At 42.2% G+C, this 56,414-nt stretch carries 57 protein-coding genes and 2 pseudogenes (2 of these 59 cut by a window edge); 17 read left to right on the top strand and 42 right to left on the bottom strand.

All coding sequences use genetic code 11. From position 1 onward, the window contains the following. A protein-coding gene (locus HMPREF8571_RS02610) for an ABC transporter ATP-binding protein (protein WP_000905727.1) crosses the window boundary here: on the bottom strand, positions 1-1,529 show its 5' portion. The gene continues 178 nt to the left of window position 1, outside the view; 1,529 of the gene's 1,707 nt are visible here — the first part of the coding sequence; the start codon lies at positions 1,527-1,529; the stop codon falls past the left edge of the window. A gap of 206 nt (positions 1,530-1,735) precedes the next feature. Here HMPREF8571_RS02610 and HMPREF8571_RS02605 point away from each other — a divergent pair, with 206 nt between their 5' ends. Both HMPREF8571_RS02605 and galU read left to right on the top strand, forming a co-directional pair. After that, positions 1,736-2,752, top strand: a complete 1,017-nt coding sequence (locus tag HMPREF8571_RS02605; RefSeq protein ID WP_000745032.1) for an NAD(P)H-dependent glycerol-3-phosphate dehydrogenase — start codon at positions 1,736-1,738, stop codon at positions 2,750-2,752. A gap of 22 nt (positions 2,753-2,774) precedes the next feature. Then, complete coding sequence (gene galU / locus HMPREF8571_RS02600) at positions 2,775-3,674, top strand: UTP--glucose-1-phosphate uridylyltransferase GalU (RefSeq protein WP_000811029.1); 900 nt, start codon at positions 2,775-2,777, stop codon at positions 3,672-3,674. A 140-nt stretch (positions 3,675-3,814) separates the two neighbouring features. Here galU and HMPREF8571_RS02595 read toward each other — a convergent pair whose 3' ends face one another. From HMPREF8571_RS02595 to pbp1b, 7 genes are all read right to left on the bottom strand, one after another. Then, positions 3,815-4,342 (bottom strand): AAA family ATPase, encoded by a 528-nt coding sequence (locus HMPREF8571_RS02595; RefSeq protein ID WP_000426561.1) that lies wholly within the window; start codon positions 4,340-4,342, stop codon positions 3,815-3,817. Positions 4,343-4,528: 186 nt separating this feature from the next. Continuing rightward, positions 4,529-5,209 carry a rhomboid family intramembrane serine protease gene (locus HMPREF8571_RS02590; protein WP_000658465.1) on the bottom strand — a complete coding sequence of 227 codons (681 nt, stop codon included), beginning with the start codon at positions 5,207-5,209 and terminating at the stop codon, positions 4,529-4,531. Further along, the gene (locus HMPREF8571_RS02585; protein ID WP_000837577.1) at positions 5,193-5,732 is read right to left on the bottom strand and encodes a 5-formyltetrahydrofolate cyclo-ligase; all 540 of its coding nucleotides are present in this window, start codon (positions 5,730-5,732) and stop codon (positions 5,193-5,195) included. The genes HMPREF8571_RS02590 and HMPREF8571_RS02585 overlap by 17 nt, the downstream gene beginning before the upstream one ends. An 11-nt stretch (positions 5,733-5,743) precedes the next feature. Next, the gene (locus tag HMPREF8571_RS02580) at positions 5,744-6,874 is read right to left on the bottom strand and encodes an N-acetyldiaminopimelate deacetylase (protein WP_000886122.1); all 1,131 of its coding nucleotides are present in this window, start codon (positions 6,872-6,874) and stop codon (positions 5,744-5,746) included. A 61-nt stretch (positions 6,875-6,935) separates the two neighbouring features. Then, the gene (gene dapD, locus HMPREF8571_RS02575) at positions 6,936-7,634 is read right to left on the bottom strand and encodes a 2,3,4,5-tetrahydropyridine-2,6-dicarboxylate N-acetyltransferase (RefSeq protein WP_000127454.1); all 699 of its coding nucleotides are present in this window, start codon (positions 7,632-7,634) and stop codon (positions 6,936-6,938) included. A gap of 85 nt (positions 7,635-7,719) precedes the next feature. After that, the gene (locus tag HMPREF8571_RS02570) at positions 7,720-8,631 is read right to left on the bottom strand and encodes a DMT family transporter (RefSeq protein WP_004239612.1); all 912 of its coding nucleotides are present in this window, start codon (positions 8,629-8,631) and stop codon (positions 7,720-7,722) included. 76 nt (positions 8,632-8,707) lie between these two features. Next, positions 8,708-11,203, bottom strand: a complete 2,496-nt coding sequence (gene pbp1b / locus HMPREF8571_RS02565; protein ID WP_000745803.1) for a penicillin-binding protein PBP1B — start codon at positions 11,201-11,203, stop codon at positions 8,708-8,710. Between the two features lie 140 nt (positions 11,204-11,343). On the opposite strand from pbp1b, the gene tyrS reads away from it, so the two are divergent. Both tyrS and HMPREF8571_RS02555 read left to right on the top strand, forming a co-directional pair. After that, complete coding sequence (tyrS, locus tag HMPREF8571_RS02560) at positions 11,344-12,600, top strand: tyrosine--tRNA ligase (RefSeq protein ID WP_000546897.1); 1,257 nt, start codon at positions 11,344-11,346, stop codon at positions 12,598-12,600. A gap of 54 nt (positions 12,601-12,654) precedes the next feature. Then, positions 12,655-13,503, top strand: a complete 849-nt coding sequence (locus HMPREF8571_RS02555; protein WP_001095538.1) for a putative RNA methyltransferase — start codon at positions 12,655-12,657, stop codon at positions 13,501-13,503. A gap of 63 nt (positions 13,504-13,566) precedes the next feature. On the opposite strand, the gene glgP is transcribed toward HMPREF8571_RS02555, so the two are convergent. Beyond that, a complete protein-coding gene (gene glgP / locus HMPREF8571_RS02550; protein WP_000937166.1) occupies positions 13,567-15,825 on the bottom strand; it encodes a glycogen/starch/alpha-glucan family phosphorylase in 2,259 nt (752 codons plus the stop codon). A 24-nt stretch (positions 15,826-15,849) separates the two neighbouring features. Continuing rightward, positions 15,850-17,367 carry a 4-alpha-glucanotransferase gene (malQ, locus tag HMPREF8571_RS02545; RefSeq protein WP_000747319.1) on the bottom strand — a complete coding sequence of 506 codons (1,518 nt, stop codon included), beginning with the start codon at positions 17,365-17,367 and terminating at the stop codon, positions 15,850-15,852. Between the two features lie 474 nt (positions 17,368-17,841). Between malQ and HMPREF8571_RS02540 the strand changes: the two genes are divergently transcribed. From HMPREF8571_RS02540 to HMPREF8571_RS02520, 5 genes are all read left to right on the top strand, one after another. After that, positions 17,842-19,113 (top strand): extracellular solute-binding protein, encoded by a 1,272-nt coding sequence (locus tag HMPREF8571_RS02540; RefSeq protein WP_000095460.1) that lies wholly within the window; start codon positions 17,842-17,844, stop codon positions 19,111-19,113. 128 nt (positions 19,114-19,241) lie between these two features. Next, positions 19,242-20,534 carry a carbohydrate ABC transporter permease gene (locus HMPREF8571_RS02535; RefSeq protein ID WP_000431414.1) on the top strand — a complete coding sequence of 431 codons (1,293 nt, stop codon included), beginning with the start codon at positions 19,242-19,244 and terminating at the stop codon, positions 20,532-20,534. A 1-nt stretch (position 20,535) separates the two neighbouring features. Further along, complete coding sequence (locus tag HMPREF8571_RS02530) at positions 20,536-21,378, top strand: sugar ABC transporter permease (RefSeq protein ID WP_001065655.1); 843 nt, start codon at positions 20,536-20,538, stop codon at positions 21,376-21,378. Positions 21,379-21,558: 180 nt separating this feature from the next. Next, the gene (locus HMPREF8571_RS02525) at positions 21,559-22,359 is read left to right on the top strand and encodes a DUF1189 domain-containing protein (protein ID WP_000938263.1); all 801 of its coding nucleotides are present in this window, start codon (positions 21,559-21,561) and stop codon (positions 22,357-22,359) included. 9 nt (positions 22,360-22,368) lie between these two features. Continuing rightward, positions 22,369-23,355: a LacI family DNA-binding transcriptional regulator gene (locus HMPREF8571_RS02520; RefSeq protein ID WP_001145425.1), complete on the top strand. Its 987-nt coding sequence runs from the start codon at positions 22,369-22,371 to the stop codon at positions 23,353-23,355. A 30-nt stretch (positions 23,356-23,385) separates the two neighbouring features. On the opposite strand, the gene HMPREF8571_RS02515 is transcribed toward HMPREF8571_RS02520, so the two are convergent. The 13 genes and pseudogenes from HMPREF8571_RS02515 to HMPREF8571_RS02460 all read right to left on the bottom strand — a co-directional run bounded on the left by HMPREF8571_RS02515 (position 23,386) and on the right by HMPREF8571_RS02460 (position 33,921). After that, positions 23,386-24,327: a YitT family protein gene (locus HMPREF8571_RS02515; protein ID WP_000806273.1), complete on the bottom strand. Its 942-nt coding sequence runs from the start codon at positions 24,325-24,327 to the stop codon at positions 23,386-23,388. After that, positions 24,305-26,068, bottom strand: coding sequence for an aspartate--tRNA ligase (gene aspS, locus HMPREF8571_RS02510; RefSeq protein ID WP_000830862.1), 1,764 nt, complete (start codon positions 26,066-26,068; stop codon positions 24,305-24,307). The genes HMPREF8571_RS02515 and aspS overlap by 23 nt, the downstream gene beginning before the upstream one ends. Before the next feature lie 151 nt (positions 26,069-26,219). Continuing rightward, positions 26,220-26,438, bottom strand: coding sequence for a hypothetical protein (locus HMPREF8571_RS02505; protein WP_000832176.1), 219 nt, complete (start codon positions 26,436-26,438; stop codon positions 26,220-26,222). A gap of 17 nt (positions 26,439-26,455) precedes the next feature. Continuing rightward, a complete protein-coding gene (locus HMPREF8571_RS02500) occupies positions 26,456-27,097 on the bottom strand; it encodes a CPBP family intramembrane glutamic endopeptidase (protein WP_000698075.1) in 642 nt (213 codons plus the stop codon). Positions 27,098-27,106: 9 nt separating this feature from the next. Beyond that, positions 27,107-27,805: an ABC transporter permease gene (locus tag HMPREF8571_RS02495; RefSeq protein WP_000488850.1), complete on the bottom strand. Its 699-nt coding sequence runs from the start codon at positions 27,803-27,805 to the stop codon at positions 27,107-27,109. Beyond that, positions 27,798-28,622: an ABC transporter ATP-binding protein gene (locus HMPREF8571_RS02490; RefSeq protein WP_000621668.1), complete on the bottom strand. Its 825-nt coding sequence runs from the start codon at positions 28,620-28,622 to the stop codon at positions 27,798-27,800. The genes HMPREF8571_RS02495 and HMPREF8571_RS02490 overlap by 8 nt, the downstream gene beginning before the upstream one ends. A gap of 10 nt (positions 28,623-28,632) precedes the next feature. Continuing rightward, a pseudogene (locus tag HMPREF8571_RS02485) lies at positions 28,633-29,366 on the bottom strand (DUF3169 family protein). Between the two features lie 13 nt (positions 29,367-29,379). Beyond that, positions 29,380-29,729: pseudogene (locus HMPREF8571_RS02480) on the bottom strand (PspC domain-containing protein). Positions 29,730-29,731: 2 nt separating this feature from the next. Beyond that, the gene (locus tag HMPREF8571_RS02475) at positions 29,732-29,929 is read right to left on the bottom strand and encodes a hypothetical protein (protein WP_001046140.1); all 198 of its coding nucleotides are present in this window, start codon (positions 29,927-29,929) and stop codon (positions 29,732-29,734) included. Next, a complete protein-coding gene (locus tag HMPREF8571_RS0101800) occupies positions 29,926-30,132 on the bottom strand; it encodes a helix-turn-helix transcriptional regulator (protein WP_000916948.1) in 207 nt (68 codons plus the stop codon). Before HMPREF8571_RS0101800 ends, HMPREF8571_RS02475 begins: the two co-directional genes overlap by 4 nt. A 143-nt stretch (positions 30,133-30,275) precedes the next feature. Further along, on the bottom strand, positions 30,276-31,556 hold the full coding sequence (gene hisS / locus HMPREF8571_RS02470; protein WP_000775915.1) for a histidine--tRNA ligase: 1,281 nt from the start codon (positions 31,554-31,556) through the stop codon (positions 30,276-30,278). A 76-nt stretch (positions 31,557-31,632) separates the two neighbouring features. Then, on the bottom strand, positions 31,633-32,880 hold the full coding sequence (locus HMPREF8571_RS02465) for a hypothetical protein (protein ID WP_000770642.1): 1,248 nt from the start codon (positions 32,878-32,880) through the stop codon (positions 31,633-31,635). A 189-nt stretch (positions 32,881-33,069) separates the two neighbouring features. Then, positions 33,070-33,921: a helix-turn-helix domain-containing protein gene (locus tag HMPREF8571_RS02460; RefSeq protein ID WP_000434949.1), complete on the bottom strand. Its 852-nt coding sequence runs from the start codon at positions 33,919-33,921 to the stop codon at positions 33,070-33,072. A gap of 122 nt (positions 33,922-34,043) precedes the next feature. On the opposite strand from HMPREF8571_RS02460, the gene HMPREF8571_RS02455 reads away from it, so the two are divergent. Next, positions 34,044-34,385, top strand: a complete 342-nt coding sequence (locus HMPREF8571_RS02455) for a metal-sulfur cluster assembly factor (protein ID WP_001204052.1) — start codon at positions 34,044-34,046, stop codon at positions 34,383-34,385. A 166-nt stretch (positions 34,386-34,551) separates the two neighbouring features. Here HMPREF8571_RS02455 and ilvD read toward each other — a convergent pair whose 3' ends face one another. After that, positions 34,552-36,255, bottom strand: a complete 1,704-nt coding sequence (gene ilvD, locus HMPREF8571_RS02450) for a dihydroxy-acid dehydratase (RefSeq protein WP_000137381.1) — start codon at positions 36,253-36,255, stop codon at positions 34,552-34,554. Between the two features lie 220 nt (positions 36,256-36,475). Here ilvD and rpmF point away from each other — a divergent pair, with 220 nt between their 5' ends. From rpmF to HMPREF8571_RS02435, 3 genes are all read left to right on the top strand, one after another. Then, positions 36,476-36,658: a 50S ribosomal protein L32 gene (gene rpmF / locus HMPREF8571_RS02445; RefSeq protein ID WP_000290417.1), complete on the top strand. Its 183-nt coding sequence runs from the start codon at positions 36,476-36,478 to the stop codon at positions 36,656-36,658. 15 nt (positions 36,659-36,673) lie between these two features. Further along, positions 36,674-36,823, top strand: coding sequence for a 50S ribosomal protein L33 (gene rpmG / locus HMPREF8571_RS02440; RefSeq protein ID WP_001265622.1), 150 nt, complete (start codon positions 36,674-36,676; stop codon positions 36,821-36,823). Positions 36,824-36,897: 74 nt separating this feature from the next. Then, on the top strand, positions 36,898-37,419 hold the full coding sequence (locus tag HMPREF8571_RS02435) for an HXXEE domain-containing protein (RefSeq protein WP_000896444.1): 522 nt from the start codon (positions 36,898-36,900) through the stop codon (positions 37,417-37,419). A gap of 36 nt (positions 37,420-37,455) precedes the next feature. Here HMPREF8571_RS02435 and HMPREF8571_RS02430 read toward each other — a convergent pair whose 3' ends face one another. From HMPREF8571_RS02430 to HMPREF8571_RS02410, 5 genes are all read right to left on the bottom strand, one after another. Further along, positions 37,456-38,703, bottom strand: coding sequence for a toxic anion resistance protein (locus HMPREF8571_RS02430; protein WP_000134327.1), 1,248 nt, complete (start codon positions 38,701-38,703; stop codon positions 37,456-37,458). A gap of 21 nt (positions 38,704-38,724) precedes the next feature. Continuing rightward, on the bottom strand, positions 38,725-39,531 hold the full coding sequence (locus tag HMPREF8571_RS02425) for a hypothetical protein (protein ID WP_000835004.1): 807 nt from the start codon (positions 39,529-39,531) through the stop codon (positions 38,725-38,727). A gap of 220 nt (positions 39,532-39,751) precedes the next feature. After that, the gene (rpsD, locus tag HMPREF8571_RS02420; protein WP_000092756.1) at positions 39,752-40,363 is read right to left on the bottom strand and encodes a 30S ribosomal protein S4; all 612 of its coding nucleotides are present in this window, start codon (positions 40,361-40,363) and stop codon (positions 39,752-39,754) included. 248 nt (positions 40,364-40,611) lie between these two features. Continuing rightward, positions 40,612-41,019, bottom strand: coding sequence for a hypothetical protein (locus tag HMPREF8571_RS02415; RefSeq protein WP_000395827.1), 408 nt, complete (start codon positions 41,017-41,019; stop codon positions 40,612-40,614). 99 nt (positions 41,020-41,118) lie between these two features. After that, positions 41,119-41,865 carry a LysR family transcriptional regulator gene (locus HMPREF8571_RS02410; protein ID WP_001010304.1) on the bottom strand — a complete coding sequence of 249 codons (747 nt, stop codon included), beginning with the start codon at positions 41,863-41,865 and terminating at the stop codon, positions 41,119-41,121. Between the two features lie 108 nt (positions 41,866-41,973). On the opposite strand from HMPREF8571_RS02410, the gene HMPREF8571_RS02405 reads away from it, so the two are divergent. Next, the gene (locus tag HMPREF8571_RS02405; RefSeq protein ID WP_001148705.1) at positions 41,974-42,492 is read left to right on the top strand and encodes a DUF4865 family protein; all 519 of its coding nucleotides are present in this window, start codon (positions 41,974-41,976) and stop codon (positions 42,490-42,492) included. 161 nt (positions 42,493-42,653) lie between these two features. Here the strand turns inward: HMPREF8571_RS02405 and HMPREF8571_RS02400 are convergent, their stop codons facing one another. From HMPREF8571_RS02400 to HMPREF8571_RS02355, 10 genes are all read right to left on the bottom strand, one after another. Beyond that, entirely contained in the window at positions 42,654-43,145 is a 492-nt protein-coding gene (locus tag HMPREF8571_RS02400; RefSeq protein ID WP_001248998.1) for a replication initiator protein A, read from the bottom strand. Positions 43,146-43,148: 3 nt separating this feature from the next. After that, positions 43,149-43,316, bottom strand: a complete 168-nt coding sequence (locus HMPREF8571_RS11385; RefSeq protein ID WP_001253216.1) for a hypothetical protein — start codon at positions 43,314-43,316, stop codon at positions 43,149-43,151. A 96-nt stretch (positions 43,317-43,412) separates the two neighbouring features. After that, positions 43,413-44,447 (bottom strand): sensor histidine kinase, encoded by a 1,035-nt coding sequence (locus tag HMPREF8571_RS02390; RefSeq protein WP_000769385.1) that lies wholly within the window; start codon positions 44,445-44,447, stop codon positions 43,413-43,415. Next, positions 44,444-45,142 (bottom strand): response regulator transcription factor, encoded by a 699-nt coding sequence (locus HMPREF8571_RS02385; protein WP_000751222.1) that lies wholly within the window; start codon positions 45,140-45,142, stop codon positions 44,444-44,446. Before HMPREF8571_RS02385 ends, HMPREF8571_RS02390 begins: the two co-directional genes overlap by 4 nt. An 80-nt stretch (positions 45,143-45,222) precedes the next feature. Then, positions 45,223-47,310 carry an SSURE domain-containing protein gene (locus tag HMPREF8571_RS02380; protein ID WP_000671350.1) on the bottom strand — a complete coding sequence of 696 codons (2,088 nt, stop codon included), beginning with the start codon at positions 47,308-47,310 and terminating at the stop codon, positions 45,223-45,225. 157 nt (positions 47,311-47,467) lie between these two features. Continuing rightward, positions 47,468-48,133 (bottom strand): potassium channel family protein, encoded by a 666-nt coding sequence (locus HMPREF8571_RS02375; protein ID WP_025168420.1) that lies wholly within the window; start codon positions 48,131-48,133, stop codon positions 47,468-47,470. Positions 48,134-48,146: 13 nt separating this feature from the next. Continuing rightward, a complete protein-coding gene (locus HMPREF8571_RS02370; RefSeq protein WP_000897924.1) occupies positions 48,147-49,526 on the bottom strand; it encodes a TrkH family potassium uptake protein in 1,380 nt (459 codons plus the stop codon). Between the two features lie 33 nt (positions 49,527-49,559). Continuing rightward, a complete protein-coding gene (locus HMPREF8571_RS02365; protein ID WP_000615028.1) occupies positions 49,560-50,324 on the bottom strand; it encodes a nucleoside phosphorylase in 765 nt (254 codons plus the stop codon). Between the two features lie 123 nt (positions 50,325-50,447). Next, on the bottom strand, positions 50,448-51,680 hold the full coding sequence (locus HMPREF8571_RS02360) for a carbohydrate-binding domain-containing protein (protein WP_000837421.1): 1,233 nt from the start codon (positions 51,678-51,680) through the stop codon (positions 50,448-50,450). A 276-nt stretch (positions 51,681-51,956) separates the two neighbouring features. After that, a complete protein-coding gene (locus tag HMPREF8571_RS02355) occupies positions 51,957-52,520 on the bottom strand; it encodes a sugar O-acetyltransferase (RefSeq protein ID WP_000200248.1) in 564 nt (187 codons plus the stop codon). A 176-nt stretch (positions 52,521-52,696) separates the two neighbouring features. Here HMPREF8571_RS02355 and HMPREF8571_RS02350 point away from each other — a divergent pair, with 176 nt between their 5' ends. Genes HMPREF8571_RS02350 through HMPREF8571_RS02340 form a run of 3 tightly spaced genes read left to right on the top strand, consistent with a single transcriptional unit; the run spans position 52,697 to position 54,967 of the window. Then, positions 52,697-53,005 (top strand): rhodanese-like domain-containing protein, encoded by a 309-nt coding sequence (locus HMPREF8571_RS02350; protein WP_000468875.1) that lies wholly within the window; start codon positions 52,697-52,699, stop codon positions 53,003-53,005. A 20-nt stretch (positions 53,006-53,025) separates the two neighbouring features. Further along, positions 53,026-54,681: an FAD-dependent oxidoreductase gene (locus HMPREF8571_RS02345; RefSeq protein WP_000691457.1), complete on the top strand. Its 1,656-nt coding sequence runs from the start codon at positions 53,026-53,028 to the stop codon at positions 54,679-54,681. Then, positions 54,671-54,967: a rhodanese-like domain-containing protein gene (locus HMPREF8571_RS02340; protein ID WP_000957131.1), complete on the top strand. Its 297-nt coding sequence runs from the start codon at positions 54,671-54,673 to the stop codon at positions 54,965-54,967. The genes HMPREF8571_RS02345 and HMPREF8571_RS02340 overlap by 11 nt, the downstream gene beginning before the upstream one ends. A 40-nt stretch (positions 54,968-55,007) precedes the next feature. On the opposite strand, the gene HMPREF8571_RS02335 is transcribed toward HMPREF8571_RS02340, so the two are convergent. The 3 genes from HMPREF8571_RS02335 to HMPREF8571_RS02325 form a co-directional block, all read right to left on the bottom strand. Continuing rightward, positions 55,008-55,496 (bottom strand): prolyl-tRNA synthetase associated domain-containing protein, encoded by a 489-nt coding sequence (locus HMPREF8571_RS02335; protein ID WP_000388664.1) that lies wholly within the window; start codon positions 55,494-55,496, stop codon positions 55,008-55,010. A gap of 42 nt (positions 55,497-55,538) precedes the next feature. Then, complete coding sequence (locus HMPREF8571_RS02330; RefSeq protein ID WP_000185157.1) at positions 55,539-55,796, bottom strand: metal-sensitive transcriptional regulator; 258 nt, start codon at positions 55,794-55,796, stop codon at positions 55,539-55,541. A gap of 196 nt (positions 55,797-55,992) precedes the next feature. Beyond that, a protein-coding gene (locus tag HMPREF8571_RS02325; RefSeq protein ID WP_001031655.1) for a DUF3592 domain-containing protein crosses the window boundary here: on the bottom strand, positions 55,993-56,414 show its 3' portion. The gene runs 121 nt beyond the window's last position; 422 of the gene's 543 nt are visible here — the last part of the coding sequence; its start codon lies beyond the right edge, outside the window; the stop codon is at positions 55,993-55,995.

Genomic DNA, 56,414 nt, shown 5'->3' with positions numbered 1-56,414 from the left:
TCTTTATTCAAAGCTTCCTGTACGAGTCTCTCTGACTTGGCATCTAGGGCCGAAGTCGAATCGTCAAAAATCAGGATACGGGGATTGCTGACAATCCCACGGGCAATGGACATCCGCTGCTTTTGTCCACCAGAAAAATTCGTGCCACGTTCTTCGACCTGACTCTCAAATTTGTTTTCCATACGCCCGATAAATTCGCTGGCCTGGGCAATCCGTGCTGCACGTTCCAATTCGGACACGCTGGCATTGCCTTTTCCTTGACGAAGATTATCTGCAATGGTTCCACTAAAGAGTATAGCACGTTGCAAGACGATGGAAACTGTTTTACGCAAGGTTCCCTCGCTGACGTCTCGAATATCCTTGCCACCAATCTTGATAGATCCCTCCTGTGGATCAAACAGTCGTGGAATTAACTGAGCTAGGGTGGACTTCCCTGCTCCAGTCGCCCCAACCACACCGACCATCTGACCAGGCGCAATATCAAAGGTTACATTCTTCAGCATAGGTTCATCATCATTGGGATAGGTAAAGGTCACATTTTCAAAAGAGAGACTTCCTTCTAACTCTTCATCTGGAAGATCTTTAAAGGTCATCGCTGGCTCGGTTTCTAGAATTTCGCGGATACGACGCAAAGAAATCATGGCACGGCTGACAGAATTTCCTAAAAAGCCAACCATGATGATGGTAAAGATAATCTGGCTGAGATAATTGATAAAGGAAGCAATCGAACCCACTACAGATGGATCTGACTGCGCCATTCCGGCCACTAACCAGATTGAAAGGAAAACCGCTCCATAGCCGACTAGCATCATAACAGGTTCTATAACTGAGAAGGCGTAGCCGATATAAAGATTTTGGCCGAGAAGTTCATCAGAAACCTCGGTAAATTTGTTAAATTGTGCTTTTTCTTGTACAAAGGATTTGACTACGCGGACACCACGTAGATTTTCTTTGGCAATAGCATTGATCCGCTCAAGAAGAGTTTGAAACTTAGCAAATCGTGGTCCCATCATCCCCATCATGATGCCTGTTAGTGCAAAGATGAGGAGCACCATGAGGACAATCACCCACCAAAGTGACGGGAGAGTGTGAACCGCCAAGATAAAGGAACCGATAAAGAGAAGAGGGAGACGGAAAAGGATTTGAAAAGCCATCATCACCACGTTCTGAATTTGGTTGATATCATTGGTCATACGAACGACAAGATTACCCGCATTAAACTGCTCGATATTGGCATAAGAAAAAGTCTGGATCTTGCGAAAAGCGTCTTCACGAAGGTCCGAAGATACTCCTTGAGCAATGTAGGCTGCAAGCGTTACATTGACCCCGCCTGCAACTAAACCGACTAGGGCTACCCCTATCAACCAAGCGCCAATACTATAGATAGCCTCATGTTGACCGGCCAACAAAGCCTCTAACACCTCTTGCAAATAGCGCGGTTGCAAGAGTGAACTCGCAACCATCAAACCTGTCATCATTAGGGATGCCAAGGCTTGCCATTTATAGGTTTTTATTTTTTTAATGAGCATATTTCCTCCTAATAAAATAGATAAAGGGAGCGACATCTTGCGTCAGCTCCTTCTCATTCCTTCATATTGATGCTATTCTAGCAAAAAAGAGGCATCTTGTCAAAGAAGTCTCCTTATTATAAATTAGTGCGCTTTCATCTACAGGTGATGCATGAAAAGGCTTTTTATGGTAAAATGAAAGGAAGAACTCTTACAAGGAGGAAAAGATGAAGAAACAAACCATCGCTGTCTTGGGTCCTGGTTCTTGGGGAACTGCCCTTTCGCAGGTCCTAAACGACAATGGACACGAAGTTCGAATTTGGGGAAATGTCCCTGAACAAATCGATGAAATTAATAACCAGCATACAAACAAACGCTATTTCAAAGATATCCTACTGGACGAAAAGATCAAAGCCTATCATGACTTGGAAGAAACACTAAAGGATGTGGATGCTGTTTTATTTGTAGTCCCAACAAAAGTAACGAGACTGGTTGCCCAACAAGTAGCAAAGGTACTCAATCACAAGGTTGTCATTATGCATGCCTCCAAAGGTTTGGAACCAGATAGCCACAAACGCCTCTCAACCATTCTTGAAGAGGAAATTCCAGCCGATCTCCGTAGTGAAGTCGTCGTTGTTTCAGGACCTAGCCACGCTGAAGAAACCATTGTACGCGATATTACCTTGATTACCGCAGCCTCCAAAGATCTTGAAACTGCCCAGTACGTCCAAAATCTCTTTAGCAATCACTACTTCCGCCTCTATACCAATACGGATGTTATCGGAGTTGAAACTGCTGGTGCTCTCAAAAACATCATCGCAGTTGGCGCTGGGGCATTACATGGTCTAGGATTTGGCGACAATGCCAAGGCGGCTATCATTGCCCGTGGCTTGGCTGAAATCACCCGTTTAGGTGTCGCTCTTGGAGCTAATCCTCTGACTTATAGCGGCCTTTCTGGAGTTGGAGATTTGATTGTAACGGGGACATCTGTCCACTCTCGTAACTGGAGAGCCGGTGATGCTCTCGGCCGTGGAGAATCCCTAGCAGACATCGAAGCCAACATGGGTATGGTCATTGAAGGAATTTCAACAACTCGAGCAGCTTACGAACTGGCTCAGGAATTGGGTGTCTACATGCCAATCACACAAGCTATTTACCGAGTTATCTACGAAGGTGTCAATATCAAAGAAGCAATCACTGACATCATGAGCAATGAATTTAAAGCAGAAAACGAATGGTCGTAGACCTTTATAGAAAGGAACATTTATGAAACAAAAAGTCAGAAAAGCAGTCATCCCTGCCGCCGGATTGGGAACTCGTTTCCTCCCAGCAACTAAGGCCTTGGCCAAGGAAATGTTGCCAATCGTAGACAAACCTACTATCCAGTTTATCGTTGAAGAAGCTCTCAAATCTGGTATCGAAGATATCTTGGTTGTTACAGGTAAGTCAAAACGTTCCATCGAGGACCACTTCGACTCAAACTTTGAATTGGAATACAACCTCAAAGAAAAAGGAAAAACAGATCTTCTGAAGCTAGTTGATGAAACAACTGGCATGCGCCTGCATTTTATCCGCCAAACGCATCCACGTGGTCTCGGCGATGCTGTTTTGCAAGCCAAGGCTTTCGTTGGAAATGAACCTTTTGTTGTTATGCTTGGTGATGACTTGATGGATATCACCAACGAAAAGGCTGTTCCGCTTACCAAACAACTCATGGATGACTATGAGCGCACCCACGCGTCTACTATCGCTGTCATGCCAGTCCCTCATGACGAAGTATCTGCCTATGGGGTCATTGCTCCGCAAGGCGAAGGAAAAGACGGCCTTTACAGCGTTGAAACCTTTGTTGAAAAACCAGCTCCAGAGGACGCTCCTAGCGATCTTGCTATCATTGGGCGCTACCTCCTCACACCTGAAATTTTCCAAATCCTCGAAAACCAAGCTCCAGGTGCAGGAAATGAAATTCAGCTGACAGATGCAATCGATACCCTCAATAAAACACAACGTGTATTTGCTCGTGAGTTCAAAGGGGCTCGTTACGATGTCGGAGACAAGTTTGGCTTTATGAAAACCTCCATCGACTACGCTCTCAAACATCCACAAGTCAAAGACGACTTGAAAGACTACCTCATCCAACTTGGAAAAGAGCTGGCTGGGGGGGAATAATCCATCTTGCATATGTAAAAAAAGTATCTCTAGAATTTGTTCTCTAGAGATGCTTTTACTTTACAAAAATTGCATGCGGTTTAAAATTGCTGAAGTGTCTCTGTCAATCTTCCATCTCAATCTTGGTACTTTGCCACTGACTACAGAATTTCAAACACAAATCTGCTTGACGTTTTGATGATTCGAGCCGTTTCTCTAGCATCTAACTGATCTGTAAACAGCAAGTGATTTTTTTTGATATTATTAGCTAGGAACTCATTTCTTGACTGGATTGATAAATCGCCTGTTCTCTCAATTTCTTTCCTTAAGGAATCTCGTTTTTTCAAGGTTTCTTCTTCAGCCAGCAGGATACAGTATTTTAAACTGATTTGTTTTTCTTTTAAGAAAGTTGCAATTTTCTTTAGTTGCTCTTCAAAAATGACATATTCTATCACAACGGTAATGCCTCGGTCAATGAAATTATTGATTAGACTGATGATATTATCCCAAAATAAATCCATATAATAACCATCATCTTCCCAAGGAGCCACGAGTCCTCCTTTAATCATTAAATAAATCATGTCGCCTTCAATTACTGCACTCTTCTTAAAAGAATAAGCCAACTCCTTACTGACTGTGCTTTTCCCAACACCAGGAGGACCTGAAATGATGTAAACACAATTTTCCATTTGACTACCTCGTCCATTCTTTTATCATTGACTATTATAGCATTTTTTAGTCTATTAAAGATAAGACAAATTCATCAAATCGTAAGATACAAAAAACTCGCTATCCTTCCAATTTTGCAACCAAAAAGCCATCTTTGTAGATGACTTATTAGCAACTGAATCCATGCTCATTTAACTATTCCATCCCTACACATAACTCATTCCTTTATAGAAAAGGAAAATGGCAAGTGCGACAAAAAGTAGGGTTGCTCCTATTCGCTGGCTGGTGCTATACATTCTTTTTTCCCATTTGACTGGAAAGATAACTGCTAGAAATGCTCCACCGACTGCGCCTCCAATATGCCCTGCTAGGCTGATTCCTGGAATTAGAACACTTCCAATGATATTTATCACGAAAAGCGTCAGGTAGGATTGCCCTAACTGCTGGATATAGGGGCTGCGAGTCGCGTAGCGCAAAACGATAATCGCAGCAAATAGTCCATAGAGGGAGGTGGATGCTCCTGCTGCTAGGACTTTCGGTGTGAAAGCAAACACAAAGAGATTGCCCATCATTCCTGATAAGAGATAGAGAAAAAAGAACTGCTTGGAGCCGAAAATCTCCTCCACCTGTCCTCCAAGAAAGTAGAGAGAAAGCATATTGACGATAAAATGTTCCCAACCAATATGCACAAATATAGCCGAAAAAAGGCGCCATAGCTGCTCAGGGAACAGGCGAATGATCGGTCCATACATAGCTCCAAACTGAAACAGAGTTTTGACCCGATCAAAGTTGATACCCGTAGTAATCAGCATCAGTAAAAATACAAAGCCTGTCACTAGGAGGAAAAAACTGGTCACAGCGTGACGTTTGTCAAAGATTTCCTTCATAGATCAATACCTCCTGAACGGGAATATCGTGGCTATCTGGATTAAATGTCTGGATTTGACAAGGATAGATTGTACTCATGGTCTGACCAGCAAAATGTTCCAGATAGCGGTCATAATAACCTCCACCATATCCGATCCGATACCCCTCTCTTGTAAAAGCCAAGCCAGGAACATGAATCAAATCAATCTGAGAGGCATCCACCACTTCCAAGTCCCCTTGGGGTTCCAGTAAACCAAAGGAAGTTTTTTTCAACTGCTGCGGATCGTAGACCACAAACTCCATGCGCCCCTTGGGATAGGTTTTGGGTATCAAAACTTTTTTGCCGTCCTTCAGCACCTGGTCAATAAGTCCCTGCGTTTGAAACTCATGCGGAAAAGAGAGGTAGGTTGCGACGACCTTAGCCTCGTGGTAAACAGGATGATTCAAAAATCGTTCGGTTAAAGCTTGATCCATAGCAATTTTTTGCTTCTGAGGAACAGCCTTCATTTCTTGCAAGACTTGCTTGCGTAATTTCGATTTCATAGATAAGCCCTCTACTCTGCTGCCTTCTTTTTAAGAAAGCTAGAGACCGCATCCACTCCAATAGCCAAGGCTTCTTCCTTGGGGCTCATCTGAGGATGGTGCAGGGCGTAAGGACTATCGATACCTAACCAAAACATAACGCCGTCTACCTTCGAAAGGAGATAACCAAAATCTTCACCTGTCATAGCAGGCTCGATATCAATCAACTCGATTCCTTCTTTTTCTCCAAAGAAGTCCATCAGTTCACGCGCCAAGGCTGGATTGTTCTCAACAGGTAGGTAGCCCCCTTGTTTGAGTTCGATTTCGACTTCCATATCAAAGGCTGCTGCAACACCTTCTGCTACTGTCCTAACTCTCTTTTGTACCAAGAGGCTCATGTCCTGGGTCAAAGCGCGAATGGTGCCATGTAAAAAGGCTGTATCTGTGATGACATTATTCGCAACACCAGCTTGGAAAACACCAAAGGTCACCACTGCTCCCTCGATTGGATTAACATTGCGGCTAACCACTGACTGCACCTGAGTGATAAAGTAGCTAGCAGCCACCAAGGCATCATTGGCCTCATGCGGAAAGGCTGCGTGCCCACCTTTTCCTTTGAAACGGATCTTCACTTCACAAGTCCCTGCAAAGAGAGTGTGTGTATTGGTCGCAATCTGACCAACTTTCAAATCCGGACGAACATGAAGGCCATAGAACTGGTCTGGTAGCCAGTCCCCAAAAGCACCATCCTCATACATGAGCATACCACCAGCTTCATTTTCTTCAGCAGGTTGAAACAGAAAAAGCAGATTATTCTTGGGTTGCTCCTCAAGGGCGCGCTCTAAACAGCCCAAGGCAATGGTCATATGAAAATCATGGCCACAAGCATGCATGCGACCTTGGTGTTGAGAGGCGAAAGGCAGTCCTGTTTGTTCGACAATAGGCAGACCATCAATGTCTGTTCGCCAACCAATGGTTCGCTCCGGCTGACTTCCCTGCAGGTAGACCAAAATCCCTGTCCGCCAAGTACGAACTTGAACAAAGTCCTTGTCCTCTGTCAATTTCTCAATCACTTCCAGCAAATAAGCCTGAGTCTTGAATTCCTCCAAGCCAATCTCTGGAATCTGGTGCAAATCTCGTCGAGTCTGAATCAAATCTAACATCTATCGATCCTCCTTTTGATAGAAGAAAGAGGCTGGAAGAAGTATCCGCCTCTTTTTATTTTTACAAGTTACGAAGCGCATCTTCTAGCGCTGTTTTTTGTTGGGTTTGGCTATCGATTTCTTTGATAATACGAGCTGGAACGCCTGCTACCACTACATTTTCTGGGACATCTTGAGTCACAATAGCTCCTGCAGCGACAACTGAACCACTACCGATTTGGACACCTTCGATAACCACTGCATTGGCTCCGATGAGAACATTGTCTCCGACACGGACTGGATCGGCACTAGCTGGCTCAATCACACCTGCCAAAACTGCACCTGCACCAACGTGGCTGTTCTTCCCAACGATGGCACGACCACCAAGGATAGCACCCATATCAATCATGGTTCCTGCACCGATTTCTGCTCCGATATTGATGACAGCTCCCATCATGATAACAGCATTGTCACCAATTTCCACTTGATCGCGGATAATAGCACCTGGCTCGATACGAGCGTTGATAGTACGCTTGTCTAGCAAGGGAACTGCCGAATTACGAGCATCTTGCTCGACAACATAATCTTGATTTTCTACCAAGCCTTCGAGAAGCGGAGCGATATCCTTCCAATCTCCAAAAAGAACATTGCCTAGTTTGACAATCGAATTAGGAACAGCAGACGCTAGTTGTCCTTCAAAGGTTACTTTGACACTGGTTTTCTTCTCTGCATTGGCGATAAATTGGATGATTTCTTGGGCATTCATTTTTGTGGCAGTCATAGGCGCCTCCTGGTTCATTATAATGATACCTATTCTACCAAAAAAGACTTCAAATTTGAAGCCTAAACTATCAAAATAATCGTCTTTACTTCCCTTCTTTGGCTTCTTCGATAGACAAGAAGACCATAGGGACTATGATCAAAATCATGGCTAAAACCAGAAATCCATCTAGGACGAGACCGAGAAAGAGGACGCTCAATAGAGCCGAAGAGAGAGGCTCGCTAGCGCTCACTACAGAGACAACCAGAGGAGAAACGAGAGAGACGGCCTTCATAGACAGGAAGAAGGCAAAAGCTGTTCCAAATACGGCAATAATCAAACAAATCATCACGCTGCTAGCATCCAACTGGAAGGTGACATGATGGACTGGATAGAGCAGATTGCTAAAGAGCCCTGCGAGAATCATCCCCCAACCAACAGTGGGTACAAAACCATAGTGGCGGGCAAATCGTTGGGGCAGGATGACATTAAACATGACGCCTACTGCACTGAGCAAGCCTGTCACTAGAGCCAAGGGTGTCATGGACAACTGGGACAAGTCCCCTTTTGTGGCCATCAAAAAAACACCTAGCATGGCAATCAAAACATAGAGAATCGCTGTAATCGAAGCCTTCTTCTGGTAGACAATGCGATTATAAAACAAAATAAAAACAGGGCTGATAAATTGTAAAATGGTTGCCGTCGTCGCATTGGAATACTCAACACAGAGATAGAAGAAAAACTGCACAGAAAAAATACCTAGAATAGCATAGGCTAAAAAAGGTAGATAATTTTTCTTATCTTTCCAGATATCCAACAAGCGACCACGCAACTGAAAGGCAGATAACCCTAAAACCAAACTCCCCGCCACCAGCAAACGCATAGAGGTAATCCAACCAGACGATACTGGGTAATGAGTGAAAAAATACTCTCCTAAAATCCCGCAAATCCCCCAAATCAGACCTGAGAACAGTGAATACAAGGTTCCCTTAAAAATCTTCTTTTGATACTTATTCATTCCCTTATTGTAACACGAAATAGAAAAAGAAAAAAGTAGCTAAGAGAAGAAAAATTGCCTCTTGCTACTTTTTTTATTATCGATTAAATAGACGGAAACGACCTGACGAACCACTTTGAGTGTTGTTGTTCGAATTTGCCCCTGAACTACTGCTTGAACTTGATCCACTGCTTGAACTTGGAGGAGTCACTGCAGGTAGGCTTCCAAGAATGGTTTTCCAAGCGTTCAGATAGTCTGCGTCGCTACCTCCGATAGCAAAGCGGTAAGTGGTTACTGGCGCCCCTTCTTTGCTAGCCCAGTAGCTTGTCACTGTAGAACCAGAAAGTTCGATTTCCTTACCATTGATGGAAACTTTGCCGGGCTTTTGGCCTGTTGATTGGAGAACTTGGGACTTAGTCACACTTGGGTCAAGATTAAAGCGATCATTTCCCCATATTCCAGGTTCAGCTTGCTGGATAGCATTGACCAAGTAAGCCATGTATTTGGCATTGCGGTAGTGACCTGCACCCTTGGCTAGTGGTCGGTTATCATCATGACCTAACCAGCCACCTAGAGTCAATCGAGGAGTAGAAAGCATGAGCCACATGTTTTCATCTTCATTAGTTGTTCCAGTTTTTCCAATCCAGTCAGCACGAGCTAGGCCTGGATTGATCGAAGCCAAGTCGGTCTGGAAGCTAGAAGTAATCCGAGATGAAATGACATCACGGAGCAGACTTTGCATGATGGTTGCTGTCGCTTTTGAATAAACCTGCACAGGCTCATCCTTATGCTCATAGACCACTCGACCATCCGTTGATTCGATCTTGGCAATCATGTGTTTCTTGTGGTAAACCCCGTTGTTAGCTATGGTCTGATATCCGTTGGTATGCTGGGCAACTGTAACCTCAATTCCTCCACCCATCGGTAAACTTTCAATGCCATATTCTGGGATTTCATAACCCATTTTTTCCATATAGCCCTTGACATCGACACCCTTCTCTCGAAGCGTACGATAAGTCCAGTAGGCTGGAATGTTCCATGAATAGTTGAGGGCTTCTCCCAAGGTCATCATCGCTGTACCAGGACTATTGACATACATGATGGGATTGCCGTTTGAGAAGTTTGTCGGATAGTTTGATAAGATACTTGCACTTCCCATCAAACCTTGGTCAATGGCGATACCATAGGCCAGTATAGGCTTAGTAGTTGAAGCTGGAGAACGTTTGGTATCGATAGCGTGATTGTTCTGATTTTCTTGATAATTACGACCACCAACAAATCCAAGGATGGCTCCCGTTTGGTTGTCCATGAGGACATTCCCTACTTCAGGCTGGCCTGTCGAATCATCTACCAAACTGCCGTAGTTAGCAACTGCATTTTGCATAGCAGTGTGGATATTTTTATTAATAGTCGTGGTGATCTTATAGCCACCATTCTCGATTTCCTTCGTCGCTAGATCGCGGTAAGCTTTTTGGATCGATTCATTTTTTTGCTCTTGCGCAGAAACATTATCTCTCTGGATAAGGTAGTCATACATCCGATCAGTTGCTTCTGCCAAGGTTGCATAGTAGAGATAGTCGCGCGAAGTACCACTGACACTACCTGATGGCAGAAAGTCTTGCTTGAAGTCATAATCCTTGTACTTGTCGTAGTCTTCCTGACTCAGAGCTCCTGTTCGATACATATTGTAGAGGACATCCTTGGCACGCTTGATTCCCAAGGCCATATCCTCATCGCTCTTCATACTGCCGTCAGATTCATAAGGAGAATAACTAATAGGACTCTGGGGCAAACCTGCGATAAAGGCGGCTTGAGGTATTGTCAAATCCGATGCATTGACTCCAAAAATTCCCTCTGCAGCTTGCTGGGCACCTGCAATATTTTGTCCCTTGTGATTGCGTCCAAAAGGAGCAATATTAAGGTAGGTTGTCAAGATCTCATCCTTACCCATGGCCCGTTCTAAAGCCAAGGCATCAATAATTTCTTTAGCCTTACGAGCTAGAGTGGGAGCGTCCCCCACCACTTGCTGCTTGATGACCTGCTGAGTCAAAGTCGAACCACCACTAGACGATCCCAAACCGACAAAGGTTCCCAGAGTCGCACGAATAACGGCCTTAGGCACAACTCCCTTGTGCTCATGGAAATGCTCGTCCTCTGTCGCAACAATAGCTTTCTTAAGGTTGTCTGAGATAGCATCTGAAGCGACTGAAGTGCGCAATAAATCGCCCTCGATTGAGGCAATGGTACTACCGTCAGAATAAGTGATTTCTGAGATGGAGGCAATATCCTTCACTTGTTTGACCAATTCCTCTGTTTGAGGCACCTTGACTTTGTCAAATAGAGCAACCCCATAGCCCATGGCCACACCCGCTCCCAACAGACCTCCGATAAAGGCTAGAATAAAGAGAGTGTTGAAGGTCACTTTAAAAGCACTCAAAATCTTAGCAAAAATGGACCCTACCCTTTTGAGTTTGTTAGAAGAAGCTACTTTCTTATCAGTCTTTTTACTTGCTTGTTTTTTCTTCCATTTGGCAGTTAGTTGCTGGAAAAAATGCAGCATTTTTGTTTTTAATTCATCAATTCTTTTTTTCATGAATGTCCTCACTTTCTCTATTATACCATAAAAGGTAAACTTTCAATAAAATAGGCACTTTCTTCCCTATTCCACTAGGCTATTGCCCAAGTTTGTGATACAATAGGTAGAAACAATATTTTATAAAGGAGAAAAGACATATGCACATTTTTGATGAGCTAAAAGAGCGTGGTTTGATTTTTCAAACGACTGATGAAGAAGCTTTGCGTAAAGCCCTAGAAGAAGGTCAAGTTTCTTATTATACTGGCTACGATCCAACTGCTGACAGCCTTCACCTAGGTCACCTTGTCGCAATCTTGACAAGTCGTCGTTTGCAATTAGCAGGTCACAAACCTTATGCGCTCGTTGGCGGTGCTACAGGTCTCATCGGAGATCCGTCCTTCAAAGATGCTGAGCGTAGTCTCCAAACAAAAGACACAGTAGATGGCTGGGTCAAGTCTATCCAAGGACAACTTTCTCGTTTTCTTGACTTTGAAAATGGTGAAAATAAAGCTGTCATGGTCAACAACTACGACTGGTTTGGCAGCATCAGCTTCATTGACTTCCTCCGTGATATCGGAAAATACTTCACTGTCAACTACATGATGAGTAAGGAGTCTGTGAAGAAACGGATCGAAACAGGGATTTCTTACACTGAGTTTGCCTACCAAATCATGCAAGGATACGACTTCTATGTCCTAAATCAAGACCACAATGTAACCCTTCAAATCGGTGGTTCTGACCAATGGGGAAATATGACTGCTGGTACCGAATTGCTTCGTCGTAAGGCTGACAAGACTGGTCACGTTATCACTGTTCCACTCATCACAGACGCAACTGGTAAGAAATTTGGTAAATCAGAAGGAAACGCAGTCTGGCTTAATCCTGAAAAGACTTCCCCATACGAAATGTACCAATTCTGGATGAACGTCATGGACGCTGACGCTGTTCGCTTCTTGAAGATCTTTACCTTCTTGTCACTGGATGAGATTGAAGAGATCCGCAAACAGTTTGAAGCGGCGCCACATGAACGCTTGGCTCAAAAAGTCTTGGCTCGTGAAGTCGTGACACTTGTTCACGGTGAAGAAGCTTACAAGGAAGCCCTCAATATCACAGAGCAACTCTTTGCAGGAAATATCAAAAACCTTTCTGTTAAAGAACTCAAACAAGGACTCCGTGGCGTGCCAAACTACCAAGTACAAGCAGACGAAAACCACAATATCGTGGAACTGCTCGTGTCATCTGGTGTGGTGAATTCAAAACGCCAAGCACGTGAAGATGTCCAAAACGGAGCTATTTACGTCAACGGCGAACGTATCCAAGACCTTGACTATGTCTTGAGTGACGCAGATAAGTTAGAAAACGAACTAACTGTTATCCGCCGCGGGAAGAAAAAATACTTCGTTCTTACATATTAAAAAAGCAGGCTGGAGGCATTTGCCATCCAGTCCTTTTTTTGCTAGACTAAAACTATGAATACAAACCTCAAACCCAAACTCCAGCGCTTTGCTACTGCTAACTCCTTTGCCTGTCCTATCTGCCAAGAAAAACTGACCTTGGTCGAAACTAGTCTCAAGTGTAGCAATCGCCATTCTTTTGACTTAGCAAAATTCGGCTATGTCAATCTGGCTCCTCAAATCAAGCAATCTGCCAACTACGACAAGGAAAACTTTCAAAACCGCCAAGAAATCCTAGAAGCTGGGTTTTATCAGGATATTTTAGAAGGCATCTCGGGCATACTAGCCACTAAACCATCCGCAAAAAAAGTCTTGGATATCGGCTGTGGCGAAGGATTTTATTCTCGTAAACTCCAAGAAAGTCATCCTGACAAGACCTTCTATGCCTTTGATATTTCCAAAGATTCCGTTCAAATCGCTGCCAAGAGCGAACCCAACTGGGCGGTCAACTGGTTTGTCGGTGACCTGGCTCGTCTTCCTATAAAAGATGCTAGCATGGATATCCTGCTCGATATCTTTTCCCCTGCCAACTATAGTGAATTTCGCCGCGTTTTATCCAAAGACGGTATTTTAATCAAGGTCATCCCAACTGAAAATCACCTCAAAGAAATCCGTCAAATGGTGCAGGACCAGCTGACAAAGAAGGACTATTCTAATCAAGATATCAAAGAACATTTCCAGGAACATTTCAGCATCCAATCTAGCCAAATAGCTTCCCTAACCAAACCCATCACAGCAGAGCAACGCCAAGCTTTACTTGCCATGACGCCCTTACTCTTTCACGTTGACCATACCAAGATTGATTGGAGTCAGTTGACTGAGATTACCATCGAAGCAGAGATTTTAGTTGGGAAAGCGGAGTAATTAAAACTTTCAGATAAGACAAAAACCCGCACCTTCAAGGTACGGGTTTAAATTATGTAATTATTAGTTCAAATGCCAGATATCTTCATTGTACTGAGCGATTGTACGGTCAGATGAGAAGAATCCTGCTTTGGCAATGTTAACGATGACTTTATCCAACCATGCGTCACGGTCTTCGTAGTCAGTAAGCATTTGCTCTTTGACCTTGATGTAGTCTTCCAAGTCAAGGAGAGTCATGAACCAGTCTTTGTTGATCAATTCGTTGTAAAGACGTTCCAAGCGTTCTTTCTTACCTACTGCAAGAACAGCATCGCTTACGATGAAGTCAACCAATGGTTTGATAGCTTCACGAGCGTAGAATTCGCTTGATTTGTAAGCTGCTTTTGCGTAAAGGTCGATAACAGTTTCTGAATCTTCACCGAAGATGTAGATGTTTTCGTCGCCAACCAATTCAGCGATTTCCACGTTAGCTCCGTCCATAGTACCAAGAGTCAAAGCTCCGTTCAACATGAATTTCATGTTACCAGTACCTGAAGCTTCTTTAGAAGCAAGTGAGATTTGTTCTGAGATGTCACATGCTGGGATGAGGAAGCTTGCTGCAGTAACGTTGTAGTTTTCAACCATTACGACTTGCAAGTGTGGAGCTACAGCTGGGTCGTTAGCAATCACTTCTGACAAGCAAAGAATCAAGTGAATGATGTCTTGGGCAATTGTGTAGGCAGGAGCTGCTTTACCACCAAAGAAGACTGTGATTGGACGAGCAGGGATGTTACCAGCCTTGATATCAAGGTATTTGTGGATGACATACAAAGCGTTCATTTGTTGGCGTTTGTACTCGTGAAGACGTTTGATTTGGATATCAAAGATAGAGTTTGTATTGATTTCCACACCTTGGTGTTCTTTCAAGTGACGAGCCAATTTACGTTTGTTGTGAGCCTTGATGCTTTCCAATTTTTCTTTAACAGCAGCCTTGTCTTCGTATGACAAGAGTTTTTCAAGCTCATCTGCTTCATGGTGCCAACCATGTCCAAGAATCTCATCCAAGTAGTGAGACAAGCTTGGGTTAGCATGCATGAGCCAACGACGGAATGTGATACCGTTTGTTTTGTTGTTGAATTTTTCTGGGTAGATGTCGTAGAAAGCTTTCAACTCTGAGTTCTTCAAGATTTCAGTGTGAAGAGCTGCAACCCCGTTTACACTGTATCCGTAGTGGATATCCATGTGAGCCATGTGAACACGTCCACTCTCATCGATGATTTGAACAGCTGGATCTTTGTATTCTGCCTTCACACGGCGGTCCAATTCTTCGATGATTGGTACCAAGTGAGGAACCACTTCTTGCAAGAATTCAAGAGGCCATTTTTCAAGGGCTTCAGCAAGGATTGTGTGGTTAGTGTAGGCAGTCATGCTACGTACGATTGAGATTGCTTCATCAAGTTCGATACCACGCGCAGTCAAGAGACGGATCAATTCAGGGATCACCATTGATGGGTGAGTATCGTTGATTTGTACAACAGCGTAGTCCGCAAGGTCGTGCAAGTTGCTTCCTTTTTCGATTGCTTCGTCAATGATTAATTGCGCACCGTTTGAAACCATGAAGTATTGTTGGAAGATACGGAGCAATTCACCTTGTTTATCGCTATCGTCTGGGTAAAGGAAAAGAGTCAAGTTGCGAGCGATATCTGTCTTGTCAAATTCGATTCCCTCTTCGATAATAGAAGAATCAACTGAATCCAAGTCAAACAAACGCAAACGGTTTTTAGTAGCTGTCTTGTAACCAGGTACATCGATATCGTAAAGAGTAGATGTCAATGTGAAGTGTGCAAATGGCACTTGGTAGCTACGGCTTGAGCGTACCAACCAGTTTTGCTCTGTCAACCAAGCGTTAGGAATTGTTTCTTGTTGGTTGTTTTTAAGAACTTGTTGGAAAAGACCGAAGTGGTAGTTCAAACCAACACCGTCACCATTCAAACCAAGTGTAGCGATTGAGTCGATAAAACAGGCTGCCAAACGTCCCAAACCACCGTTACCAAGTGATGGTTCCAATTCTACTTCTTCGATTTCGATCAATTCTTTACCTGCAGCAGCAAGTTCTTTTTTCACATCGTCATAAAGACCAAGGTTAATCAAGTTGTTTGACAAGAGTTTACCGATCAAGAACTCAGCTGATATGTAGTAAACTTTTTTCTTACCAGTGTTAACTGGTTTTTGGCTGCTAGCAAGCTTGCTGTAGTTGAGAAGAGCAAGGTAAAGCTCTTCATTGCTACATTCTGCAATGGTTTTATTGTAACGCTTTTGTACAAATTCGTTTAATGGTAACATGTTTATGTGTCTCCTGATATTGTCTTATTTCTTTAATTCTACCAAATTTTCATTGATTCGGCGATAAATTGTAGTCAAGTCAAGCAAAGTTTCTTCAACAGCTGGTGTGAGTTGGTCTGCTGTCATACGCCATGACCAGTTTCCGCCAAGAGTAGATGGGAAGTTCATACGAGCTGACTCATCTAGTTCTAGCAAGTCTTGCATAGTTGCAATAGCCATGAAGCTAACAGATGAAAAGACTGTGCGAAGCATTGCGTGTGGCACTGTTTCGTACTCTTTACGGTTCGTGTAACGAGCCATGTATTCACGAGTTGGATCGTCGATTTCATTACGGTACCAACCAAGAACAGTGTTGTTATCATGTGTTCCTGTGTACATAACAGAGTTGGCAGGTGCCAAGTGTGGGCTATCGATACTTTCGTCTTCTGGGTTGAAGGCGAATTGAAGAATCTTCATTCCTGGGAAGCCAGTGCGTTCACGCAACTCGATGACTTCATCTGTCATGAAACCAAGGTCTTCTGCGATGATGTTTAGCTCACCAAGCTCTTCCTTAACGGCTGCGAAGAGTTTGTACCCTGGACCTTTCACCCATTTACCAGGTGCTGCTGTATCGGAACCAGCAGGAATTTCCCAGTAAGATTCGAAACCGCGGAAGTGGTCGATACGAACGATATCGTAGATCTTGAAGCTTTCACGCAAGCGTTCAACCCACCATTTGTAACCGTCTTTGTCCATTGCTTCCCAGTCATAGATTGGGTTCCCCCAAAGCTGACCAGTGGCAGAAAACTCATCTGGTGGGCATCCTGCGATGCAGGTTGCTTTACCATTGGCATCTGTCTTGAAGAGATGTGGATTTGCCCACATGTCGCTTGAATCTTCCGCAACATAGATTGGCATGTCTCCAACGATTTCGATGTGGTTATCGTTAGCGTAGGCTTTCAATTTCAACCATTGTTGGAAGAAGAAGTATTGAGTCACACGGTGGTAAACCAACTTGTCTGCCAATTTCTCACGGTAGCTTTCAAGTGCTGAAGCTTTACGAGCACGAGCATCTGCGTCTGGCCATTCTGTCCAAGCAAGATTGTCAAAATGCTCTTTGATTGCCATATACTCAGCGAAGAGTTCAAGCCATGATTGGTTATCTTGAGCAAACTTCTCAAAATCTTTGACATCACCCACTTCCAAGAAGCGTTTAACTGCTTTTTCTAAAAGCGGACGACGTGCATAATAAATCTTCGCATAGTCAACTTCAGATGCATCGCTACCAAAGTCAACACCTTTAAGATCACTGGCTTCGAGCAAGCCTTGCTCTACTAAGATATCAAGGTCGATAAAATGCGTATTTCCAGCAAAGGCCGAGAATGATTGGTATGGAGAATCTCCATAGCTTGTTGTCCCAAGAGGGAGAATTTGCCAGTAACGTTGCTTCGTACGAACCAAGAAATCGACGAAATCATAGGCAGTTTGGCCAAATGATCCAATCCCGTATGCTCCTGGCAGAGAAGAGATGTGCATCAACACACCACTTTGACGTTTTTTCATAATAGCACCTCATGTGTTTGTTATAAAACGTTGCGCAATCAAGGCGCAAACGTTTGCGTTAAATTAAGTATAGCGTATTTCAAACACAAATGCAAGCGTTTTTAAAAAATTTTTTTGAATTATTTTAATCAAACAAAACTTATTCCCACTGATATTTTATGAAATGAGCGAAAAAAATTTTAAAGATTTTCTGATTTAAGATAATTCATTCCAAATATCTGCTCTATTTTCTGAAAAACTGAGCCGAATTTACGCAATCGTTTCCCTAATATATTTTCCATTCAAGAAAAACAAACATTTTAAGTTCTTTCCTATATAAAGACTTTAACAAATGTTTGAAACCTTAAAATTTTTTTTAAAAACTTTTTAAAAAAGCTTGCAACCGTTTTCTATTTGTGCTATACTAGGCTCATAAAAGAAAACGTTTGCGTTTTCTAAATAAATTATACTGTTATTCTTTAGGAGGAATACACTATGTCATCTAAATTCATGAAGAGCGCTGCTGTGCTCGGAACTGCTACTCTTGCTAGCTTACTTTTGGTAGCTTGCGGAAGCAAAACTGCTGATAAAGCAGCTGATACAAGCTCATCTGAAGCTAAAGAAATCACTTTCTACGTTGAAGACCAATACAAAGCCTACGCTGAAAAAGTTGCTGCAGCTTATGAAAAAGAATCAGGTACAAAAGTTAACATCAAATCAGGTGACCAACTTGGTGGACTTGACAAACTTTCTCTTGACAACCAATCAGGTCAAGCTGCTGACGTTATGATGGCACCATACGACCGCGTAGGTAGCCTTGGTACTGACGGACAACTTTCAGAAGTTACTTTGAGCGACGGCGCTAAAACAGATGATAAGACTAAATCTCTTGTAACAGCTGCTGACGGTAAAGTTTACGGTGCTCCTGCCGTTATTGAGTCACTTGTTATGTACTACAACAAAGACTTGCTTAAAGAAGCTCCTAAAACATTTGCTGAATTAGAAGAACTTGCTAAAGACAGCAAATACGCTTTCGCTGGTGAAGATGGCAAAACTACTGCATTCCTAGCTGACTGGACAAACTTCTACTACGCATACGGACTACTTGCTGGTAACGGTGGTTACGTATTCGGACAAAACGGTAAAGACGCTAAAGACATTGGTCTTGCAAACGACGGTTCTATCACAGGTATCAACTACGCTAAATCTTGGTATGAAAAATGGCCTAAAGGTATGCAAGATACTGAAGGTGCTGCAAACTTGATCCAAACTCAATTCCAAGAAGGTAAAACGGCTGCTATCATCGACGGTCCTTGGAAAGCTCAAGCATTCAAAGATGCTAAAGTAAACTACGGTGTTGCTACTATTCCAACTCTTCCAAATGGTAAAGACTACACACCATTCGGTGGTGGTAAAGCTTGGATCATCCCATCAAGCACTAAGAACCTTGAAGCTGCACAAAAATTTGTAGACTTCCTTGTTTCAACTGAACAACAAAAAGCATTCTACGATGCAACTAACGAAATCCCAGCTAACACTGAAGCTCGTTCATACGCTGAAGGTAAAAACGATGAGTTGACAACAGCTGTTATCAAACAGTTCAAGAACGCTCAACCAATGCCAAACATTTCTCAAATGTCAGCAGTTTGGGATCCAGCTAAAACAATGCTCTTTGACGCTGTAAGTGGTAAAAAAGATGCTAAGACAGCTGCTAACGATGCTGTAACATTGATCAAAGAAACAATCAAACAAAAATTTGGTGAATAATTGAATTCGTTACAAGGGGGGGGAGAATACAAATCCCCCTTTGATTTTATAAATTTACGAATGATTGCAGTTGCCTATCTAGTGATTGGAGACAAACTTCAATCTCGTATCCTATGAAAGGAGTATTCATGGAAAACCAACAACCTAGCAAAGCAGCCTTGCTTTCAGTGATTCCTGGGTTAGGACAGATTTACAATAAACAAAAGGCCAAAGGTTTTATCTTCCTTGGTGTAACTATCGTATTTGTTCTTTATTTCCTAGCACTTGCTGCGCCGGAATTGCACAATTTGATCACTCTTGGTGACAAGCCAGGTCGTGATAATTCCCTCTTTATGCTGATTCGTGGTGCCTTCCATTTAATCTTTGTAGTCGTTTATGTGCTCTTTTATTTCTCAAATATTAAAGATGCACATACAATCGCAAAACGTATTAACAATGGAATTCCTGTCCCACGTACTTTTAAAGATATGATCAAAGGTATTTATGAGAATGGTTTCCCTTACCTTTTGATTATCCCATCTTACGTCGCTATGACATTTGCGATTATCTTCCCAGTTATCGTAACCTTGATGATCGCCTTTACCAACTATGACTTCCAACACTTGCCACCAAACAAATTGTTGGACTGGGTTGGTTTGACTAACTTTACAAACATCTGGAGCTTAAGTACCTTCCGTTCAGCCTTCGGTGCGGTTCTTTCTTGGACCATCATCTGGGCCTTGTCTGCTTCTACTTTGCAGATTGTGATTGGTATCTTCACCGCTATCATTGCTAACCAACCATTTATCAAAGGAAAACGTATCTTTGGTGTTATTTTCCTTCTTCCTTGGGCTGTTCCAGCCTTCATCACTATCTTGACATTCTCAAACATGTTTAACGATAGTGTCGGAGCGATCAACACTCAAGTCTTGCCTATCTTGGCTAAGGTTCTTCCTTTCCTTGACGGTGCTCTTATCCCTTGGAAAACAGACCCAACTTGGACGAAGATTGCCTTGATTATGATGCAAGGTTGGCTAGGATTCCCATACATCTACGTTTTGACTTTGGGTATCTTGCAGTCGATTCCTAACGACCTCTACGAAGCGGCTTATATCGATGGTGCCAATGCTTGGCAAAAATTCCGCAACATCACTTTCCCTATGATTTTGGCTGTTGCAGCACCAACATTGATCAGCCAATACACCTTCAACTTTAACAACTTCTCTATCATGTACCTCTTCAACGGCGGAGGTCCTGGTAGCGTTGGTGGTGGAGCCGGTTCAACTGATATCTTGATTTCATGGATTTATCGTTTGACAACAGGTACATCTCCTCAATACTCTATGGCGGCAGCTGTTACCTTGATCATCTCTATCATTGTCATCTCTATCTCTATGATCGCATTCAAGAAACTACACGCATTTGATATGGAGGACGTCTAAGATGAATAACTCAATCAAACTCAAACGTAGACTGACTCAAACCCTCACTTACCTCTACTTGATTGGTCTTTCAATCGTGATTATCTATCCACTTTTGATTACCATTATGTCAGCCTTCAAGACTGGTAACGTCGTAGCTTTTAAACTAGATGCTAACGTCGACTTTAGCTTTGCCAACTTCCAAGGGCTCTTCACTGAAACCTTGTACGGCACTTGGTACCTCAACACTTTGATTATCGCCTTGATTACAATGGCTGTTCAAACAAGTATCATCGTACTTGCTGGTTATGCCTACAGCCGTTACAACTTCTTGGCTCGTAAACAAAGTTTGGTCTTCTTCTTGATTATCCAAATGGTGCCAACTATGGCAGCCTTGACAGCCTTCTTCGTTATGGCACTTATGTTGAACGCCCTTAACCAAAGCTGGTTCCTCATCTTCCTCTACGTTGGTGGAGGTATCCCGATGAACGCTTGGTTGATGAAAGGCTACTTCGACACAGTACCAATGTCTCTAGACGAATCTGCAAAACTAGATGGTGCAGGACACTTCCGCCGCTTCTGGCAAATTGTTCTCCCACTTGTTCGCCCAATGATCGCTGTTCAAGCTCTCTGGGCATTCATGGGACCTTTCGGGGACTATATCCTCTCTAGTTTCTTGCTTCGTGAGAAAGAATACTTTACTGTTGCCGTTGGTCTCCAAACCTTCGTTAACAACGTGAAAAATATGAAGATTGCCTACTTCTCAGCAGGTGCTATCCTCATCGCCCTTCCAATCTGTATTCTCTTCTTCTTCCTACAAAAGAACTTTGTTTCAGGACTTACAAGTGGTGGCGACAAGGGATAATTTATCCCCGCCACCCTTTTTCATTTTAGATCTTGTTTCTAAAGTTAAAAGATTAGACACAAGACCGCAAATAGTAGCAAAATCAGCTTTTCAATAAGCAATTTATCTACTAGACTTGAAATAAAGTACATTTCTCTATATAATAATACTCATATAGAAAACACTTTTAGAAAGATGCCTATGCTTCCATATCCATTCTCGTATTTTACTAGTATCTGGGGATTTCGTAAGCCCCTGTCAAAACGTTTCGGACTTAACTGGTTTCAGCTTCTCTTTACCAGCATTTTCCTCATTAGCTTGTCTATGGTTCCAATTGCCATTCAAAATAGCTCACAGGAAACGTATCCACTGGATACCTTTATCGATAATGTCTACACACCACTGACAGATGAAGCGATCAGGGATTTGTCGGAGAATGCGCAGATAGTAGATGGAAGGCTGAACTACTCAGGTACTAAAAATCAGCAGCCTTCTCTTCTGATTGGTTCAAGTCCAAGTAAGGAATTGCCAAAGGACTTACAACTTCATTTTGATACGGAAGAACTCATCATCAGCAAGGAAAGCAAGGAACTGACTCGCATTCGCTACCACGCCATTCAAACGGAGAGTTTCCAGAGTAAGGAAGCTTTAACCCAGGCTATTTCTAAAGACTGGTACCAACAGAACCGTGTCTATATCAGTCTCTTTCTCGTCCTTGGTGCTAGCTTCCTCTTTGGATTGAATTTCTTCATTGTCTCTCTTGGAGCTAGTCTTCTCCTTTATATCACCAAAAAATCACGCCTCTTTTCATTTAGGACCTTTAAAGAGTGCTACCATTTTATCTTGAACTGTTTAGGATTACCAACTTTGATTACACTTATTTTGGGACTTTTTGGCCAAAATATGACAACCCTTATCACTGTACAAAACATTCTTTTTGTTCTTTATCTGGTCACCATCTTTTATAAAACACATTACCGCGATCCAGATTATCATAAATAGGAGATTTTTATGCCCGTTACGATTAAAGATGTGGCCAAGGCTGCAGGTGTCTCACCTTCAACTGTAACCCGCGTTATTCAAAACAAATCAACAATTAGTGATGAAACCAAAAAACGAGTTCGCAAGGCTATGAAGGAACTCAACTACCATCCCAATCTTAATGCTCGTAGCCTCGTTAGCAGCTATACTCAAGTTATCGGTTTGGTATTGCCTGACGACTCGGATGCCTTCTACCAAAATCCTTTCTTCCCATCTGTCCTACGAGGAATCGCCCAAGTCGCGTCTGAAAACCACTATGCTATCCAGATCGCAACTGGTAAAGATGAGAAGGAACGTCTCAAAGCTATCTCACAAATGGTCTATGGGAAACGTGTTGATGGCCTGATCTTCCTCTACGCTCAAGAGGAAGATCCACTGGTGAAGCTCGTAGCGGAAGAACAGTTTCCTTTCCTCATCCTCGGAAAATCCCTCTCACCCTTTATCCCACTTGTCGACAATGATAATGTCCAAGCCGGTTTTGATGCAACAGAGTATTTCATCAAAAAGGGATGCAGACGAATTGCCTTTATCGGAGGAACCAAGAAACTTTTCGTTACACAAGATCGTCTAAAAGGTTACGAATTGGCACTCAAACAACACCAACTTTCAATTGATACGAACCTGACCTACTTTGCAAATGAATTTCTAGAAGAAAAGGGGTATCAATTTAGTAAGCGCCTCTTCAAACACGATCCGCAGATTGATGCCATCATCACAACCGACAGCCTTCTAGCTGAAGGAGTTTGCGACTACATCAGTAAGCATCAGTTAACTGTTCCCGTCTTGAGTTTTGACTCTGTCAATCCTCGACTCGATCTAGTAGCCTATGTTGACATCAATAGTCTTGAACTTGGACGAACATCATTTGAAACGATTTTGCAGATTATCAATGACGCGAAAAATAATAGACAGATTTGTTACCGGCAGTTGATTGCCCACAAAATTATCGAAAAATAAAAACCAGCTCCAGAGCTGGTTTTTTCATATCTAATTATCTGTTTCTACAAATCGTCCTAGGATGTGGACATTTTCGGATACAGAGACGAAGGCTGTCGGATCGACTTGTTTCATAATGTGTTTAAAATCATTAAACTCTGCTCGTGTGATAACGGTAATCAAGACTGCTTTTCTCTCATGATTATAGGTTCCTTCTGCATCGTGGATCATGGTAGCGCCTCGGTGCAATTTTTTATGGATTTTTTCGATTACCTTGTCAGGGTTACTGGTCACAATCATGGCTTGCATCCGTTTTTGCTTGGTGAAGACCGCATCTGTCACACGACTGGATACAAAAATGGTAATCATGGAGTAGAGGGCGTATTTCCAACCAAAGGTCAACCCAGCAATCAACATGATAGTTCCATTGACCAAGAAGGAAATACTACCGACATTTTTCCCCGTTTTCTTGCGAATGGTCAGGCTGACAATATCTGTACCTCCACTGGAAATACTATTGCGCAAAGCAAAGCCGATTCCCAAGCCCATGACAACACCTCCAAAGAGAGCATTGATAATGGGATCCTCTGTCAGCGTCACAACGGGCACAAACTGGATAAAAAGAGAACTCATGGATACCGTGATAAAGGTAAAAACTGTAAATTTATGTCCAATCTGATACCAAGCCAAAATCATCAGTGGGATATTAATGGCATAAAAGGTTGCAGATACGGGTAGTTGGAGACCAAACCAATGAGTACTCAAACTGGAGATGATTTGCGCCAAACCTGTCGCACCACTCGAATAAACATGCCCTGGTTGGAAAAAGAAATTGACAGCAACTGCTGATAGAAAACCGTATACCAGAGAAGCAGAAATCTTCTCATCATATTTTTCCTTAGAGATGCCCTGCAAGACTCGTAACATCTTTATCTGATAAGCAAAGCGGCGCAGATAATAGCGCCACCGCTTAATTTGTTTCGCTTGTTTCATCTTCTTCTACTTGTAAGCTGAGTTCCTCTAGTTGTTTGAGAGCGACTGTTGATGGCGCTTGTGTCATTGGGTCGGTTGCCTTATTGTTCTTAGGAAAGGCAATGACTTCACGGATATTTTCTTCGCCTGCTAAGAGCATGACAAATCGGTCAAGCCCGATAGCCAAGCCACCGTGTGGTGGGAATCCATAGTCCATGGCTTCCAATAGGAAACCAAACTGGTCATTTGCTTCTTCGGCTGAGAAACCAAGAGCCTGGAACATGCGTTCTTGAAGGTCTTTTTGGTTGATACGAAGGCTACCACCACCCAGCTCGTAACCGTTCAAGACGATATCGTAAGCAATGGCACGAACCTTAGCCAAATCACCTTCTAGTTCGTGAGCTGTCTCTTCCTGTGGAAGGGTGAATGGATGGTGGGCGCTCATGTAACGACCTTCTTCTTCAGACCATTCAAACATCGGCCAGTCAACAACCCAGAGGAAGTTAAATTTGTCGCTGTCAATCAAGCCGAGCTCTTTAGCAATACGACCACGAAGGGCACCAAGGGTTGCATTCGCCACTTCAAGTGTATCCGCCACAAAGAGAACCAAATCCTTGTCTTCTAAACCAAGGGCATTTGTCAACTCTGCTTGAATGCCCGTCAAGAACTTAGCAACTGGTCCGTTCAATTCTCCATCCACAACCTTGACCCAAGCAAGACCTTTGGCACCGTACTGCTTGGCTACTTCGGTCATCTTGTCGATGTCTTTACGTGAATAGTTGTCCGCAGCTCCTTTGACTACAATGGCTTTAACTGCAGGAGCTTCTGAAAAGACCTTGAAGTCCACATCCTTAACCACTGCTGTCAAATCCTGAAGCAACATGTCAAAACGCGTATCTGGTTTGTCAGAACCATAAAGGGCCATAGCATCGTCATACTTCATACGAGGGAATGGAAGGGTTACTTCAATTCCTTTTGTTTCCCTCATCACGCGCGCAATCAAGCCTTCTGTGATGTCTTGGATTTCTTGCTCCGTAAGGAAGGAAGTTTCCAAGTCGACCTGGGTAAACTCAGGCTGACGGTCTCCACGTAAGTCCTCATCACGGAAACATTTAACGATTTGATAGTAACGGTCAAAACCAGCATTCATCAAGAGCTGTTTTGTAATCTGCGGACTTTGAGGAAGGGCGTAGAAATGTCCTTTATTGACACGAGATGGCACCAAATAGTCACGCGCTCCTTCTGGTGTTGACTTAGAAAGGAAGGGTGTTTCCACATCGATGAACTCTAACTCATCCAAGTAGTTGCGGATAGAATGGGTCACCTTAGCACGAAGTTTAAGATTTTCCAACATCTCTGGACGACGAAGGTCAAGGTAACGATAACGCAAACGTGTATCATCGTTTGCCTCAATCCCGTCTTTAATCTCAAATGGTGTTGTTTTAGCTGTATTCAGCACTGTAAGAGCTGTCACGTCCAACTCAACTGCACCCGTTGGCAATTTATCATTGGCTTGCTCACGCGCAGCGACTTGCCCAGTCACCTCGATGACAAACTCACTGCGAAGACTTTCAGCTGTTGCCATGACCTCTGCAGATACTTTTTCAGGGTTGATAACCAACTGCATGATTCCTTCACGGTCACGAAGATCGATAAAGATCAAACCGCCCAAGTCACGACGACGGGCAACCCATCCTTTCAAGGTGATTTCTTGTCCGATGTGTTCCTCACGAACACGACCAGCATACATACTACGTTTCATGTTTTCTCTCCTCTTTTATTCTGTTACTATTTTACCATAAAAGCGCAGGCTCTTCATGAAAATCAGCAGAAAAGTTTGATTGTCTTTAGGAATCAAAACAAACAGACAAAAAATCCGATGAAAACGTCATCGGATTCTCTGATTATGATTCTTAACCTTTTTTACGCTTTTCAGCAATTTCAGCTGCCTTTTTAGGTAGAACAATCTCCGTCGCATAAGCCGAAGCAAAACGCAAGACACCTGCAATAGGCGCAAAGACAACTGCTAGATAGTTGTAAAAGAAATCGCCTTTAAAGGCATAGGCAAGTGCCCCGATGATAAAGAAGAGAACGACTGCCTGTATCACTGCTAATAAAATTACTCGTTTCATGTGACCTCCTGACTCTATTATAGCATGAGTATCATCAAAAAGCCGATTAAATTATTCAAAGCGTGGAGAGAAATGCTGTAAAGAAGACCTTTTCGGCTTACATAAGCCAGTCCCAAACTCAATCCCAGACTAGCATAAACTAAAAACTGTTGCAAAGTCCCTGGAAAATGAATCAAGGCAAAAAGCACACTTGATACTAGGAGAAATAGAGCTGTCTGTTTGCTATTGTCCTGCTTAGGAAAGAGATAGCGCGCCACCATCCCTCTAAAGATGAGTTCTTCCGTCAGAGGAGCAAAGACTACCACCATAAAGAAACCAAAGACAGGCTGAGCCACTGTCAGTTGAGATACGATTTGTTGATTGACCGACGGATCGTCTGGTAAAAAGAACTGGGCTGTAATCGCCACTAGCAAAACCAGGGTAGGCAACCAGATATAACGATTAAAAGCAGTCGTCTGGATGCTAACCTTTTCTGTCTGATACCATCTGTAAACTCCATAAACATAGGCTCCTGATAGGGCAATATAAAGTGGCAAGACTCCAAAGATTGAAGCCCCTAGTCCAAGAGCTGATAAAGCCATACTCTGAACCAGACCATAGCCAAAGAAAAAAGATAGAACAGCTAGAAGAAACCAGCCAAGATTTTTAAGTATTTTCATAAAGATCTCCTATTTTCCTTTATAACTATTTTTCAATACGAAGAGACTAGCTAATCCTAGTAAAAGAATCCATGCTAGCAAAAGACCAAGACTTCTCAAAGATAACTCTCCACCACCTGCTTTTAACAGACTTACCAAAGGACCAATGAAAGAATAGTCCAACAGTTTTTGAGCAGTTGCATTTTGAATGGCAAGAACGGGCAAGAAAGAAAAAATCAGCATAGGAAAAATGCTATAGACTTGCGCCTTCGACTGAGTATCTGATACTGCACCGATAAAAATATTAAGAAAGATCATACTGATAGTTGCCAAAATCAGATAGAGACTATAGGCAAGCAAGTAGTTTGTCAAATCAACTTTAAGATATAGAGGGAGAACAACCATCGAAAAAAGCACCACTAGAAGAGGAAGAGCCATCATACTAAGAGTATACTCCGTTGCTGTCACACCACTTAGAATGAGTGATTTAAGATTGCGTTTTTCCTTATCCTCAGCCATCATAATCGATACCATATAACCACTTCCCATGCTCAAGACCATCGTCAAACTCGTAGAGAGGAGAAACATAGTCAGTTCTCCACTCTTGTTTAAGAATTCATTATATAGGATAGCAATACCAAAGGGCATTAATAAAGTCGCTAGTAAGGTTGAGTTGCTAATAAGAACTTGTAGTCTTAACCAAAGAAGGGCATTTAATTTTCTAAACATCTAACTTTTCTCCTGTCAATCTAATAAAGATTTCTTCTAAAGTCGGTTCACAAGAATGAACAGCTATCAGATCACTCGTATCCAGATGAGGTATTTCTTCAAAAGAGACCACTCGTTCGCGTCCATCTTGATAGCATAACCGAACCTTTTTATCCACATGGTATTTCTGGATAATCTCTTGTGGGCTACCATACTCAATCAAGTTCCCCTTATTTAAAAGAGAGAGGCGATCGCAAAGCAAGGTTGCTTCATTCATATCGTGGGTTGTTAAAAAGATAGTTGTCCCAGCCTGCTTCAATTCTTGTAAGAGAGCATGAATCGATTTTGAGGTGGTAGGATCAAGACCACTTGTTGGCTCATCTAGAAAGAGGATTTTGGGAGCATTTAGAAGAGCACGGGCCAAGAACATCCGTTGTTTCATACCTGTGGATAGTTTTTCTGCGATAATGTTTTTGGCATCTGATAACCCAACTTGATCAAGTACTGTATCTACTCTAGAAGCTTTAAGACCATATAATTTTGCATAAATGAGCAGATTTTTATAGAGGCTCATTTTTTCATAAAAACCACTGCCATCACTAACAATCCCGATTTGTTCCAAATCATTTGAAGTTAAATTTCGAGAGGACTTTCCTAGGAGAACGGTCTCACCCTGATCTGCAGCTAACTGACCCGTCAAAACATTGATCATAGTTGTTTTACCTGAACCTGAAGGTCCTAGGAAGCCAAAAATTTCACCTTCTTGAATCTCAAAAGAAATATGATTCAGAGCTTTCTTGCCTCCAAAACTTTTGCTTACATTTTCAACACGAATCATAGGAACTCCTTTATTTGAAATAACGTTTTACCATAGATAATTGCATCACATTGATATAAATATGGATCGCTCCTACAAGCAAAAAAGCTAGTAACTGAATCTCTCCTGTCAATAAAGAAAAGATAGCAATCAAAAATAGAGACCTGGTAAGACATACTGATTTAATTGGAATAAAATTCGAAAACTTTGTTCCAAATTAGCCTGACGCTCCCCTTCATCATAGGAGTTTACGTAGTCCAAGACATCCTTTGGTGTAGAGAAGAATTCCAAATCAAACTGACGAACGATCGCAATGGTATTATAGAGATATTTTTGAGCATTGAAAACCAACACTAATGCCAAAAAAGAAAGAGATAAGGTCAGGTGGCTTACATTTAGTACAATTACTTCACTTCCTGAAATGAATAGAGCCAAAAAAATCGCTACGCTTGCACTATTAAAAGCAATAGTTCCAAACTCTAGATTACGACACATTTGTACATAATAGGTTTCATTCAGATCATCATCCATTTCCTCTTGATACAAGGAGTGAAATTTTCTGCTTTTCTTTAAGAAATCGAAAGTCAAAAACATACTAATGAAACCTAATAGTAAACAAATAGCTGATAGCCATGGAATCACGGTTTTGACATCTAAAATGCTTCCATAGTTTTCGGTATAGGCCTTAAACATCCCTGCAAACATGCCCAAGAAGCCTCCCAAGATAACAGCCATTAAAAACAACAATCCACGTTTCTTTTTCATATTCATCCTCTTTCTAAACTAATCCAACCAACCACTGACCAAATGCTTTTCCTGATTCAAAAATAGAGGTCAAGCCTTCTGTTCCAAGTGAAACCAAAATCAAACAAACAGCAAGTAAGAGAATAGCTTGATTTCTTGCTTTTTTGCTCCATCTCCCAAGGGTTCATTCCCAAGCCAACCTGCTAGATAGGCATAGAGAGTTACTGTTATAATCCCAATCTCTGTCGAAGAGAGAAATAACAAGACTGTCACCAAACGAACGATATTGGCTTGAATGTTAAAATAATTTGCTAAACCTGCACAAACACCGGCAAGTTCTTTGTGTTCAGTATCGACTTGAAAACCCGCTAAAAACTCTTTCATATTCATTCTCCTTTTTCACTTGCTAAATTTTTTGATTTCTTTTCAATCCAGTCAACTACTGGGATGAGAGCAAAGTAAACCCAAATAAATTGGTCACTTTGATAGGAACTAAACCAGCCTAATTCTATCCTAATCAATAGAAACACACTGACTAATAGAACTATGGCAACTACATAATAAATCACTTTATACTTGTTCATTCCTCATCCTCCTCTATACGAAATACCGACTCGACTGGTTCATTAAATATCTGCGAAATCTTCAGGGCGATCACAACCGACGGGGTATATTCATCCCTCTCTAGCAGACTGATGGTTTGTCGAGAGACCCCTGCCAGCTTGGCCAGTTCCGTTTGATTGAGACCATCGCGAGCCCGAAGCTCTTTTAAACGATTTTTAAGCATTCCTTTCTCCTTTTCTCTTAATTTGATTTCATTGTAACACATCTTTTTCTTTTTGACAAGTATGTTTGTCAAAAAGTTTATGATTTTTGTCATTTTGCAAAAGAAAAAGGTCAGGAGTAAGGTCCTGACCAGTTTTTCTACTATTAAAAGCCTAATTTTTCAAAGATTTCTGAGAAGTTTTGGCTGATAGCATCAAGTGACACTTGAACTTCTTCTCGAGTTTGGTTGTTCTTAACCGTCACTTGTCCGCTTTCGACTTCACTCTCTCCTAGGGTGATGAGTGTTTTAGCCGCAAAGACATCGGCTGACTTGAACTGAGCTTTGAGTTTACGGTTGAGGTAATCACGCTCTGCTTTGAAACCTTGTTGGCGAAGGGCTTGTACTAGTTGTAGGGCTTTGACATTTGCTCCTTCGCCTAAGACTGCGATATAAACATCTAGGGCATTTTCGATAGGGAGGGCCACACCTTGCTTTTCAAGAATGAGAAGCAGGCGCTCTACACCAAGTCCAAAACCAAAGCCAGCAGTCTCAGGGCCACCAAAGTAAGCAACCAAACCATCGTAGCGACCACCCGCACAGACCGTCAAGTTATTGCCCTCAATCTCAGTGATAAACTCGAAAATCGTGTGGTTGTAGTAGTCCAAACCACGCACCATATTGGTATCGATGATATAGTCTACACCCAGATTTTCCAACATCTGACGGACGGCATCAAAATGAGCTTGGCTTTCTTCATCAAGGAAGTCCAAGATAGAAGGTGCATTCTCTACTGCTACCTTGTCTTCTTTTTCTTTAGAGTCCAAGACACGGAGAGGATTTTCCTCCAAACGACGTTGGCTATCCTTAGACAAGGTCTCCTTGAGCGGTGTCAAATAGTCAATCAAGGCTTGACGGTAGGCCGCACGGCTCTCAGGATTTCCAAGAGTGTTGAGGTGCAATTTGACACCTTGGATGCCGATTTCTTTCAGGAAGTGGGCTGCCATCGCGATGGTTTCCACATCGGTAGCTGGATTGCTAGAGCCAAAACACTCAACACCGATCTGGTGGAACTGGCGCAAACGACCTGCTTGCGGACGCTCATAACGGAACATAGGTCCCATGTAATAGAACTTACTTGGCTTTTGCACTTCTGGAGCAAAGAGTTTATTTTCCACATAGGAACGGACAACGGGCGCAGTTCCTTCTGGACGAAGGGTGATATGGCGATCACCCTTGTCATAGAAATCGTACATTTCCTTGGTTACAATATCGGTTGTATCTCCGACAGAGCGACTGATAACCTCGTAATGCTCAAAAATAGGCGTACGCACTTCCGCATAGTTATAGCGCTTGAAAATTTCACGGGCAAAGCCCTCAACATACTGCCATTTAGCAGACTCGGCAGGTAAAACATCCTGCGTTCCTTTTGGTTTTTGTAATTTCATAGGGAATCCTCTTTAAACTTAATAGTCTTATTTTACCATAAATAGAGGGATTAAAACAGTGAGAAAAAATTAGGATTCAAATATCATTTTTGAGATTAAGAGTTGTCAAAAGGATAGCCAGCAAAGAAAGACCAACAAATAATATCCAAGTCAACTGCATATTCCATACGGCTACAAGTGAAAAACAAGCTGTTCCCACAGGTATGGATAAGGTAAATAATAAACCTAAAAAATTACTGGTACGAGCTAAAACCTCTGGAGCTAGATTTTTCATGAGCATGGCACTAATCTTTGGTTGAACTTTACCAGACACATACAGAGTTAAAAATAGAAATAGCAAACCAAGCACGACTTGATTGAATACGTTAGCCAGACCAATTAGACTGAGCCCTACGGTAGCCCACATCATCAATCTAGGCAAGGACTGCTTCCCAAAATAATCATTGCCCGTAAGGCTACTAATGATGATTGCTAACAAAACACAGACTTGATTGATAAATAGTGTCTCTGTGTAAGAAAAATTCAAGAGAGAATGGCTCAAAAAGAAGATATTGTAGATACCTCCTAAGGAACCACCCAAGGCATTGATAAGCAAGACAGCAAAGATCATGAATCCAAAGTTTTTCTGTCCACCTTTAAGAAAAACGAGACGTAAATTTCGGTAAATTGTTAGGAACTGGTCTTTGATAGAAAGCTTCTCATTTTTTAGGTTTTCACCATCAGCAGATGACATTGACAGACTCAATTTGCTTTTTCCTAAAAAGAGAATAAAGGCTGATACTAGGAAAAAGCAGGCATTGATTCCCGCAACGAGGGAAAAATTGTTAACCGATAGCCCTAAAAGCCAGACTCCGAAAGCTTGACCACCAATAGCTGAAATATAGGTGATAAACTGGGAAAAAGAATAAGCCTCCATCAAATCATTTTCAGCTACCTTTTCCTTAATGAGAGGCATGCGCAAACCACCAGCAAAATCACTGATGATATCACTAATCACATTGATCAAACACAGGCTAGAAAAGGCAAATAAACTAGCTTGCTGGACAACTAAAGCTGCTAGAAAAAATAAAACCGCCTGAAACAAACCGCTATAGACCATCCATTTGACCTTGTCCCTCGTGTAATCTGCCCGAATCCCTACAAAAACTGTAAAGAGAGTCGGAAGAATCATCACAATATTTGCTACAGCAACCGCAAAAGATGCTTGTGGCAAGGTCGATGCATAGACGATAAATACCAGGTTAAAAATCGAAGCACCAAAAGCATTGAAGAATCGTGACAAAGTCAACAGTCGATAAGCTTGATTTCTGAACAATAGTTTCATAGATAATCTCCCTTCTTGTTCTAATCCCTATATGAAGTATGACTATAGTATAGCACTTAGAAATTTAAGAGGGAGAACTTTTGAATATATGCAACAAATAAAAAAACGATAGAACTTCTTTAATGGCCTGAGAGAGATCAGGAGTTCTATCGCTTCAAATTTTAAATCATCTTCTTGGTTTACGGATATTCAACAATCAGGCGTGTTTCTATAGTATTCGGCAGATTTGTTACAGCCAAGCATCTCAAAAATATGGACAGCATCCTCCATCTTTTTTTGTCCTTCCTTAACTCTACCTTGCTTGCTATCAAGGAGACCTTCCGCCCACAAATAGACAATTCGGAAATAGGTCTCGTTTTCCTTGTAGAAATGCTCTTCGATAACACGTTTAAAATAATAGGCATTGGTAAATTCTTCACACTCAATACTGGCTAAAAAACCATTCAATAGCATAGTGTGAAAAATGTTTCGATTACCAGACATTTTCATTAGAAAATCAGATTTTCGGACCATTTCTCGTACATATCTAGTAAAAAGAGGAACAGATAAGAGTGGGGAACTAACTGAGAACAAATTGAGTTCATAGTTTCCCCAAATCTCGGTAGAAAACAGGTAATCATGAAGGACTTCCCCTTCCTCTGTTGTCAACTCTACCGTTTCATCCATGCTCTTCATATAAGACTTGATCATAATGGCATTTAGAATATGTTTCTGTTTGTTTTGAGAATGGGCATACTTTTGATACTCCTTGCGATACAAGTCCTCGAGAGGTGCTATGTTCTTTGGATCCAAGATATCTGTGATTTCTTTTCTCAACTCAGAATCTGTATCATAGTGAAAACCTCTCGCCAGAAAGAGGATTTCCTCTACACTGGCAGATATATTTTCTAGGGCAAACAGAAACTTTTCCACCGAAAGTTCACTCTGACCTGTTTCAAATCGGGACAACATAGACGGCGAAAATTGTCCCCCAGTTGCTTGTCTCAGCGAGATATTTCTTGACTCTCGTAATTGTCTAAAGACTTTTCCAATCTGCTCCATAGACTTCCCCTTGATTCCGTATTTTCTTCATTTTATCATATTTTTCAGAAAATTCATCAAAAACTTGCCAAATTGTCAGAATTATGAGAAAATAGAGGATATTTATCACGTGGAGGGACGTAATGAGAGACGATATCAAAATCAATGACCGCGCTTTGGCCTTACAAGACCAAATTATCGAAAAACTAGAGAAGGTTTTTGATACAGATGTGGAATTGGATGTTTACAATCTAGGATTGATTTATGAAATCAATCTGGATGAAACGGGTCTCTGTAAGATTGTCATGACCTTCACCGACACTGCCTGTGATTGCGCTGAAAGCTTACCTATCGAAATCGTCGCAGGTCTGAAACAAATCGAGGGTATCGAAGATGTCAAGGTTGAAGTTACCTGGTCGCCTGCCTGGAAGATTACACGAATCAGTCGCTACGGACGTATTGCCCTTGGACTGCCACCTCGTTAAGCAGGCAAATCACTTTTGAAGATAAAAAGAAGCAAGCCGAAGATGGCTTGCTTTTTGATACTCAATGAAAATCAAAGAGCAAACTAGGAAACTAGCCGCAGGCTGTACTTGAGTACGGCAAGGCGACGTTGACGTGGTTTGAATTTGATTTTTGAAGAGTATGAGTTTATTTTTTACCTGACTTATCCATATTCCAGAAGTCTGTCACGGCTCCGCGAGAAGCGGATGATACGATGTGGGCATATTTACCAAGGACACCACGGCTGTAAAGTGGTGGCAAGGTTGTTTCTGCCTTGCGTTTTTCAAGTTCTTCTTCGGATACGGCCATGGAAATTTCTTTGGTATCTTGGTCGACCGTAACGATATCGCCTGTACGGAGGTAGGCAATCGGTCCACCATCCTGAGCTTCAGGAGCGATATGTCCGACAACCAGACCATATGTACCACCAGAGAAACGGCCATCCGTCAAGAGGGCAACCTTGTCTCCTTGACCTTTACCAACGATCATGGATGAAAGGGACAGCATCTCAGGCATACCAGGACCACCCTTAGGTCCAACGAAACGAACAACGACAACATCGCCATCAACGATTTCATCTGTCAGAACGGCCTGAATAGCATCTTCTTCTGAGTCAAATACTTTAGCTGGTCCAACGTGACGACGAACTTTAACACCTGATACTTTAGCAACCGCGCCATCAGGGGCAAGGTTCCCGTTCAAGATAATCAATGGTCCGTCTGCACGTTTTGGATTTTCCAGTGGCATGATGACTTTTTGACCTGGTGTGAGGTCTGCAAAGTCGGCTAAGTTTTCAGCGACTGTCTTACCAGTACATGTGATACGGTCTCCGTGAAGGAAGCCATTCGCCAAGAGATATTTCATAACCGCTGGAACCCCACCGACTTCGTAGAGATCTTGGAAGACATACTGACCAGATGGTTTCAAGTCAGCCAAGTGAGGCACACGCTCTTGGATTGTATTGAAGTCCTCAAGTGACAAGTCAACATTAGCAGCATGGGCAATGGCAAGCAAGTGAAGAGTGGCGTTTGTAGAACCACCGAGTGCCATTGTCACAGTAATAGCATCTTCAAAGGCTTCACGAGTCAAGATATCTGAAGGTTTGAGACCGAGCTCCAACATCTTAACAACAGCACGTCCTGCTGCTTGGATGTCTTCTTTCTTGTCAGCTGATTCAGCCGGGTGAGAGGAAGATCCTGGCAAACTCATACCGAGAACTTCGATAGCAGTCGCCATGGTATTAGCCGTATACATACCACCACAGCCACCAGGTCCAGGGCAGGCATTACATTCGAGACGCTTCACGTCCTCAGCTGTCATGTCACCGTGGTTCCACTTACCGATTCCTTCAAATACCGAAACCAAGTCGATGTCTTTGCCATCAAGATTTCCAGGCGCAATGGTTCCCCCATAAGCGAAAATAGCCGGGATATCCATATTGGCAATGGCAATCATAGAACCAGGCATGTTCTTGTCACAGCCACCGATAGCAACGAAGGCATCGACGTTGTGACCACCCATCGCCGCCTCGATAGAGTCCGCAATGATATCACGAGATGTCAAAGAGAAACGCATACCAGGCGTTCCCATGGCAATCCCGTCCGCTACGGTAATGGTTCCAAACTGTACAGGCCAAGCACCTGCAGATTTGACACCTTCTTTAGCCAATTTCCCAAAATCATGCAAGTGAATGTTACATGGTGTATTTTCCGCCCAAGTCGAAATCACTCCCACAATCGGTGTTTCAAAGTCCTTATCTGTCATACCAGTCGCACGAAGCATGGCACGGTTTGGTGATTTAACCATGCTGTCATAAACGCTACTGCGGTGACGTGTATCTAATTCTGTCATTTGTTCCCTCCCATTTCAGTTTTTACCATTATAGCATAATTTCCGCATGAAGAACAGAATAAAATTCTTGAATTTTCAGAAAATTTCGATTACTAACTCCTAATTTTTTCATCTTTTTTTGTCAAGTAACTTTACTTTACAAAAAAAATGTGTTATTCTAATATGGTTGATGAAAATCACTAGATTGAATCGAATTTAAATACCTAAAGGAGAAATCAAAATGGCAGTACCTGCACGTCGCACGTCAAAAGCGAAGAAAAACAAACGTCGTACACACTACAAAGTAACAGCTCCATCTGTAAACTTTGACGAAACTACTGGAGATTACTCACGTTCTCACCGCGTATCACTTAAAGGATACTACAAAGGACGTAAGATCGCTAAAGCTGCATCAGCTGAATAATAGAAGGGAGATACCATGCGCGTAAATATTACACTTGAACACAAAGAATCTGGTGAACGCTTGTACCTTACTTCTAAAAACAAACGTAACACTCCAGACCGTCTTCAATTGAAGAAATACTCACCAAAACTTCGCAAACACGTTGTGTTTACAGAGGTTAAATAAGCATAACTCAAAACGCCTTACTGGGCGTTTTTTGCTTTATTGGCTGGCAGTCTATAGCTTTTCAGGAGAGATTTATGGCATTTTATCTTTGGATGTTTCCTCTACTTTTTATCTTTCACGATATGGAAGAAATTATCGGTCTTGTCCCTTGGATTCATTTCAACGAAACCTTGCTGGCCCAAAAGGCGCCAACTATTCTCAAAATCCACAAAGGAGTTACAACAGAGGGATTTGCCCTCGCTGTTTTTGAGGAATTCATCCTTGTCTTATCCATCACTTTCTTAGCGTATTTTACTCAATCTAGAGTTTTCGAATTAATTTGGTTAGGGGGATTTGTGGCCTTTGCACTTCATCTCTTGCTCCATATCGGACAATCAATCCTTCTTCGCAAGTATATCCCTGCTCTGATTACTTCTACCATTTGTTTTCCTGTCAGTGCTTATTTGATTACAGACATCGTGCATTTGTGGCAAGTTTCGACTAGCGAATTTTTCCTATTTTCACTGGTCGGTTCAGGAATCGTCATCACCAATCTCCTCTTTGCTCTTTGGCTTGGGAAAAAGTATTCCAGCTGGCTTGTTCACAAAAACGAATAAAATCCCCTGCAAATCTACATTGCAGAGGATTTATTTTTATTCTTGTACTTCTTTCTGCGCAGCCTTTCCTTGGTCTAGAAGGGCTTGGACGATTTTTTCATCGCGGAGTTTAACAGAATCGTTGATCATTTCTGCAGACTTGACGATGGTTGTTTCTAGTTGAGCACGTTTCTGGCGTCCCAACTCAATGGCAGCAACGATACCTTGGTTTTGAGCGACTAGACTTTCAGCAAGTTTGGTAACGGATTCAACAGCTACTGTTGGACTTTGAGCAATTCGTTCCATCTGCGGAATCACTTCCTTGCTGGTTTCAGCTAGCATCTGAAGAGCAGCATTGTTGGCATTGACAATGGCATCTGCCACGACACCTGATTTCATCGATTGTTGCAAAATACCAAGTTGAGCAATCGAAAGCTTCATGGTTGGAATGGTATTGCGACGAAGCATGCCCAATTTTTGGCGCATGTCCGATGAAACTTTGACGAGATTACGCATTTGTGGAGTCGTCGTCCAAGCTACGTAAAGGCGGCCAACATACTCTGTATGTTGTTGTTCAAGGGTATTGACCACTTCTGCCATACGAGCTAATTCTTGGGCCTTGGTTTGATATTCTACCGTACTTGTATCTAGTTGATCAACTTGAGCCTTCAATTCTGCAGCGCGATTCCCAGCTTCTGCCTGACTAGCCTCGATAAAGGAAATGACTCCCACTAGATTCTCAATGGATTTGGTATTGTCCTCAATCAGCATTTCAGCAGAAACAATATTTCGCGCCAGCACATCTTCTTGCTTGACCACAGCAGCAGCCATACCATCTAGCTTTTGCTCAACTGTTTTTGAGTCAAAATAAAATTCTTGCAGACTGTTCTGACTTTTTTTAAACAATTTTTGCAAAAAGTTTGGCTTTTCTTCCAATTCTGCAATTTCAGCATTTTTGTATTTGGCTACAAAACCTTGGAGTTCACGGTTGGTATTTTTCAGCAAGTCATCCACCTGCGGAATTTGCAGTTTCTTCTGCTCGGTCAAGATACGGTTAACGGTACCATTGACACCTTCCACCGCTGATTGACCAAAGTCCAAGAGAGCATTTTGGTCTGTGACAAACTGATCTACCAACTGAGGCACGCGCCCCTTAATCTGCTCTTGTTGCTCAGGACTTAGCTTTTCAAGAAAAGTGATCGTCTGGGCTGAGCCTGTATTAGTCTCGATGATTTCGGTTGTCTTGTCCACTTTGGCCACTGTATTATTAGCAATCTGATCAATATCAAAATTAAATTCTGTCATGGTTACTCCTTTGTGTCTACCCTATTCTTTGCGATCTTTTCCTAAGATACGCAGGCTAATATCAAAATCGCGCATATCTGTTTCATTGAGCTCTCTCAAAACTTGGTCTAGCTCAAGGTCAAATTGTTCGATAGCTGCTTTAGCTTGCTCCAAGCGTTCTTCCGCCCGATTATAATTTTTGGGATTTGCCTTAATCTTTAAATAGCCCTCTAAAATCGTTTGGAATTTCTCCATTTTTAAACTATGGATGGCCGTCAGCTCTTCTTTGGCTCCAACATCCGATGACTCGATTTTGTCGAGAATCGCTTGATGGTCCGCAGCAATATTTGCCAAGGTCTGGGACAATTCAGGCGCCAATTCTTCGGGCTCCTTATTTTCGATGTCTACCAGACTCTCTCTTTCTAGTCGCTCTAGCTGGACGTCTATGGTCGCCCTTACTGAACGAACCTTTTTATCAATGCGACTATAAACAGCTTCGTCAATATAAGATTTTAAACGATTGGCTTCCTGATGAATTTCTTGAAGTTCAATCAAGACCTGATTAGCTAGGCTTTTATAGGCTGCTAATCCTTTTTCAGACAAGGTCTCTTCTAACTGCTGGATATCTTTATCGGCCTGACGAATCCGCGCTTTTAAAAGCTCAATCTGATCTTCCAAAGAACGATCCTTCAAGAGAGGATAACGCCAACGCTTATAGACTAGATAAGCCCCGAAACCTATCAAGCCACAAATTGCCAAAGGCAGAGCTACCTGAACCAAGAGACCCAGCAAAAACAAGCCACCCCAGAAATAAAGGCATCCTTTCAATAATACATTACCCGATTTCATAAACATTCCTTATCTTAAGTTTATAAATCTATTTTAGCACAAAAGCAAAAAATGAGGGCAGAAAAGTCGCCTAAAACCACTGATTTCTTTATACCAGAGCTAGAAAGATTCTCAGTGAATAAAAGCACTCCTTCCGACATTGTCCAAACCCAGAAATCAACCTTTTAAGACAAAGCAAAAAGCCCACTCTTGTAGGCTTTCTGTAAGATATTTCTTAAAATTAAAGCATTTTGTTGTAGAATTCAACGACAAGTGCTTCGTTGATTTCTGGGTTGATTTCGTCGCGTTCTGGCAAGCGAGTCAATGAACCTTCCAATTTTTCAGCGTCGAATGATACGAATGCTGGACGTCCAAGAGTAGCTTCTACTGCTTCAAGAATTGCTGGAACTTTCAATGATTTTTCACGAACTGAGATCACTTGACCTGGAGTTACGCGGTATGATGGGATATCAACGCGTTTTCCGTCAACAAGGATGTGACCGTGGTTTACGAATTGACGAGCTTGACGACGAGTAGTCGCAAGACCAAGACGGTAAACAACGTTATCCAAACGACGCTCCAAAAGAAGCATGAAGTTGAAACCTAGGATTCCGCCTTTGATTTTTGTAGCTTGTACGAACAAGTTACGGAATTGTTTTTCACCTACACCGTAAGTGAAACGAAGTTTTTGTTTTTCAGCCAATTGCAAACCGTATTCTGACAATTTAGAACGGTTGTTTGGTCCGTGTTGTCCTGGTACGTAGTTACGACGTGCCAATTCTTTACCTGTACCTGTAAGTGAAAGGCCAAGGCGACGAGCTTGTTTCCAAGATGGTCCTGTATAACGTGACATGTGTATGTCCTCCTGATATAAATAATATTTCGGTGGAAATAGTCACTTAGAAAGCCCTGATTCGTGCAGATGCCCTTCGCCTAAACAGCCAAGGTTACTTGTCATAAGACACCTGTTGACGAGCTTCATGCTTTCCTGCTGCTATTTCACACAAAGGCTATTGTACCATGAAAAGCTAGATTTGTAAAGGGATTTATCAGTTGAACTAAATTATTTTAATATTACAGTGTCAACAAACAGCACTCCCTCTATCTTTCTAAGTGGTTTTTTAGAATAAAAATAGAGTGAGGAACATCTGAAAAGACTTGACTTAAAAATTCTAGATGTTGCTTGTCTTCACTATCCAAAGATACAGTATGTTTTACATTTACAGTGCCATCATTATTCTCAATAATTTGATGACCAAAAAGAATATCACCAACTGGAGTTGCCGTTTTATCCCAAAATTCTTCAAGAGGTTTTACAAGCGTGAGCTGATATTCCATAGGGGGCATTCCTTCGAGTTCCATAGTTCCGTATGAACCCGTCTCAAATCCACCTTTTAATGTAATATTTTTTAAATCTTCTTCCCAATCATACCACTTTTCAATATTTTCATAGTAGGCCCATACATCTTCTTTTGATGCTCTTATGTTTAAACTAAAACTAAATTCCATTTTGACACTCCTTTTAATATAAGTGTACTTATTATAAAACAACTTATAATGTTTGTCAAATGATTTTTCATCATAGCATTAGCATTTCTTCTAAATGGGCTACCTGCTTTGGTTCTGCTTTTCATACTGATAAAATGGGATAAGAACGATGTCTTGGTCGTATGGCTTGATATTCGCTCTCTTATTTAGCCATTTAGGCAATAGTGCAATTCCTTTCCCGTTTTCAACTAAGCTGATAATATTCTTAAAAGAATCAATTTCTACAACTGATTTTAAATGAGTAAACTTCATTAAGCTTTGTTCTCTAAAAGGGCAATTTTTATCTTTATTAACGAATATAGGCATTTCCTCAGTAGCCTTTATATTGCTCGAACAAGCATAAACTGACTCGATATGCCCGATAATCTCATCATAATGCTTTAAATGTTCAATTTTTTGAAAGCAAAAAATTTTATCAAAGTCTTCCTGATGAGCAATGATTGGTATATCCGAAGTTTTTTGGATATTGATCTCACTTTTATTCAAATCAATTGTTTGTGAATTATTAATATCGTGATTAAATAACAATTCTGAAATTAAGATGGATATTTTCGAGGTTTCACATTTCTTTTTTAATTTCTCTAAATTGTTAGAAGTTTCCTTACAAAATTGATAAAATAAGTCTCCACTTTCTGTCGGGACTAAACCATTATATTTTCTGTAAAATAATTTCGTATCTAATTCAGTTTCAAGCACTTTCAATCTAGCGCTGAGATTAGATTGTGCATATTGTAAGATCTTTGAACTTTTGTTTATTGAGCTTGTCTCATAGATCGTCACAAAAATGCTCATATCATTAAAATTCATTTAAAACACCTTATCACTTTTTGTGATAATTATATCATTTTTAAGTATTATTCAACATGATAAAAATCATTTATACTGTCAATAGTTCATTAGAAAAGGGGTACTGCTATGCAAGCAATGCAATATACTATAAAATTGCCATCAGATTATGATATGGATATCATTAGACAACGTGTCCGAAATACAGGTCATTTAATGGATGGATTCGACGATTTGTTTTTCAAAGTTTATTTAATCTCTGAAAAATCTGAAGGCCAATTATTTAACAGTTACTGTCCGCTATATATTTGGAAAAATACCAACGGAATGACAAAATTTATATTTGATGGTTACTTTGATCATATTTTAAATTCGTTTGGCTGGCAAAGTATTGAAATCGGAATAACTTCATCAGTCGAAATATCTGATCATTTTAACTCAAGTAAATATGCTACATTAGAAGTCATTGATATAGAAGCATCTGAAAGTTTAAAATCCTTTGCCATTTACGAGCAAATACAAACCAACGAAAGTGGCAAAGTTGTTATTTTCAATCCTGATAAATGGAAAAAATGTATTTTTACTTTTTATATCAATAAACCCAATACACAACTACCAACATTTGAAATTTTGCATATTTCACAATAAGTAGCATATGATAAGTAATAGGGAAATGCCTGAGTAAACAATTTTTCATTTTTTTGCACACTATGATAGTATACTTGCTCTTCCCAAAATTGTATGACCTTTACTGTCATCGGCTAAATGAAAAAATCGTTACGACATGTAACGATTTTTTGGCTATGATATTAACTCAATTCCGTGATAATAGCTTTCAGTTGCTCCTTAGTATGAACACCAGCCCCGTATAAATTTGACACCCCCCTAGTGTCAGATTTTAAATCACCTGATTTATCAACCATTCTAGCAACTGTGTCATCTTGTAAGAGACCAAGGTAAATTCGATTAGCTAGATTTCCTGATTTACTTGTAGATTGTTGAACCTCATGAATTAATCCATACTCTGTGAGTTGCTTCTTAATTCTTAATAGGGTAGATTTTGAACAGTTAAGGATCTTCATCAAATTAGAGTTAGAATATACCAAAAAGATACTTCCATCTTCATCAATCCAATTATTCTTGAAAGAAAGATCTAGTCTATCTTTAAGCATAGCATAAGCGACTTTTGCATCTGACCTCATATCTTCATAAATAGGATTTTCAAACAAAACCTTTGGTAAGGTATAAAAGCGATCAGATGTCTGATAATGGCTGGCACTAATAAACTGAATTTGTCTCATCAATTACACCTCTTTCAGTCTAAAGTCACCGTTCACGTTAAATCCTATCAATCCAAAGGTCTCAAGTTCTTCTATACTTGCTATTATTTCTTTTCGTGTTGAACCTGTTTCCTTCATCAAAAACTGGATTATCATCTCTCTTGAAATTCTCTCCTTACTTTTTCGTCTCATAATTTTACCTCCCAAAACACAAAAAAGAGCTAACAGAATTTTCCGTTAACTCAATATTTTCTATTTACCTCAAAACACTAGACACTTACTACGCCTTTATTTCAAACTAAGGCTGAATGTAAACTTGCTTCCTAAGCCATATTGACTTTCTGCTGTGATTTCGCCACCAAGCTGATGGGCTAATTCTCGTGCAATCGCAAGTCCTAATCCATGTCCACCTGTCCTCATATTGCGCGAAGTTTCTACACGATAAAGTCGTTTAAAGATCTTTTCCAAATCCTCAGGATGAATCCCCTGACCCTCGTCTTTCACACTGATTGTCAGCTCTTGTTCTGTTAATTGGGCAAGAACCTCGATTCTGGTTCCTGGTTCTGAATATTTAAAGGCATTGTTTAACAAATTGACCAGAATGCGAGAAAGTTTGTCAGAATGGCTCTTGATTTTCGCCGACTCAGGTGACACTTGAATGTAAACATCTCGCTCCTCTTGTTCAATCTGGAGTTGAAATTCACTCATTGACTCAATCAGCAACTGATCTAAAAAGACCTCTTCGACTTCTTCAGTAGCAGTATCTTGAGGTTGTGTATTGAGAGTTAAAACATCCAATTCCTCTACTAGCTTATTTAGACGCTCAGTTTGCCGACCAATCGTGGTTAAGTAGTGGAGCCGTTCCTCTTCCTTAATCACTCCATCTAGAATTCCCTCCACAGTAACCTGAATGGAGGTAATGGGAGTTTTAATATCGTGAGAGAGCTGCGCAATCATCATTCTCTTTTCTTGCTCGCTCTCATCAAGTGATTGAAAGGTAGCTTGCAACTTGTGGGACATGTCATTAAAAGCCTGGCCCAACTCTTGAAATTCTAATGGACCTTTGGTTTCAATTTCTGTGCTGAAATCCTTACCAGCTATATCCTGAGCTTGTTTTTTCAAATGTTTCAGAGAAGAAAAAACAGGTGACAGAAGAAAGATGCTCACTGCAGCGCCAATGAAACTAGCAATCAAGGTCATTCCAACTAGAAAGTAAACTTCACTTTTCTCAATCAACATTCGTTGGACTGCCCAGAAAACGACCAAAATTGTTAGTAGAGTCGACACTAGATACCCCACTAGTATATAGTTTTTTAATTTCATTTTCTACCTCTTGGTCTTTCCATCTTATATCCCAAACCCCAGACAGTTTTGATAGAAGGAGCATTTGAATTTGTATACTTGGTCAACTCTTGCCTCAAAGCATGGATATGAACATTGAGTGTATTGGTATCATCCACATAGTCCTCTTGCCATACCTTCTCGTAAAGTTCCGTCTTTGAAAAGACTCTCTCAGGATTGCTGGCTAATACCCATAGAAGTTCAAAGGATTTTACTGTCAATTCCAAAGGTTGATCCCCAATGCGAACCTCATGAGTCACATGGTTGATCACTAAGTCACCAAACTCGATCTGTTCTGTCTCTCCTCCACGGCTAAGGCGACGCAAGATATTATTCACTCTTAAAACCAATTCGCGTGGGCTAAAGGGTTTGACTATAAAATCATCTGCCCCCAAACTTAATCCATAAATCTTATCCTGTTCGCTTGTCTTAGCAGTTGTAAAGAGGAAGGGTTGATCCGGAGCGATATACTGAACTTCACTGATAAAATCATAACCGTCCATATTGGGCATCATGATATCTGTGATAATGAGGTCGATAGATTTTTTTCTGAAAAGTTCTAATCCCTCCTTACCATCATGGGCGACCAAAACATCGTAACCTGCCTGTATAAGATAGCGATTTTGAATATCTAGAATATCTATCTCATCATCAACCAGCAAAATTGTCTTTTTCATCTGACACTCCTTCGATAAAAACAGTGTTATACTTGCTTTAGTATAACACTATTTTCCCTAATGTTTAAGTGATTTGAATCTTAATCTTCTCGTTTGGTTGTCAAACCCAAAAGTCCAACAAGACCTGCCAAGGCTAGACCAAAGATACCAAGGCCAGCTGTAGCCGTTTTAGCTTCCCCAGTATTTGGTAGCATCGCTTTATCATCTTTTTTCATCATATTAGCCATTGGGCTAGAAGCTGGTTGATCTACTTTCATATCTGACATATGGTGATTTGTACCCATCATACCCTCAGTCATACCTGTAGAGCCTGTTTCAGAAGGCTTCGTATTCATCTGACCTTGTTGAGATGGTATTGTCGCCATTTCTTTTCCACGAAGTCGAATCGTTACTTGACGAGTTGCGATAAGATTGGTCAAATCTGGTTTGCCATCTTTAGAACCATACACTTTGACAGTAGCTTGGTAAGTGTGAGTGCCATTGGCACGAAGTTGGTCTAGAAGGGCTTGTCCTTCTTTGCCTGTCGTGTTGCCATTCAAATCCACTTCGTAGAAATATTGGCCTTTAGCCAAGCCTTCAAGTGGCAATAGAGCAGGATTTTTAGCTGAACCATTATCTGACCATGGAGCTTTGTCTGAGGTTTTTAACAAGAGGCGAGTCAACATACCATCTCCACCAAAAGCTTCGTATGGAATAACTTGGTTGACACCGGCCAAGAAAGGTCCAGGAACCTTAGCCTTATCAAGGTAGCTAGCTGGAACATCAATCATGTCTTTGACATTGTTAACAACAGACTCTTTAACCTGACTTGGTGTGGTCAAACCATTCAAATTAACAGTCAAATCTTTAGTCGCTACCAGATTAGTTAAGTCAGGTTTGCCATCTTTTGCACCGTACACTTTGATGGTTGCCTTATAACTTTGCGTACCATTTTGTTTCAAAAGGTCAAGAAGCTCTTTATCTGATTTTCCTTGGGTGCTTGCTAAATCCACTTCATAGAAGTAAAGGCCTTTGCCCAATTTCTCTACTGGTGGGAGAGCGGGATTCTTAGCTGTTCCGTTGTCTGACCATGGAGCCTTATCGGATGCTTTCAAGATAAGACGAGTCAACATGCCATCTCCAGCGAAGAATTCGTATGGAATAACTTGGTTGACACCCGCTGTAAATGGGCCTGGGAAGTTGGCTTTGTCAAGGTAGCTAGCTGGGACATCTACTGTGTCTTTGGTGTTGTCAGCCACACCTTTTTGGACTTCAGCTGGGGTGGTCAAACCATTCAAGTTGACATCCAAATCTTTAGTTGCTACCAGATTAGTTAAGTCAGGCTTGCCGTCTTTTGCACCGTACACCTTAATGGTAGCCTTATAACTTTTAGTGCCGTTTTGTTTCAAGAGGTCAAGAAGCTCTTTATCTGATTTTCCTTGGGTGCCTGCTAAATCCACTTCGTAGAAGTAAAGGCCTTTGCCCAATTTCTCTACTGGTGGGAGAGCAGGATTTTTAGCTGTTCCGTTGTCTGACCATGGAGCCTTGTCGGATGCTTTCAAGATAAGGCGAGTCAACATGCCATCACCAGCGAAGAATTCGTATGGAATGACTTGGTTGACACCAGCTGTGAAGGGACCAGGGAAGTTAGCCTTGTCCAAGTATGTAGCTGGGACGTCTACTGTATCTTTGGTGTTGTCAGCCACACCTTTTTGGACTTCAGCTGGAGTGGTCGCTGTTTGTGCTTCACTGGCTTCACGGTCTTGTCCAGAAACTGTAGACGCAGAACTTTCCACAGGTTTAACTGCATCTTCTGTTTGTTTCTTAGAGTCAGGTTGTGCTTGTACTTCTTCTTTTGGCGCTACTGCCGGCTCTTTAGCAGTTGCGTCCGCTTTTTCTGAAGAGCTTGTCATATCCACACTTACTTTAGGCGTTGGAACAGACTGTTCTGAAGGAAGAGCTACATCGACTGCTTTTTTGAGAACCTCTGCTGGTAAGTCGCTCTTTTCACTCACCGAAGCAGCGCCTGGCACGACTTGGGCAGGAGTCGGATTGACGACATCAGCACGCGCAGAACTTGGTTGACCAACTAGGACAAAGAAGCCACTGGCCACAACAACTGAAGCAACACCGACACTGAGACGGCGAATAGACCAACGAGTATATCTCTGATTTGGATTGAATTTCATAGGATTCTCCTTAGAGTTTTCTTTTTTTTGATGACTCTAGTATAATCTCCTAAAATTAAAAAGGATTAAGAAAAAGTTAAAATTTTTCTTAAATCCCTCTTATAAAATACTTATATTGACTCGTTGATTATTGGAAAAGAGAGTAGCCCTTCCTCTCCTACTCACTCAGTTCAGCTAGAGTGTCCAAATGTTGGTTATTAATGACTGCCATGATGTAGGCATCTGCCTGCAAGAGGTCATTGGGTCCGAATTGGACATCTAGAGAAGCATTTTCGTAGGCACGAAAACCAAGTACGTTGAGGTTGTATCGCCCACGTAAATCTAACTGACTGAGACTTTTACCCGTCCACGATTGGGGGATTTTCATCTCGACAATCGATACATTCTTGTCCAGCTGAAAGACATCCACGCTGTTATGAAAGAGGATTGTCTGCGCTAATGAGCGCCCCATTTCAAACTCTGGTGAGATAACTGCGTCCGCACCGATTTTTTCTAGAACTTTTTTAGCTGTATGGCTTTTGACCTTGGCAATAACGGTCGGTACTCCTAGACTCTTGCAGTGCATGACCGCGAGAACACTGGACTCTAGATTTTCCCCCGTTGCGACAACTACGGTATCACAGGTGTCAATCCCCGCTGATAGAAGGAGTTCTTCATCCGTGATATCTCCAACTACCCCTCGCGCCAACACTGGTTCAAATTGATTGATACGTTCCTCGTGGTCATCAATAGCAATGATATTCATGTCATGCTTGGCTAGAGCTTCCAAAACACTGCTCCCAAAAATTCCCAAGCCTAAAATTCCAATTGTTCGATCTGACATCATTTATCCTTTCTTATCCAATGGTGATATCTGCTTTCATATAGTGAATCGTGTCTTTCTTGTCTGGCTGGTATTCCGCTACACTGACCAGTAGTGTCAAGGGACCAATACGGCCGATAAACATCAGCAACATAACGATACTGAGGGCCAACTCACCTAACTCCGGCGTTAAATTTGCCGTCACTCCAACTGTCGCAAGGGCTGAAATGGTCTCAAACATGAGGTAGATAAAACGCGGATTGCCCTCTGCTGTTATTCCTAGCAGGATCAAGCCCAGCAAGAATGTTAGCAAGAAAATAATAAAGACACTGAAAGATTTTTGCACGGTTCGGGGTTCAATAGTCCTCCGAGCCACATTGGCATGAGGCAAGCCCAATAGTTCGCTACGAGCAAAGACCAACAAGACAAAGAAGGTCGTAATCTTGAGCCCCCCTGCTGTCCCTCCAGGCGCCCCTCCTAGAAACATCTGTAGGATATAGATGAACAAGGTCACCGGTCGAGCCTGGGTGTAGTCAATGGAAGCAAAACCTGCCGTTCTCATGCTGACGGTCTGAAAGAAACTAACCAGCAATTTCTCTGGAGCGCTGAGATTTCCAATCGTTCCAGGATTGTTCCACTCGATGAACAAAGTCGATACGGTTCCAAAGAGTAAAATTCCCACCGTTAAAAAGAGAACTAACTTGGTATGGAAACGCAGGCGGCGTTTTTTCTTTTTCCCAAACTGGGTCGCTAGGTCAAACCAGACCATAAATCCTAGACCACCCGTGATAATCAAACCCGCAATAACTAGATTGATCAAGGGGTCCGTTTGAAAGGCTACCAAACTCGTACTCCCAAAATTATCAAATCCAGCATTACAGAAAGCGGAAACAGCCAAAAAGATAGAGGTTAAAATCCCTCGCCCCCAGCCAAATTCAGGAATAAAGCGGAAACTCAAGAGAAAGGCACCGAGCCCTTCCACTAGAAAAGTCGTCAGAAAGATTGAACGGATGAAATCCTTTAGAGACTGGGTTTCTCCATAAGCAAAACTTTCTTGAATAGTCTCACGGCCACGAAGACTGAGCTTTTGCTTGCCTTGGATATAAAAGATTCCGATAAAGGTCATGAGCCCCAAACCACCTATCTGGATCAAGATCATGCAGATCAACTGGCCCCAGATATTGTAAGTAGAGGCTACCGGCTGGGTGAAGAGCCCTGTCACACAGACCATGGACACAGTCGTAAAGAGATGGTCAAAGTAGGTCGCTTGTGACGTTTCTGCTTGCACAAAGGGGAGGCTTAAAAGGAGAGAACCCAAGAAGATTACTAGAGCAAAACTTAAAAAGATGCGACGAGCTGGCGACAAGCGTCCCAGTATCGTCTTGATTTTTTCCAAAAAAGATTTGAATAACATAGCTACATTCTACCATAAAAACAGCAAGAACACTCACATGTGGTGCACAATGGCAAGACAGAGTTCGAGTGCCTTGTCAAAAGCTTCTGAGCCCCAGTCACGACTGTCGTAGTTGTCCAGATCTGCCAAGGAATCTGCGGTAAAGAGCAGTTCTCCCCAGACAACCCCACGTAGTTGGGCAACTGCCACAAGAGCAGAGCACTCCATCTCCACAACAGCACAGCCTTCTTCCTTGCGATAGGCAACCTTTTCAGCTGTCTCTCGATAAAAACCATCTGTCGTCCAGGTCATGACCTCCTCGTAAGGAATGTCTCTTTGTTCCAAGACTTGCTCAATGGCAGAGATAGCCTCAAGCTGCATCTCCATATAACGAGAAGGCGCTGCATAGTGGTAGCTGGTCCCCTCATCTCGCAGAGCGCGAACAGGGACGAGAAAGGCATTTTCCTCTATATCGGCTAGGACGCCACAAGTACCAGTGGAAATGATTTGCTCCACACCATAGCCAATCAACCAATCCATAAACTGGGCAGCTGGGGCAGAACCAACGGGCGCTTGGGCCAGACAAATCTCCTCGCCCTTGTAGTTGAGGACATAGACTGGATAAGTTTTGGTGGCAGAAACGAACTCACCAACACAGTCCGCCCCTACTTCCTGAGCATAGTGGTCAATCTCCTCCTCCAAAAATGCATAGATACACTTCTTTGGCAACTTCAAGTTTAACCCCTCATGTGTTGGCATAAGGACCGCTTGAGGATTGTCATCAAACTCTAAAATGGGAATCGCATGCTTCTGAATCATCGCTCACCTCCTCTAATTTTGTACTATTGTATCAAAAACTGACGGAGTGTCAAGGAGTTGTCTTTACATTTCCTCTAGTAAGAACACAAAAATCTCCCTTCTCTCGAGAAAGGAGAATTTTGCTTATCCTTGTCCGCCAGGGGCTGGACCGTCACCTTGAGGAGCTCCATTCGGTCCACCGCCTCCAGGCATAGAGTTGACAATATCCGTTTGTTTTTCACCGTTGAGATAGATATCTCCGCCTGTGTAGGTCGCTATTCCATCAAAGTCAAAACCTGTTTGACCAGTCATTTTAATGGTTCCGCCTGTGACTGTGATATTGCCGTTTGAGTCGATTGGATCTGTGTCCCCTTGGCCGACTTCTACTGTCAGGTTCCCACCGTTCATGGTGAAGAAGATTTCACTCTGTTGGGCGTTTTTATTAGCTGCGTTGACTCCATCATCTGTCGAATAGATGCTAATGTCCCCACCGTTGATAGTGATGGATTTCCCTTCAAGTCCTTCTGTCGAATTCTTGACGGTGTAAGTCCCACTATCGATGACGAGGTCTCCAGAAGCGTGGATGCCATCATCCCCTGCTGTAACGGTAATCTTGTTGTTAGATAGGTACATGGTTCCGACTGAAGTATCTTCATCATTGTCCACCTTGACTCCATCTTCTTTGGCATCGATAGTCATGGTCGTACCAGTGATATTGAGTTCATCATTGACATTGAAGGCATCGCCAACTGCTGTGATGTTATAGGTTCCACCCGTGATGTGGAGGGTGTCATTGGCCTTGATACCGTTGTTTTTCTTGCCATCTACATTGAGAGTTCCTTTCCCGTTGATGGTCAAATCCACCTTAGAAAAGAGAGCTGCGTCTGCTTTTTCGTCGCTGTTCGAGCTTGAGTCAGAGAGACTGTTGGTGGTTCCCTCTGCTAGAGTCAAGCAGACATGGCCAGCTGATGTCGCAGATATCGCTGCATTGGTATTGGTCATGGTCGCACCTTTTAGGACTAGGTGAACTTCTGCCGACTCATCTGCCTCGACCTTGATCTGCACTCCGTCAGACTGACCTGAAATCACATAGGTTCCAGATTTTGTGATGGTCACTGTTGATTCAGAGACTGTCACCCCATCTCCAGAGACGTTTGCTGATGAGCCAGATAGCTCAATCTTAGAAGCTGTGCTTTCATCATAAGAAGTATCATAGTCCTTCTCTGTAAAATAGGAAGTTTGGTTTGTCTTTGTTGCAGTTGTTGCATTATTTGTAGTTGCCTTGGTATTAGATGTAGTTGTTGACTGGGCACATGCTGCCATCAGCACCATTGCCGTTAAACTCGTTGCGAGTAGGGTCCATTTCTTTGATTTCATACCTTTTTCCTCTCCTTCGTATGATATAGCTAGACAGTCTACAGAAGATTCCTGAAACAAAACTAAAACTTTTCTGAGAGTTTCCTTAAATCTAGTTTCACTCAGTATTCTTTTGAAAGGGCTACTAGAAACAATTTGAGAGTACTAAAATGCATTTAATAGTTTTTAAAAGCAACTTCCCCAGTGCGATGTCTCCTTGACCAAGAAAGCCAAAAAGAAGAAAAATCTATAAGACTATGATAAAGATTACAAAAAGAACAGCCCCAGCTGTTCTTTTTAATGTTCTTTCACAGGGATTTCCTTAATCACGCGCGCAGGATTGCCAGCTAGGACAACATTATCTCCGAAGGATTTGGTAATCACAGATCCAGCTCCTGCCACTACGTTATTGCACAGTGTCACTCCAGGAAGGACAATGACACCACCTCCAGCCCAGAAATTGTCCCCGATGGTGATGGGCTTGCCGTATTCGACCCCTGAATTGCGTTCATGCGGATCCAGTGGATGGAGTGGGGTTAAAAACTGACAGTTGGGGCCAAGCATGGCATTGTTACCGATGCGAATCGGACAAACATCTAGCATGGTCAAGTTCCAATTAGAATAAAAATTTTCCCCTAGATGGATATTGATTCCATAATCAACCACCAGGCGTGGATTGACATAGAGATTTTCTCCAGTTGAACCAAACCAAGTCTTGATAATCTCCGCCCCTTTCAGGGGATCTAACTCCTGGTTGAAAGCCGCCTGCTTCTGACGTGCTGTCTGAGCCAAGGCCCGCAACTCAGGATCAAAGGGATGATAGGGTTCTCCCGCTATCATTTTCTGGTATTCACTGGTCATCTTAGCACCTCACACTTAGTTTGAAGCCATCATATCAAAAAGACTTTGAATGGTCAAGAATAGCTTGCTTTCTAGGCTCTCGAAACCATTCCCCATCCCAAGTCAAAACAACTTGCTTGACAAAAGCTTAACTTCATGGTTTAATATACCCCATAAGGGTATATTTGGAGGTGCCTATGTTTCACTTATTATTTACAAAAATTGACAGTATTTCGACCAGCGAGTTAGAAGCTAAACTCAGAGAACCGATTCAGCTATTGGATGTTCGGACACCTACGGAATTCCATAGAGGTCATATCAAAAATGCCAAGAATGTCCCTCTATCCGAAATCGGATCTTATACACCAGCGACAAAAGAAACACTCTATGTCATTTGTCATTCTGGTGTGCGTAGCAAACTAGCTGCGAAGAAGCTAAAGAAAAAAGGCTACGATGTCATCAATGTCCGAGGCGGTATGAGCGCTTGGACAGGTAAGGTCATCTAGAAGCATAAAGGAGAAAATCAATGAAAATTATCATTGTCGGGGGAGTTGCAGGCGGTATGTCAACAGCAACCCGCCTCAGACGTCTCATGGAAGACGCTGAAATCACTATTTTTGAGAAAGGTCCCTTTGTTTCCTTTGCAAACTGCGGACTTCCTTACTATGTTTCAGGAGAGATTGCAAACCGTGATAGTTTATTGGTCCAAACTCCTGAAAGTCTCAAAGCACGCTTTAATCTGGATGTGCGACCATTTCACGAGGTCATCAGCATTTCGCCAGCAGAACACACTGTGACCGTACGCCATGATGGACAGGAATTCACAGAAAGCTACGACAAGTTGATCCTCTCCCCAGGAGCTAAACCATTTGTTCCTACCATTGAAGGTGTGGCAGAAGCTAAGAATGCCTACACGCTCCGCAATGTTCCCGATCTTGATGAAATTATGGCAGCCTTGGACAATCATCCAAAAGAAGCTGTCGTTATCGGTGCAGGCTTTATCGGGCTTGAAATGGCTGAAAACCTGGCGAAACGTGGATTGCAAGTTACTATCGTTGAGAAAGCACCCCATGTCTTGCCACCATTAGATCACGAAATGGCGGCCTTTGTCCAAGCAGAATTGCTGGCAAACGGTGTTCGCGTTATCACTTCTCAGTCTGCGACTCGATTTGAAGACCAAGGAAAAATCATCGTTCTCGAAAACGGTCAAAAGATCACTTCTGACCTCACCATCCTTTCTGTCGGTGTTGAACCTGAAAACGGACTGGCCAAAACTGCGGGGATTGACCTGGGACTTCGTGGTGGAATTCTGGTCGATGAACATTATGAAACCAGTCAAAAAGATATTTTTGCAGTTGGGGATGCCATCGTCGTCAAGCAAGAGATTACGGACCAAGACGCTCTCATCTCTCTTGCTTCTCCTGCCAATCGTCAAGGACGCCAAGTTGCGGACGTCATCGCAGGACTTGGTCATACAAACAAGGGCAGTATCGGCACTGCGATCGTTCGTGCCTTTAATATGACAGCTGCTTCGACTGGTCTCAGCGAGCGTATCCTTAGCATGAATCAACTTCCTTACAAGGCACTTCATGTCAGTGGAAAAGACCACGCCGGTTATTATCCTGGCGCTACTGATATGACCTTGAAGCTCCTCTTCGAACCAAACACTGGAAAAATCTATGGTGCCCAAGGAGTTGGGAAGAAAGGTGTTGACAAGCGAATTGATATCCTAGCAACTGCTATCAAGGGAAATCTCACCGTCTTTGACTTACCAGAGTTAGAGTTTACCTATGCGCCACCTTTTGGATCTGCCAAGGATCCCGTCAATATGCTGGGCTACGCAGCCTTGAACCTTATCGAAGGTCTCAGCGACAACGTTCAATGGTACCAGCTCGAAGACGAACTGGCCAAGGGAAAAAAATTCCTTGATGTACGGACAAGTGGCGAATTCCAAAGTGGTCGACTTAAGGTTGACACCATCCACATCCCCCTAAACGAACTACGAGAACGCTTGGATGAACTAGACAAGAACCAAGCCTACATCGTTAGCTGCCACAGTGGTTTACGCAGCTATATCGCAGAGCGTATCCTCAAGCAAGCAGGATTTACCGTCCAAAACCTTGACGGCGCTTATTCACTATACAAAATGGCTAAGCCAGAAGGAGTAGAATATGCTAACTAATATCAGCATGGCTGACTTTTATGAAAAATATCAACATGAAAATCTAGATCTTATCGATGTCCGTGAAGTACATGAATTCCAAGCAGGACATGCACCAGGTGCCAAAAATCTTCCGTTAAGTACCTTGGAGCAAGGCTACAAAGAACTCAAACCTGACCATGAATACCATGTCATCTGTCAAGGTGGAGTGCGTTCTGCCTCTGCCTGTCAATTTCTCAGCGCCCAGGGCCTCACCGTTACCAATGTAGAAGGTGGTATGAATGCTTGGCCCGGTCAAGTAGAATAAGCAAAAAACCGATTAAGTTCCTTAATCGGTTTTTTCGTTTTTACAACTCAATGATATGGGACTCGTAACCAAGCGCTTCTAAAAAACGAAGCAAATCTACGGTATCCAAAAAGAGGGTTTTCTCGTTTGTATTGGGGTGGAAACTCATCCGTTTTTCCGACATGATTTCTTTGTCGAAATAAACTTGAATGTCCTTGTCGGTATTATTGAGCAAGCCAAAAGGCGAAACAACTCCTGCGGGCAAGCTCATTTTTTCAAACAAGCTCTCAGACGAGGCCATCCGAATTCTATTAGCTCCTATTAGTTCTTTCAAGAGGTCCATATCCAGACGTTTTTGATCATCCATGATTAGCAGATAGTAGGCTGTTTTCTTTTTGTTGGTGAGAAACATGGTTTTGGTACGAACACCTTCGATACCCTCGATAAAACTGTCTGCCTGCTCAGTTGTCAAGGCTGGTTCGTGCTCCACGATTTCAAAGGGGATATCTAGTCCATTTAATATTTCTACCACTTTTTCGTATGCTTCCATCTTCTAGCCTCCTTTATCAACTTGATAGTCCCCAAAAGTGGGTTATTTTCGTTTGATTAGGTACTGAACAGCCTTTTCCAAGCGTTCCTTTTGAGCCTCAGGGTCCTCTAGCGGTTGGTTGATGCAAGCAGTGAGATTTTCGGTAATCATCATCTCAATCACGCGCTCAACACTGGAGCGCACCGCGGTCAACTGGGTAATGATATCTGCGCAGTCACGATCTTCATCGATCATTTTTTGAATCCCACGCAACTGGCCCTCTGAACGTTTCAGGCGTGTTATATACTTTGAGTTTGTCATTGATTTATCCTTGGTCACTTTTTCTTCATTATATCTCGAATAAGGTTCTTTGTCAAAATTCTCATCCTATCTGTCTTTATAGGAGGCAACCTTTTCTTTGTATTGGATAGAAAAGATTATTGAACACGAAAAAGGAGAACAAAGACTGTTCTCCTTGAAGTACGATCGGGACATCAAGTTTCCGATTAGTTATGCCTTATATCTTGGACAAAAAGGCTAGGATTACTATCCCATAGACCAGGACTAGGGCCAGTCCAAATCCGATACCGAACCACTTGTAAAACTTGTCCATCCCGCAATAACGTTCGACATAGGCCCTGGTCGGCTTGTCTGGATCATACCAGACCGTTAGCTCCGAATAAAGGGGGAAATGAGTCTGCATCAAACTATCAAAGGAAACAAAGGAGTTGCTGTAGCGAGTGATGGATGGCGCCAGCATTTCTTCCCTTGTATAATCATTTGAAACCTTAGTAGGACCCCACGGAGTCGTGACCGTTTTGATCATAAAATACTGCGAGGTTTTCTTATAAGTAATCCCATCCACCGTGTATTCAACGATAGGTGGATATCCCTCACGAAAACGCCTATAGCCGATAACTGTTCCCTGTACGGATGACT

It is taken from the genome of Streptococcus mitis ATCC 6249 (assembly GCF_000146585.1).
GTDB lineage: Bacteria > Bacillota > Bacilli > Lactobacillales > Streptococcaceae > Streptococcus > Streptococcus mitis_AZ.
This window is presented reverse-complemented; position numbering and strand designations above follow the sequence as displayed.

Excerpts from the sequence above, each read along its gene's own strand:
- tyrS (WP_000546897.1), top strand. The coding sequence starts at position 11,344 with ATGCACATTTTTGATGAGCTAAAAGAGCGTGGTTTGATTTTTCAAACG.
- rpmG (WP_001265622.1), top strand. The coding sequence starts at position 36,674 with ATGCGCGTAAATATTACACTTGAACACAAAGAATCTGGTGAACGCTTG.
- galU (WP_000811029.1), top strand. The coding sequence starts at position 2,775 with ATGAAACAAAAAGTCAGAAAAGCAGTCATCCCTGCCGCCGGATTGGGA.
- HMPREF8571_RS02590 (WP_000658465.1), bottom strand. The coding sequence starts at position 5,209 with ATGAAGGAAATCTTTGACAAACGTCACGCTGTGACCAGTTTTTTCCTC.
- HMPREF8571_RS02580 (WP_000886122.1), bottom strand. The coding sequence starts at position 6,874 with ATGTTAGATTTGATTCAGACTCGACGAGATTTGCACCAGATTCCAGAG.
- glgP (WP_000937166.1), bottom strand. The coding sequence starts at position 15,825 with ATGTTACCATTAAACGAATTTGTACAAAAGCGTTACAATAAAACCATT.
- HMPREF8571_RS02405 (WP_001148705.1), top strand. The coding sequence starts at position 41,974 with ATGCAAGCAATGCAATATACTATAAAATTGCCATCAGATTATGATATG.
- HMPREF8571_RS02520 (WP_001145425.1), top strand. The coding sequence starts at position 22,369 with ATGCCCGTTACGATTAAAGATGTGGCCAAGGCTGCAGGTGTCTCACCT.
- HMPREF8571_RS02535 (WP_000431414.1), top strand. The coding sequence starts at position 19,242 with ATGGAAAACCAACAACCTAGCAAAGCAGCCTTGCTTTCAGTGATTCCT.
- HMPREF8571_RS02390 (WP_000769385.1), bottom strand. The coding sequence starts at position 44,447 with ATGAAATTAAAAAACTATATACTAGTGGGGTATCTAGTGTCGACTCTA.
- HMPREF8571_RS02495 (WP_000488850.1), bottom strand. The coding sequence starts at position 27,805 with ATGTTTAGAAAATTAAATGCCCTTCTTTGGTTAAGACTACAAGTTCTT.
- HMPREF8571_RS02360 (WP_000837421.1), bottom strand. The coding sequence starts at position 51,680 with ATGAAATCAAAGAAATGGACCCTACTCGCAACGAGTTTAACGGCAATG.
- pbp1b (WP_000745803.1), bottom strand. The coding sequence starts at position 11,203 with ATGAAAAAAAGAATTGATGAATTAAAAACAAAAATGCTGCATTTTTTC.
- HMPREF8571_RS02355 (WP_000200248.1), bottom strand. The coding sequence starts at position 52,520 with ATGACCAGTGAATACCAGAAAATGATAGCGGGAGAACCCTATCATCCC.
- HMPREF8571_RS02605 (WP_000745032.1), top strand. The coding sequence starts at position 1,736 with ATGAAGAAACAAACCATCGCTGTCTTGGGTCCTGGTTCTTGGGGAACT.
- HMPREF8571_RS02345 (WP_000691457.1), top strand. The coding sequence starts at position 53,026 with ATGAAAATTATCATTGTCGGGGGAGTTGCAGGCGGTATGTCAACAGCA.
- HMPREF8571_RS02570 (WP_004239612.1), bottom strand. The coding sequence starts at position 8,631 with ATGAATAAGTATCAAAAGAAGATTTTTAAGGGAACCTTGTATTCACTG.
- HMPREF8571_RS02430 (WP_000134327.1), bottom strand. The coding sequence starts at position 38,703 with ATGACAGAATTTAATTTTGATATTGATCAGATTGCTAATAATACAGTG.
- dapD (WP_000127454.1), bottom strand. The coding sequence starts at position 7,634 with ATGACTGCCACAAAAATGAATGCCCAAGAAATCATCCAATTTATCGCC.
- HMPREF8571_RS02460 (WP_000434949.1), bottom strand. The coding sequence starts at position 33,921 with ATGGAGCAGATTGGAAAAGTCTTTAGACAATTACGAGAGTCAAGAAAT.
- aspS (WP_000830862.1), bottom strand. The coding sequence starts at position 26,068 with ATGAAACGTAGTATGTATGCTGGTCGTGTTCGTGAGGAACACATCGGA.
- HMPREF8571_RS02415 (WP_000395827.1), bottom strand. The coding sequence starts at position 41,019 with ATGGAATTTAGTTTTAGTTTAAACATAAGAGCATCAAAAGAAGATGTA.
- HMPREF8571_RS02540 (WP_000095460.1), top strand. The coding sequence starts at position 17,842 with ATGTCATCTAAATTCATGAAGAGCGCTGCTGTGCTCGGAACTGCTACT.
- hisS (WP_000775915.1), bottom strand. The coding sequence starts at position 31,556 with ATGAAATTACAAAAACCAAAAGGAACGCAGGATGTTTTACCTGCCGAG.
- HMPREF8571_RS02585 (WP_000837577.1), bottom strand. The coding sequence starts at position 5,732 with ATGAAATCGAAATTACGCAAGCAAGTCTTGCAAGAAATGAAGGCTGTT.
- HMPREF8571_RS02385 (WP_000751222.1), bottom strand. The coding sequence starts at position 45,142 with ATGAAAAAGACAATTTTGCTGGTTGATGATGAGATAGATATTCTAGAT.
- HMPREF8571_RS02435 (WP_000896444.1), top strand. The coding sequence starts at position 36,898 with ATGGCATTTTATCTTTGGATGTTTCCTCTACTTTTTATCTTTCACGAT.
- HMPREF8571_RS02375 (WP_025168420.1), bottom strand. The coding sequence starts at position 48,133 with ATGTCAGATCGAACAATTGGAATTTTAGGCTTGGGAATTTTTGGGAGC.
- HMPREF8571_RS02490 (WP_000621668.1), bottom strand. The coding sequence starts at position 28,622 with ATGATTCGTGTTGAAAATGTAAGCAAAAGTTTTGGAGGCAAGAAAGCT.
- ilvD (WP_000137381.1), bottom strand. The coding sequence starts at position 36,255 with ATGACAGAATTAGATACACGTCACCGCAGTAGCGTTTATGACAGCATG.
- HMPREF8571_RS02330 (WP_000185157.1), bottom strand. The coding sequence starts at position 55,796 with ATGACAAACTCAAAGTATATAACACGCCTGAAACGTTCAGAGGGCCAG.
- HMPREF8571_RS02555 (WP_001095538.1), top strand. The coding sequence starts at position 12,655 with ATGAATACAAACCTCAAACCCAAACTCCAGCGCTTTGCTACTGCTAAC.
- HMPREF8571_RS02340 (WP_000957131.1), top strand. The coding sequence starts at position 54,671 with ATGCTAACTAATATCAGCATGGCTGACTTTTATGAAAAATATCAACAT.
- malQ (WP_000747319.1), bottom strand. The coding sequence starts at position 17,367 with ATGAAAAAACGTCAAAGTGGTGTGTTGATGCACATCTCTTCTCTGCCA.
- HMPREF8571_RS02410 (WP_001010304.1), bottom strand. The coding sequence starts at position 41,865 with ATGAATTTTAATGATATGAGCATTTTTGTGACGATCTATGAGACAAGC.
- HMPREF8571_RS02465 (WP_000770642.1), bottom strand. The coding sequence starts at position 32,880 with ATGAAACTATTGTTCAGAAATCAAGCTTATCGACTGTTGACTTTGTCA.
- HMPREF8571_RS02365 (WP_000615028.1), bottom strand. The coding sequence starts at position 50,324 with ATGATTCAGAAGCATGCGATTCCCATTTTAGAGTTTGATGACAATCCT.
- HMPREF8571_RS02335 (WP_000388664.1), bottom strand. The coding sequence starts at position 55,496 with ATGGAAGCATACGAAAAAGTGGTAGAAATATTAAATGGACTAGATATC.
- HMPREF8571_RS02350 (WP_000468875.1), top strand. The coding sequence starts at position 52,697 with ATGTTTCACTTATTATTTACAAAAATTGACAGTATTTCGACCAGCGAG.
- HMPREF8571_RS02500 (WP_000698075.1), bottom strand. The coding sequence starts at position 27,097 with ATGAAAATACTTAAAAATCTTGGCTGGTTTCTTCTAGCTGTTCTATCT.
- HMPREF8571_RS0101800 (WP_000916948.1), bottom strand. The coding sequence starts at position 30,132 with ATGCTTAAAAATCGTTTAAAAGAGCTTCGGGCTCGCGATGGTCTCAAT.
- HMPREF8571_RS02595 (WP_000426561.1), bottom strand. The coding sequence starts at position 4,342 with ATGGAAAATTGTGTTTACATCATTTCAGGTCCTCCTGGTGTTGGGAAA.
- HMPREF8571_RS02370 (WP_000897924.1), bottom strand. The coding sequence starts at position 49,526 with ATGTTATTCAAATCTTTTTTGGAAAAAATCAAGACGATACTGGGACGC.
- HMPREF8571_RS02400 (WP_001248998.1), bottom strand. The coding sequence starts at position 43,145 with ATGAGACAAATTCAGTTTATTAGTGCCAGCCATTATCAGACATCTGAT.
- HMPREF8571_RS02525 (WP_000938263.1), top strand. The coding sequence starts at position 21,559 with ATGCTTCCATATCCATTCTCGTATTTTACTAGTATCTGGGGATTTCGT.
- HMPREF8571_RS02380 (WP_000671350.1), bottom strand. The coding sequence starts at position 47,310 with ATGAAATTCAATCCAAATCAGAGATATACTCGTTGGTCTATTCGCCGT.
- HMPREF8571_RS02515 (WP_000806273.1), bottom strand. The coding sequence starts at position 24,327 with ATGAAACAAGCGAAACAAATTAAGCGGTGGCGCTATTATCTGCGCCGC.
- HMPREF8571_RS02475 (WP_001046140.1), bottom strand. The coding sequence starts at position 29,929 with ATGAACAAGTATAAAGTGATTTATTATGTAGTTGCCATAGTTCTATTA.
- HMPREF8571_RS02505 (WP_000832176.1), bottom strand. The coding sequence starts at position 26,438 with ATGAAACGAGTAATTTTATTAGCAGTGATACAGGCAGTCGTTCTCTTC.
- rpsD (WP_000092756.1), bottom strand. The coding sequence starts at position 40,363 with ATGTCACGTTATACAGGACCATCTTGGAAACAAGCTCGTCGCCTTGGC.
- HMPREF8571_RS02455 (WP_001204052.1), top strand. The coding sequence starts at position 34,044 with ATGAGAGACGATATCAAAATCAATGACCGCGCTTTGGCCTTACAAGAC.
- rpmF (WP_000290417.1), top strand. The coding sequence starts at position 36,476 with ATGGCAGTACCTGCACGTCGCACGTCAAAAGCGAAGAAAAACAAACGT.
- HMPREF8571_RS11385 (WP_001253216.1), bottom strand. The coding sequence starts at position 43,316 with ATGAGACGAAAAAGTAAGGAGAGAATTTCAAGAGAGATGATAATCCAG.
- HMPREF8571_RS02425 (WP_000835004.1), bottom strand. The coding sequence starts at position 39,531 with ATGAAATCGGGTAATGTATTATTGAAAGGATGCCTTTATTTCTGGGGT.
- HMPREF8571_RS02530 (WP_001065655.1), top strand. The coding sequence starts at position 20,536 with ATGAATAACTCAATCAAACTCAAACGTAGACTGACTCAAACCCTCACT.